The organism is Oliverpabstia intestinalis (assembly GCF_009696065.1).
GTDB classification, from domain to species: Bacteria; Bacillota; Clostridia; order Lachnospirales; family Lachnospiraceae; genus Oliverpabstia; species Oliverpabstia intestinalis.
Map to the genome: position 1 here is coordinate 1 of NZ_VUMS01000007.1, position 57,671 is coordinate 57,671.

At 44.9% G+C, this 57,671-nt stretch carries 58 protein-coding genes and 5 tRNA genes (1 of these 63 running past the window's edge); 52 read left to right on the forward strand and 11 right to left on the reverse strand.

Annotation, left to right across the window (positions count from 1 at the left end; genetic code table 11):
- Positions 1-223 precede the first annotated feature (223 nt).
- The 5 genes from FYJ57_RS04580 (at position 224) to FYJ57_RS04600 (ending at position 5,298) form a co-directional block, all read left to right on the forward strand.
- Positions 224-661 (forward strand): DUF4869 domain-containing protein, encoded by a 438-nt coding sequence (locus FYJ57_RS04580; protein WP_154431697.1) that lies wholly within the window; start codon positions 224-226, stop codon positions 659-661.
- Between the two features lie 15 nt (positions 662-676).
- Complete coding sequence (locus tag FYJ57_RS04585) at positions 677-1,705, forward strand: translation initiation factor 2 (RefSeq protein WP_154431698.1); 1,029 nt, start codon at positions 677-679, stop codon at positions 1,703-1,705.
- A gap of 66 nt (positions 1,706-1,771) precedes the next feature.
- Positions 1,772-3,058, forward strand: coding sequence for an MFS transporter (locus FYJ57_RS04590; RefSeq protein WP_154431699.1), 1,287 nt, complete (start codon positions 1,772-1,774; stop codon positions 3,056-3,058).
- A gap of 330 nt (positions 3,059-3,388) precedes the next feature.
- Positions 3,389-3,874 carry a sigma-70 family RNA polymerase sigma factor gene (locus FYJ57_RS04595; RefSeq protein WP_117524830.1) on the forward strand — a complete coding sequence of 162 codons (486 nt, stop codon included), beginning with the start codon at positions 3,389-3,391 and terminating at the stop codon, positions 3,872-3,874.
- The gene (locus tag FYJ57_RS04600) at positions 3,871-5,298 is read left to right on the forward strand and encodes a DUF4367 domain-containing protein (protein ID WP_154431700.1); all 1,428 of its coding nucleotides are present in this window, start codon (positions 3,871-3,873) and stop codon (positions 5,296-5,298) included. The genes FYJ57_RS04595 and FYJ57_RS04600 overlap by 4 nt, the downstream gene beginning before the upstream one ends.
- 57 nt (positions 5,299-5,355) lie before the next feature.
- On the opposite strand, the gene FYJ57_RS16510 is transcribed toward FYJ57_RS04600, so the two are convergent.
- A complete protein-coding gene (locus FYJ57_RS16510; RefSeq protein ID WP_408636459.1) occupies positions 5,356-5,448 on the reverse strand; it encodes a DUF6783 domain-containing protein in 93 nt (30 codons plus the stop codon).
- A 581-nt stretch (positions 5,449-6,029) separates the two neighbouring features.
- On the opposite strand from FYJ57_RS16510, the gene FYJ57_RS04605 reads away from it, so the two are divergent.
- The 3 genes from FYJ57_RS04605 to FYJ57_RS04615 all read left to right on the forward strand — a co-directional run bounded on the left by FYJ57_RS04605 (position 6,030) and on the right by FYJ57_RS04615 (position 8,005).
- Positions 6,030-6,647, forward strand: coding sequence for a stage II sporulation protein R (locus FYJ57_RS04605; RefSeq protein WP_154431701.1), 618 nt, complete (start codon positions 6,030-6,032; stop codon positions 6,645-6,647).
- Between the two features lie 76 nt (positions 6,648-6,723).
- Positions 6,724-7,542, forward strand: a complete 819-nt coding sequence (gene murI / locus FYJ57_RS04610; RefSeq protein ID WP_022171045.1) for a glutamate racemase — start codon at positions 6,724-6,726, stop codon at positions 7,540-7,542.
- A gap of 4 nt (positions 7,543-7,546) precedes the next feature.
- Entirely contained in the window at positions 7,547-8,005 is a 459-nt protein-coding gene (locus tag FYJ57_RS04615) for a YwiB family protein (protein WP_022171046.1), read from the forward strand.
- A 99-nt stretch (positions 8,006-8,104) separates the two neighbouring features.
- On the opposite strand, the gene FYJ57_RS04620 is transcribed toward FYJ57_RS04615, so the two are convergent.
- Positions 8,105-8,560 carry a hypothetical protein gene (locus tag FYJ57_RS04620; protein ID WP_022171047.1) on the reverse strand — a complete coding sequence of 152 codons (456 nt, stop codon included), beginning with the start codon at positions 8,558-8,560 and terminating at the stop codon, positions 8,105-8,107.
- Positions 8,561-8,841: 281 nt separating this feature from the next.
- Here FYJ57_RS04620 and FYJ57_RS04625 point away from each other — a divergent pair, with 281 nt between their 5' ends.
- The 7 genes from FYJ57_RS04625 to FYJ57_RS04655 all read left to right on the forward strand — a co-directional run bounded on the left by FYJ57_RS04625 (position 8,842) and on the right by FYJ57_RS04655 (position 15,952).
- On the forward strand, positions 8,842-10,317 hold the full coding sequence (locus FYJ57_RS04625) for a polysaccharide deacetylase (RefSeq protein ID WP_235904399.1): 1,476 nt from the start codon (positions 8,842-8,844) through the stop codon (positions 10,315-10,317).
- Positions 10,318-10,377: 60 nt separating this feature from the next.
- Positions 10,378-11,721, forward strand: coding sequence for a polysaccharide deacetylase family protein (locus FYJ57_RS04630; protein ID WP_154431702.1), 1,344 nt, complete (start codon positions 10,378-10,380; stop codon positions 11,719-11,721).
- 99 nt (positions 11,722-11,820) lie between these two features.
- The gene (gene tig / locus FYJ57_RS04635; protein ID WP_154431703.1) at positions 11,821-13,014 is read left to right on the forward strand and encodes a trigger factor; all 1,194 of its coding nucleotides are present in this window, start codon (positions 11,821-11,823) and stop codon (positions 13,012-13,014) included.
- Positions 13,015-13,207: 193 nt separating this feature from the next.
- A complete protein-coding gene (locus tag FYJ57_RS04640; RefSeq protein ID WP_022171051.1) occupies positions 13,208-13,645 on the forward strand; it encodes a GatB/YqeY domain-containing protein in 438 nt (145 codons plus the stop codon).
- 27 nt (positions 13,646-13,672) lie between these two features.
- Entirely contained in the window at positions 13,673-14,203 is a 531-nt protein-coding gene (locus FYJ57_RS04645) for an O-acetyl-ADP-ribose deacetylase (protein WP_118635334.1), read from the forward strand.
- 101 nt (positions 14,204-14,304) lie between these two features.
- Positions 14,305-15,693: an MATE family efflux transporter gene (locus FYJ57_RS04650; RefSeq protein WP_154431704.1), complete on the forward strand. Its 1,389-nt coding sequence runs from the start codon at positions 14,305-14,307 to the stop codon at positions 15,691-15,693.
- 1 nt (position 15,694) lies between these two features.
- Complete coding sequence (locus FYJ57_RS04655) at positions 15,695-15,952, forward strand: hypothetical protein (RefSeq protein WP_022171054.1); 258 nt, start codon at positions 15,695-15,697, stop codon at positions 15,950-15,952.
- Between the two features lie 413 nt (positions 15,953-16,365).
- Here the strand turns inward: FYJ57_RS04655 and FYJ57_RS04660 are convergent, their stop codons facing one another.
- Together FYJ57_RS04660 and FYJ57_RS04665 are read right to left on the reverse strand one after the other, a co-directional pair.
- The gene (locus FYJ57_RS04660) at positions 16,366-16,746 is read right to left on the reverse strand and encodes a 4Fe-4S binding protein (RefSeq protein ID WP_022171055.1); all 381 of its coding nucleotides are present in this window, start codon (positions 16,744-16,746) and stop codon (positions 16,366-16,368) included.
- 116 nt (positions 16,747-16,862) lie between these two features.
- Complete coding sequence (locus FYJ57_RS04665; RefSeq protein ID WP_205839910.1) at positions 16,863-17,414, reverse strand: GNAT family N-acetyltransferase; 552 nt, start codon at positions 17,412-17,414, stop codon at positions 16,863-16,865.
- Positions 17,415-17,629: 215 nt separating this feature from the next.
- Between FYJ57_RS04665 and spoIIID the strand changes: the two genes are divergently transcribed.
- From spoIIID to FYJ57_RS04745, 16 genes are all read left to right on the forward strand, one after another.
- The gene (gene spoIIID, locus FYJ57_RS04670) at positions 17,630-17,884 is read left to right on the forward strand and encodes a sporulation transcriptional regulator SpoIIID (RefSeq protein ID WP_215636701.1); all 255 of its coding nucleotides are present in this window, start codon (positions 17,630-17,632) and stop codon (positions 17,882-17,884) included.
- 141 nt (positions 17,885-18,025) lie between these two features.
- Complete coding sequence (locus FYJ57_RS04675; protein ID WP_154431707.1) at positions 18,026-18,991, forward strand: phosphotransferase; 966 nt, start codon at positions 18,026-18,028, stop codon at positions 18,989-18,991.
- A 166-nt stretch (positions 18,992-19,157) separates the two neighbouring features.
- Positions 19,158-19,433, forward strand: a complete 276-nt coding sequence (locus tag FYJ57_RS04680; protein ID WP_022171059.1) for a non-specific DNA-binding protein Hbs — start codon at positions 19,158-19,160, stop codon at positions 19,431-19,433.
- A gap of 7 nt (positions 19,434-19,440) precedes the next feature.
- The gene (locus FYJ57_RS04685) at positions 19,441-19,680 is read left to right on the forward strand and encodes an RNA-binding S4 domain-containing protein (protein ID WP_022171060.1); all 240 of its coding nucleotides are present in this window, start codon (positions 19,441-19,443) and stop codon (positions 19,678-19,680) included.
- A 122-nt stretch (positions 19,681-19,802) separates the two neighbouring features.
- Entirely contained in the window at positions 19,803-20,081 is a 279-nt protein-coding gene (gene yabP / locus FYJ57_RS04690; protein ID WP_106491738.1) for a sporulation protein YabP, read from the forward strand.
- 12 nt (positions 20,082-20,093) lie between these two features.
- Positions 20,094-20,567 (forward strand): spore cortex biosynthesis protein YabQ, encoded by a 474-nt coding sequence (yabQ, locus tag FYJ57_RS04695; RefSeq protein WP_328597433.1) that lies wholly within the window; start codon positions 20,094-20,096, stop codon positions 20,565-20,567.
- Between the two features lie 7 nt (positions 20,568-20,574).
- Positions 20,575-20,832, forward strand: coding sequence for an FtsB family cell division protein (locus FYJ57_RS04700; RefSeq protein WP_022171063.1), 258 nt, complete (start codon positions 20,575-20,577; stop codon positions 20,830-20,832).
- A 156-nt stretch (positions 20,833-20,988) separates the two neighbouring features.
- Positions 20,989-22,467 carry a SpoIIE family protein phosphatase gene (locus FYJ57_RS04705; RefSeq protein WP_154431710.1) on the forward strand — a complete coding sequence of 493 codons (1,479 nt, stop codon included), beginning with the start codon at positions 20,989-20,991 and terminating at the stop codon, positions 22,465-22,467.
- Positions 22,468-23,916 (forward strand): tRNA lysidine(34) synthetase TilS, encoded by a 1,449-nt coding sequence (gene tilS / locus FYJ57_RS04710; RefSeq protein WP_154431711.1) that lies wholly within the window; start codon positions 22,468-22,470, stop codon positions 23,914-23,916.
- Positions 23,909-24,445: a hypoxanthine phosphoribosyltransferase gene (hpt, locus tag FYJ57_RS04715; RefSeq protein WP_022171066.1), complete on the forward strand. Its 537-nt coding sequence runs from the start codon at positions 23,909-23,911 to the stop codon at positions 24,443-24,445. Before tilS ends, hpt begins: the two co-directional genes overlap by 8 nt.
- Positions 24,446-24,603: 158 nt before the next feature.
- Positions 24,604-26,472 carry an ATP-dependent zinc metalloprotease FtsH gene (gene ftsH, locus FYJ57_RS04720; protein ID WP_277663660.1) on the forward strand — a complete coding sequence of 623 codons (1,869 nt, stop codon included), beginning with the start codon at positions 24,604-24,606 and terminating at the stop codon, positions 26,470-26,472.
- A gap of 347 nt (positions 26,473-26,819) precedes the next feature.
- Positions 26,820-27,479, forward strand: a complete 660-nt coding sequence (locus tag FYJ57_RS04725) for a YczE/YyaS/YitT family protein (RefSeq protein WP_154431712.1) — start codon at positions 26,820-26,822, stop codon at positions 27,477-27,479.
- Between the two features lie 98 nt (positions 27,480-27,577).
- Complete coding sequence (locus FYJ57_RS04730) at positions 27,578-29,746, forward strand: glycoside hydrolase family 13 protein (protein WP_154431713.1); 2,169 nt, start codon at positions 27,578-27,580, stop codon at positions 29,744-29,746.
- A 105-nt stretch (positions 29,747-29,851) separates the two neighbouring features.
- Positions 29,852-29,933: transfer RNA gene (locus FYJ57_RS04735), tRNA-Tyr, on the forward strand.
- A gap of 432 nt (positions 29,934-30,365) precedes the next feature.
- Positions 30,366-30,451: transfer RNA gene (locus FYJ57_RS04740), tRNA-Leu, on the forward strand.
- Positions 30,452-30,633: 182 nt separating this feature from the next.
- The gene (locus tag FYJ57_RS04745) at positions 30,634-30,888 is read left to right on the forward strand and encodes a hypothetical protein (protein ID WP_154431714.1); all 255 of its coding nucleotides are present in this window, start codon (positions 30,634-30,636) and stop codon (positions 30,886-30,888) included.
- Between the two features lie 46 nt (positions 30,889-30,934).
- On the opposite strand, the gene FYJ57_RS04750 is transcribed toward FYJ57_RS04745, so the two are convergent.
- From FYJ57_RS04750 to FYJ57_RS04760, 3 genes are all read right to left on the reverse strand, one after another.
- Positions 30,935-31,006: transfer RNA gene (locus FYJ57_RS04750), tRNA-Gly, on the reverse strand.
- Positions 31,007-31,030: 24 nt separating this feature from the next.
- Positions 31,031-31,101, reverse strand: a tRNA-Gly gene (locus tag FYJ57_RS04755).
- A gap of 114 nt (positions 31,102-31,215) precedes the next feature.
- Positions 31,216-31,288 (reverse strand) — tRNA-Phe (locus tag FYJ57_RS04760).
- Between the two features lie 176 nt (positions 31,289-31,464).
- Here FYJ57_RS04760 and FYJ57_RS04765 point away from each other — a divergent pair.
- From FYJ57_RS04765 to trmL, 5 genes are all read left to right on the forward strand, one after another.
- Positions 31,465-33,216, forward strand: a complete 1,752-nt coding sequence (locus FYJ57_RS04765; RefSeq protein WP_154431715.1) for a B12-binding domain-containing radical SAM protein — start codon at positions 31,465-31,467, stop codon at positions 33,214-33,216.
- 117 nt (positions 33,217-33,333) lie between these two features.
- Positions 33,334-34,062 (forward strand): 3'-5' exonuclease, encoded by a 729-nt coding sequence (locus FYJ57_RS04770; protein ID WP_117524792.1) that lies wholly within the window; start codon positions 33,334-33,336, stop codon positions 34,060-34,062.
- A gap of 127 nt (positions 34,063-34,189) precedes the next feature.
- A complete protein-coding gene (locus tag FYJ57_RS04775) occupies positions 34,190-35,833 on the forward strand; it encodes a VanW family protein (protein ID WP_154431716.1) in 1,644 nt (547 codons plus the stop codon).
- Positions 35,834-35,853: 20 nt separating this feature from the next.
- Complete coding sequence (locus FYJ57_RS04780; protein WP_154431717.1) at positions 35,854-36,840, forward strand: AIR synthase family protein; 987 nt, start codon at positions 35,854-35,856, stop codon at positions 36,838-36,840.
- 6 nt (positions 36,841-36,846) lie between these two features.
- Positions 36,847-37,347 carry a tRNA (uridine(34)/cytosine(34)/5-carboxymethylaminomethyluridine(34)-2'-O)-methyltransferase TrmL gene (gene trmL / locus FYJ57_RS04785; protein WP_022171672.1) on the forward strand — a complete coding sequence of 167 codons (501 nt, stop codon included), beginning with the start codon at positions 36,847-36,849 and terminating at the stop codon, positions 37,345-37,347.
- Positions 37,348-37,376: 29 nt separating this feature from the next.
- On the opposite strand, the gene FYJ57_RS04790 is transcribed toward trmL, so the two are convergent.
- The 3 genes from FYJ57_RS04790 to FYJ57_RS04800 are packed head-to-tail and all read right to left on the reverse strand — an operon-like array spanning position 37,377 to position 41,920.
- Complete coding sequence (locus tag FYJ57_RS04790) at positions 37,377-38,795, reverse strand: HAMP domain-containing sensor histidine kinase (protein ID WP_154431718.1); 1,419 nt, start codon at positions 38,793-38,795, stop codon at positions 37,377-37,379.
- A complete protein-coding gene (locus FYJ57_RS04795; RefSeq protein ID WP_022171674.1) occupies positions 38,795-39,496 on the reverse strand; it encodes a response regulator in 702 nt (233 codons plus the stop codon). The genes FYJ57_RS04790 and FYJ57_RS04795 overlap by 1 nt, the downstream gene beginning before the upstream one ends.
- A 45-nt stretch (positions 39,497-39,541) precedes the next feature.
- On the reverse strand, positions 39,542-41,920 hold the full coding sequence (locus tag FYJ57_RS04800) for an endonuclease MutS2 (RefSeq protein WP_154431719.1): 2,379 nt from the start codon (positions 41,918-41,920) through the stop codon (positions 39,542-39,544).
- Between the two features lie 240 nt (positions 41,921-42,160).
- Between FYJ57_RS04800 and FYJ57_RS04805 the strand changes: the two genes are divergently transcribed.
- The 5 genes from FYJ57_RS04805 (at position 42,161) to FYJ57_RS04825 (ending at position 48,028) form a co-directional block, all read left to right on the forward strand.
- Positions 42,161-43,465: a S1C family serine protease gene (locus FYJ57_RS04805; protein ID WP_154431720.1), complete on the forward strand. Its 1,305-nt coding sequence runs from the start codon at positions 42,161-42,163 to the stop codon at positions 43,463-43,465.
- Between the two features lie 132 nt (positions 43,466-43,597).
- A complete protein-coding gene (locus tag FYJ57_RS04810) occupies positions 43,598-44,542 on the forward strand; it encodes a 3'-5' exoribonuclease YhaM family protein (protein ID WP_022171677.1) in 945 nt (314 codons plus the stop codon).
- A gap of 15 nt (positions 44,543-44,557) precedes the next feature.
- Positions 44,558-46,240 carry a 23S rRNA (uracil(1939)-C(5))-methyltransferase RlmD gene (gene rlmD / locus FYJ57_RS04815; RefSeq protein WP_154431721.1) on the forward strand — a complete coding sequence of 561 codons (1,683 nt, stop codon included), beginning with the start codon at positions 44,558-44,560 and terminating at the stop codon, positions 46,238-46,240.
- A gap of 238 nt (positions 46,241-46,478) precedes the next feature.
- Positions 46,479-47,087, forward strand: a complete 609-nt coding sequence (locus FYJ57_RS04820) for a type IV toxin-antitoxin system AbiEi family antitoxin domain-containing protein (protein ID WP_154431722.1) — start codon at positions 46,479-46,481, stop codon at positions 47,085-47,087.
- Positions 47,087-48,028: a nucleotidyl transferase AbiEii/AbiGii toxin family protein gene (locus FYJ57_RS04825; RefSeq protein WP_154431723.1), complete on the forward strand. Its 942-nt coding sequence runs from the start codon at positions 47,087-47,089 to the stop codon at positions 48,026-48,028. Before FYJ57_RS04820 ends, FYJ57_RS04825 begins: the two co-directional genes overlap by 1 nt.
- A gap of 129 nt (positions 48,029-48,157) precedes the next feature.
- Here the strand turns inward: FYJ57_RS04825 and FYJ57_RS04830 are convergent, their stop codons facing one another.
- Complete coding sequence (locus FYJ57_RS04830) at positions 48,158-48,478, reverse strand: hypothetical protein (protein WP_154431724.1); 321 nt, start codon at positions 48,476-48,478, stop codon at positions 48,158-48,160.
- Between the two features lie 182 nt (positions 48,479-48,660).
- On the opposite strand from FYJ57_RS04830, the gene FYJ57_RS04835 reads away from it, so the two are divergent.
- The 11 genes from FYJ57_RS04835 to FYJ57_RS04885 all read left to right on the forward strand — a co-directional run.
- Positions 48,661-49,044: an Hpt domain-containing protein gene (locus FYJ57_RS04835; protein WP_154431725.1), complete on the forward strand. Its 384-nt coding sequence runs from the start codon at positions 48,661-48,663 to the stop codon at positions 49,042-49,044.
- 50 nt (positions 49,045-49,094) lie between these two features.
- Entirely contained in the window at positions 49,095-49,754 is a 660-nt protein-coding gene (locus FYJ57_RS04840; RefSeq protein ID WP_154431726.1) for a PDC sensor domain-containing protein, read from the forward strand.
- A complete protein-coding gene (locus FYJ57_RS04845; RefSeq protein ID WP_154431727.1) occupies positions 49,744-50,733 on the forward strand; it encodes a sensor histidine kinase in 990 nt (329 codons plus the stop codon). The genes FYJ57_RS04840 and FYJ57_RS04845 overlap by 11 nt, the downstream gene beginning before the upstream one ends.
- The gene (locus FYJ57_RS04850; RefSeq protein WP_154431728.1) at positions 50,726-50,983 is read left to right on the forward strand and encodes a response regulator; all 258 of its coding nucleotides are present in this window, start codon (positions 50,726-50,728) and stop codon (positions 50,981-50,983) included. The genes FYJ57_RS04845 and FYJ57_RS04850 overlap by 8 nt, the downstream gene beginning before the upstream one ends.
- 240 nt (positions 50,984-51,223) lie before the next feature.
- Positions 51,224-51,409 (forward strand): hypothetical protein, encoded by a 186-nt coding sequence (locus FYJ57_RS04855; protein ID WP_154431729.1) that lies wholly within the window; start codon positions 51,224-51,226, stop codon positions 51,407-51,409.
- A gap of 63 nt (positions 51,410-51,472) precedes the next feature.
- Positions 51,473-52,627: an AfsR/SARP family transcriptional regulator gene (locus FYJ57_RS04860; protein ID WP_205839911.1), complete on the forward strand. Its 1,155-nt coding sequence runs from the start codon at positions 51,473-51,475 to the stop codon at positions 52,625-52,627.
- Entirely contained in the window at positions 52,614-53,093 is a 480-nt protein-coding gene (locus tag FYJ57_RS04865) for a hypothetical protein (RefSeq protein WP_154431731.1), read from the forward strand. Before FYJ57_RS04860 ends, FYJ57_RS04865 begins: the two co-directional genes overlap by 14 nt.
- 82 nt (positions 53,094-53,175) lie before the next feature.
- Complete coding sequence (locus FYJ57_RS04870; RefSeq protein WP_154431732.1) at positions 53,176-54,636, forward strand: isopeptide-forming domain-containing protein; 1,461 nt, start codon at positions 53,176-53,178, stop codon at positions 54,634-54,636.
- On the forward strand, positions 54,629-54,919 hold the full coding sequence (locus tag FYJ57_RS04875) for a DNA repair protein (protein ID WP_154431733.1): 291 nt from the start codon (positions 54,629-54,631) through the stop codon (positions 54,917-54,919). The genes FYJ57_RS04870 and FYJ57_RS04875 overlap by 8 nt, the downstream gene beginning before the upstream one ends.
- Positions 54,916-55,500: a signal peptidase I gene (gene lepB / locus FYJ57_RS04880; RefSeq protein WP_154431734.1), complete on the forward strand. Its 585-nt coding sequence runs from the start codon at positions 54,916-54,918 to the stop codon at positions 55,498-55,500. The genes FYJ57_RS04875 and lepB overlap by 4 nt, the downstream gene beginning before the upstream one ends.
- A 27-nt stretch (positions 55,501-55,527) precedes the next feature.
- Positions 55,528-57,671, forward strand: the 5' portion of a protein-coding gene (locus tag FYJ57_RS04885) for a SpaA isopeptide-forming pilin-related protein (RefSeq protein WP_154431735.1). Its footprint extends 1,798 nt past the window's final position; only the first 2,144 of its 3,942 coding nucleotides appear in the window; the start codon lies at positions 55,528-55,530; its stop codon lies off the right edge, out of view.

Below are 57,671 nucleotides of genomic sequence, written 5' to 3' on the forward strand. Positions count from 1 at the left end.
AAAATCCCGAGACATACAAGCCAAAATGCCATCACCGAAGGTGATTTACGCGAGCAACGAGTCAAAGTCCGTGCTTGCACGGAACCTTGAGGAGTGCCGCGATAACGATAAAAACTCGCAAAGCGTGTTTTTATCGTTTAAATGCATTTTGGCTCGTAACTGTGAAGGTACTGAACAGTTACGTTGCAGGAAAGGTTTACATGCAGAAAAAGGAGACAATCGTATGCTGAATATTTTTTATGGTGATATGAAAGAAGCTGTGTATAATACGGCAGCTTATTTTAAATATGATTACGAGGACAGTTGGATCATAGATCCGTTTGTAAAAGAAATGATTCAGGGTGTCGATCGGTCGACGGTCTTAGACAGTGGAGTCATCGACAGCCCGGTCCTTGGGAAGATACCACCAACAGGACTATCCGGTGGAGTGAAAACACTGATTCTTGTTAAATTTGAAAAAGATAAGATTTTTAATGCTTCGACATGCGGTGACAATTGCGCAAAATGGTTGTTGAAAATTGCTGCATCAGAGGATCGCACAATTAATCTGCATCATTTGATGGAATTTGGGGAAGAACCATTTCAGATCCGTATTCTGAATACGGATCAGGTGGTGTGTTCCATGAGAGAACTGATATCGATAGCCGGTGAATTTGTCTGACAGGAGATAGGGAGAATGAAGGGAAAACATAAAATTGTTGTTTCAACAAAACGCTTAAAATATGAGTTTGAACTGCACCGCAATCTGACTATCATTCGTGGAGACAGTGCAACCGGAAAAACCACGCTGGTAGATATGATCCGGGATCATATCAATAACCCGTCAGGCACACCGGTGGAGCTGGTTTGTGATAAAACATGCTATGTGCTGGAGGGAAACTTATGGAAAGCACAGTTATCGGAGATTTCAGATGGTATCGTATTCATAGATGAAGGAAATGAATTTATCAAAACAGAAGAGTTCGCGGGAACTATTCAGAAAACAGATAATTATTATGTAATTGTAACAAGGGAATCTTTACCTGCACTGCCATACAGTGCAGAGGAAATTTATGGTATCCGAACATCTGGAAAATATGGGACATTGAAACAGAGTTATCATGAGTTTTACAGAATATATGGAACAGATACCTGTACTAACCCGGTAAAACCGGAGATGGTTCTCACAGAGGACAGTAATTCGGGTTATCAGTTTTTTTCTCACATATGCCAGGCGAATGGGTTGAAATGCGAGTCTATGAATGGAAAATCGAATGTTTTCCACTATATCAATGAACATAAAGATCAGAAAATCCTTGTAATAGCAGACGGTGCGGCGTTCGGCTCGGAAATTGACAGAGTATTGAAACTGATCCGGGAAAATGAAACAGCAGCTCTGTATCTGCCGGAATCCTTTGAATGGCTGATTTTAAAGTCTGGGGTATTGAAAAATAATCAGATAGACCAGATATTGGATGAGCCGGCAGAATATATAGAAAGCAGGGAGTATTTTAGCTGGGAACGATTTTTCACATCTGTGTTAATTGAGAACACCAGGGATAGCTATCTGGCATATGCCAAAAAGAAGTTGAATGAGGCTTATCTTGGTGGAACGGTAGAGGATGCAATTCTTAGACAGATGGAGAAGATAGAACTGGGGTGGAAGAAAGAATTAACTGACATTTTACATGGCGAAGATTGTGAAATTAACCATTTTCATATATAATAAAATATATAATATGTCCGAAAAAGGGAATTTTCAGAAAATGTATATGGGGATGGAGGACGCTGTATGAAGAAGAGAAGAATATTCCGCAATCTGAACGACAAAGAGTTCGCCTGGGTGCTTTATGATGTGGGTAATTCGGCGTATACGATGCTGGCGTGTGCGCTGATACCTATCTGGTTTAAGGCGATGGCGATAGGGACAAAGCCGGGGCAGCTGACATCGGATCGGGCAACGGCTTATTACTCGATGGCGATTGCGGTGATCACGATCGTGGTTGCGTTGCTGGGTCCGGTGTGTGGAGCGATTTCTGATTATAAAGGCATGAAAAAGATCTTTTTTACCAGTACCGTTGCAGTGGGTGTCTGTGGGTGCATCCTGAATGGATTTGCCTGTCAGTGGATCGTATTTTTGCTCCTGTTTGCAGCAACCAAGATCTTTTACAATATGTCCCTGATGTTTTATGACTCGATGTTAAACGATATCACCACGGAAGAGCGGATGGACGAAGTTTCTTCTTATGGTTATGCATGGGGATATCTTGGATCGTGTATTCCGTTTTTGATCGCGCTGGTGGCTTATGTACTCGGACCGGATATGGCGGGTATTATTTCCGGTAAGTTATCCATGGCGATCGGGTTTGCGGTTACGGGGCTCTGGTGGCTTCTGGTGACGGTTCCGCTGATAAAGAATTATAAACAGATCAATTACGTGGAAAAGAAAGAACATGCAGTGAGAAGTGCGTTCCGCAGGATCTTTGAAACCATCAGGTTTATCGCAACAAAAGATAAAAAAGTATTTTTCTTTCTGATCGCATTCTTTCTCTACATCGATGGCGTGGGAACGATTATTGATAACTGTATCAATATCGGAACGGACCTGAACCTGAGCACTGTGGGCCAGGTGATCTGTCTGCTGGCGACACAGGTTGTTGCCTTTGGCGGTTCACTGGTATTTGCAAAATTGTCGAAGAAGTACGATACCGTACAGCTGATCCTGGTATGCATTGCAGGGTATTTTATCGTCTGCCTGTATGCGCTGACCTTAAAGAACCTGATAGGTTTCAGTTTTCTGGCATTCGGTGTGGGATGCTTCCAGGGATCCATCCAGTCCCTGTCGAGATCGTACTTTTCCAAGATCATTCCACCGGATAACTCGGGAGAATATTTTGGTCTGTATGATATTTTTTCAAAAGGAGCATCTTTCCTTGGATCGGCTGTGATCGCAGGAGTAAAACTGGCTGGAGGAACCATTAATATTGCAGTGGCATCACAGGCAATCTTTTTCTTCCTCGGATTCATCTTCCTGAAGATCGCAGATGGAAAAGAGCGGAGAATTATGGAAAGTAAATAAAGAGTATCAGAAGGAAATGCGGGAATAAAAAAGCTAATTACATATTGCAGATATAAACAGCAGGAGTCTAAGGATCAGTAGAAGGATTCTCAGGCTCCTGTTATTTGTGCAAGGTAAGTGCGGCTCTGTGCATAATAGAAAGATAATTTTCATACAGTCAGGGAAGAAATGTGATAAGATAAAAAGTAACTATTCAATAGATAACTGTGAGGGTACTGAACAGTTGCGATAAAAAAGAAATCAGAGAGGGATATTTTCCGGAGTTTTCCGTCTAATCTATGTAAACAAAAAAAGCCGGCCGGCAAACCAACCAGAAAAGGTGGTGCAAAAGTGACAAAAGAACAATTAGGAACCTTGATCCTGGATTCCGAGAGGCAGATGTATTCTACTGCAAAATCCATGTTATACAGCGATCAGGACTGTGCGGATGCCATACAGGAGACGATTGTAAAGGCATTTTCCGGAGTGCATACACTGCGAAATGACAAATATGCAAAAACATGGCTGATGCGGATCCTGATCAATGAGTGTTATACCATCCTGAGAAAGACAAGTAAGGTGATTTCTCTGGACGAGATGTGTGAGACGACGGAGCTTGCAGCGGATGAAAAGAGTGACTACAGCGATCTGTACAAAGCAGTAGGTTCTCTGAAAGAAGATCTGCGGATGCCGGTGATTCTGTATTATATTGAGAATTTTAACATCAGAGAGATTGCGCAGATTATGGATATCAGCGAAGGAGCCGTACAGAAGAGACTGGCCAGAGCAAGAGGAAAATTACGACAGGATCTGCAGGAAAGTGAGGCGTGGACATGAGATTAGAAGAGATGAAAAACAATATCCCGGAAACTCCCGATTTTATTCATAAGATGGTACAGGAAGAAGTCAGCAGACAGCTGCAGGACACCAAAGTGGTACCCATGAAGAAAAGAAAATGGAACAAAGTGCAGGCAGCCGCCGCTGCCGCCCTGTGTCTGCTTGCTACTTCCACTGTGGCGTATGCCGGCAACAGACTGTACCATATGTATGTGGAAAAACAGGGAAATTACCGTGTGGAGACTGGGATTCAGGCAGATGCCGGAACATCCGTGCAGCTCCCGGAACAGATTCATGATGTGGCAATCTCAACGAACTATATTCCGGATGGCATGACATGGACAGATGAAGATCATCTGCAATATACAGCACAAAACGGTGGCTTTACATTTAGTTCTGTACTGCTTGACAGTGATGATTTTGAGAAAGCAAAAGAAGATAAAAATATCGTAGAGAGTGAGGAACATACTTTTGGCAAGTACGAAGGTGTCTATCTGAGATATCATGAAGTGATACAGGACGGCTTCTTTAACCAGCGTATCTACCTGTTTTGTCCGGAAGAATACCGTGTGATCACCATCTATGTGGGCGATGATGTATCCAAAGAGGACGCCCTGAAGGTAGCAGATAATCTTCAGATCACAGAAAAAGATACCATGATAGAAACTGCCGGTATGTATACCTGGAGTGATATTGTCTCACCGGAAGAGGTACAGGGGGACGAAGCTGTAACCAGTATATCTGCTGACCGGCTTCCGGTTGCCGAAGTCGGAGAGAAAGTTGATCTGACAGCCAGCGGTGAAGATAAAGATGGAAATTACGCAGACAATATTCCGATACAGGCAACGGTAGATTCTGTTCAGATCACAGATGACCTTCAGCTTCTGAACGGCCAGATTCCGGAGGAATGGGAAGATGCTGTCGGAGAAGACGGAAAATTAAAAGAAAACACAATCTCCTACATCCGGGAAGGAGACGGAGTTAATACGCTGGATGAAGTCGTAAAAACAAAGACCGAACAGCAAAAACTGGTATATACTACCGTCACATACACTAATACATCAGACCAGGAAGCAGACCATATACTCTACCTTGGTTCCCTGATGATGTGCCACAACGATGGAAGTACATACAAAGTGTATACACCGGGCGAAGAAGCCGGAGACGGCTACGATCGCTGCACCTGGGACGGAGCAGCCCGAACCGGTGAAGTGAAATACTGCAGTGTAACCGAGAACTATGGTAATGGCGGAAACTATATCCCGTCCCTCAAACCGGGCGAAAGCATCCAGATATCCATGGCATGGATCGTCAACGAAAGCGACCTGAAAGAAATGTACCTGAACCTCAACGGCACAGGCGCCTCCTACCAGTTCGATGACGAAATCCTTGCAAACGGCATTATCGACATCCGTCAGAACTAGTACATCGTTTTCGAAATAACTGTATCATTCACTTGTCTACGAATCCGATTGCACAGTTTAAAAAGCCTCAGCGTAGCCCGCTACGCCGCCCTCATTCGGATAAAATCTCCCACAAACTGGGATTCGCAGACAAGTGTATAAGCGATACATAAAAAATCAGGAGAACAGGAGTTCATAACCCTCTGTCCTCCTGATTGTCTATGTGCCTGGTACCCCAGAAAAACACAATAATTGCCTGCAATATCCGAAACTCAACACTATCCACACTATACATACCTGCCGCTTTCTAATACCCAGAAACAATGCCCCTGCCCCGGAGCGTGAGACAGCCTTTTGCCGGCGCCTTTAGCAAATATGAGATCCAGCATTTACGCAGGCTTTCGCGAGGGTCCGCTGACCCTCGTGAACATAGCCGAAGTTAATGCTTAGCTCAGATTTGCGTTGCCGGCGGTTGTCTCACGCTCCGGGGCAGGGGCATTGTTTCGTCCGTGTCGGTTGGCAATAAGGCTGAGCAAGAGAAATATCTCACATTCCGGGGCAGGGGCATTGTTTCGTCCGCGTCGGTTGGCAATAAGGCTGAGCAAGAGAAATATCTCACATTCCGGGGCAGGGACATTGTTTTATCCGCATTTGACTATGATTTCACGCCACCAACAATATTCCACCCCAAGAATGAATAACATCCCCCACCCCCGTCAATCCTCTAAAAAAAACAAAAGGAGCCATAAAAAATGAAACACCAATCCCACGCAACCCTAACAGCCCTCCTGTTCCTCTCATTACTTCTCGTGACAGAATCCCCCCGCTATCTCCAAGACAAGTCCACTTCCACTCTTCAGCAACAAATCGCAACACAAGTACTGCGCTTTCACATAAGAGCCAACAGTGATACCGTTGCCGACCAGCAAAAAAAACTCCGGATAAAACAATCCCTCCTGGAATGGCTGATACCCATCCTCTCCGAAAACACCAGTAAATCAGAAACCATACAGTGCATCAGGAAAAATCTCCCGGACATCCGAAAAGAAGCCACCCGTATGGCCGCCCCGGAACCCGTCACCGTAACTCTTCAGAAAGAATGGTTCCCTGAAAAAACCTATGGAACCTGTACTTTCCCGGAAGGAATCTATGATGCCCTTCGCGTAGATATCGGACAGGCAAAAGGCCATAACTGGTGGTGCGTCCTCTACCCCTCCCTGTGTTTTGCGGATGCGCTGGAGCCTTCCATGACCGAAGAGGGCGAAGAAAAACTGCAACAGGTACTCGATGAAGATGCTTATGACCTCCTTCTGCATCCACAGAAGCTGAAAATCCGGTTTAGACTTGAATTCTTCTTACGAAACAGGTAGAATATGATAAGTATGTAAGCAGTGACAGAAGAAAAATGTAACTGTAAAAACAGGAAACCTGAATGGGAGAAGAGACATGAAAACAGATCGTAACGCACCGATAGGTGTATTTGATTCCGGTGTCGGCGGGCTCACGGTAGCCAGAGAAATCATGAGAAACCTGCCCATGGAAAAAATCGTATACTTCGGAGATACCGCCCGCGTTCCTTATGGAAGCAAATCCAAAGAAACCGTTATCCGGTACTCCAGACAGATCGTCCGATTCCTGCAAAAACAGGGCGTAAAAGCAATTGTGATCGCCTGCAATACAGCAAGTGCGCTGGCACTTGATACCCTTGAAAAAGAAATCGATATCCCGATCATCGGTGTGGTAAAACCGGGAGCCAGGGTAGCGGCAAGAGAGACTACAAAAAAAAGAGTTGGTGTTATCGCAACCGAAGCGACCATCAACAGCCACCTGTACAGAGAACTGATCCAGCAGATTGATCCTGAAATCACGGTAGTTGGAAAACCCTGCCCGTTATTCGTGCCACTGGTAGAAGAGGGCTGGCGAAAAGATCCGGTCACAGAGATCGTGGCCCGCAGATACCTGAAAGAGATGCAGGACGAAAAAGTAGACACCCTGATCCTTGGCTGTACCCATTATCCACTACTCCGCGGGGTGATCGGATCTATTATGGGTGATCAAGTACAGCTGGTAAACCCGGCGTACGAAACCTCACTGGCATTAAAACAATTACTGATCGAACAGGACCTGCTGAATCAGGGATCGGTAGAAGAAGAATTTCCATACCGTTTCTATGTAAGTGATGCGGCAGAAAAGTTCAAAAGCTTTGCCAACTCCATTCTCCCCTATGATGTGGAGATGACAAAACAGGTAAATCTGGAGGAATAAAAAGATGACAAAAGAAGTATTGATCCATCTGAAAGGTATGCAGACCACGGATGACCCCCATGGTTCTGATGAACCTCTGGAGCTGATCACTGTCGGAGAATATTATTACCGGAACAATACCCACTATCTGTTGTATGAGGAACAGATGGAAGGACTTGACGAACCGATACATAACCTGGTCAAGATCCGTCCCGGTCATATGGAAGTGCGAAAAAAAGGACCGGTACAGACCAATATGGTCTTTGAGACAGAAAAACAGAACATGGCCTGCTATCAGACACCATATGGTCCGATCCAGATGGATATCACAACGACCGGAGTAAATTTAGGGGAAGAAGAGGAACTTCTGGAGATAAAGACAGAATATGTTCTGGGGATGAATGGTCAGAAAGTAGCGGACTGTCAGATGCATATCCGTGTAACCCCGAAGGGCAGCAAAGAGACTACATTTTTCAGAGCATAATCAAAATTGGTCCACCGGACCAATTATTGATTGATATGCAATGCAACAAAAAACGGAGCTTATCATCCATCACTGGAAAATAAGCTCCGTTTTTGAATTTTATTTGTCTTTTTTTGCGATTTTGTTTTTCATTCTCCGGAAGAACTTTTCCTTCTGTTTTGGCTGTTCCAGAGGACCTCTGACACCGCGGACATCTGTGATATAGATACCACTGATTGTAGCTTTCACTTCTTTTTTCAATGGGATCAGATCGAAAATCTTCTCGTCAGCAACCATCGTCATAATTCTCGGACCGATCTTTGCTTTTACGATGGGAAGTTTTGTTCTGCGCATCAGCTTCGGCGTCTGATCGATTACCATCTGCGGGAGTCCGGATTCTTTGATCCGAAGTCTCTTCTTATCAATGATCAACATATTGACGGTCTGTTTTGCAGCCTCAATCTGTGCCTGATTTTCCTCCTGCTTTTTCTGTGCACGTTTGCCAAGAAAATAAAGGACAACCAGTACGGCAATCAAAATCACTAAAATAATTAATAATACCTGCCAGACTTTCATACTTTTCCTCCTGTCCTGTGATACAAGCACGAATCCATCATTCCATGCCTGTCTATTTTATCACTGATATGGGCAAAAGGCAATCAGAATCGGGGAAAATCTCAGGAAAATCCGATTTTGCTATGGCTTTCAAACGGATTCATGCTATAATATCTGGTAGGTATCAGCTTTTTTTTAAAGAGATAAGAACTGACCTGGATGGAGAAATAACCGGATGGAATCAGGAAACCACAGAGACCGCCGGAAGAACCATACAAAAGTCTAAATAAAGGAGTAAAAAAATGAGTCAGGAACAAAAGAAAAGACCACCCATGACGGAAGAAGAAAGACAGAGGCGAATCGAACGGCTTCGGAGAGAACGCAGAAGAAAAAGACGTCAGCAGGCGATGATCATGCGTGCCGCAGTTCTTGGTGTGCTGATCCTGATCCTGATCGGATCCATCGCACTGGTATCTGCTCAGGCGCGCCGTTCAAAAGCGAAAAAAGCGGAAGAAAAAGCGAAACAGGAGAAACTGATCCAGGAGGAAGAGGCAAAAAACAAACAGCGTAAGGAATCCATCGATCAGGCAGATGTTATGGCACAGGGATATGATTATGACGGTGCGATTGAACTGTTAAAATCTCTGGATAATTATGACAAAGATGCGGATATCGTGGCGAAGATCGCAGGCTATGAAGCGGACAAATCTACGCTGGTAGCGGTCAACATGAACGAGATCACTCATGTTTTCTATCATTCACTGGTTGTAGATCCGGAGCGGGGGTTTGCCGGCAATGACAGTGCAGCAGCCGGATTCAAGCAGTGGATGACAACGGTAGACGAATTTAACAAAATCACACAGGCGATGTATGACAATGGCTATGTGCTGATCGATCTTCATGATATGGTAACAGAGACGACAGATGAGAACGGAACGGTTCATTTTACCACGAATCAAATTATGCTTCCGGAAGGAAAAAAACCGTTTGTATTATCGCTGGATGACCTGTCTTACTATCACAGTTATGACGGTCGCGGTGTCGCTTCAAAAATAGTACTGGACGAGAACGGGAAACCGACCTGTGAGTATATCCAGGCTGACGGAACTACCGTAACCGGTGCATACGACTGTATTCCTCTGCTGGATCAGTTTCTGGAAGAACATCCGGACGGTGCATACCATGGAGCAAGGGGAACGATCGCACTGACAGGATACAATGGTATTCTGGGATATCGTACCGATATTGCTTATAAGACAAGAGAGAATCTGACAGCAGATCAGCAGGCATGGCTGGATGCCCATCCGGATTTTGATTATGACAAAGAATGTGAAGAAGCAAAAAAAGTAGCAGATGCTATCAAAGCAGACGGATGGAAGTTCGCCAGTCATACCTGGGGACATATCCGGATCGGTGATGCAAGTCTTGAGAGTATCCAGAAAGATACAGAGAAATGGCTCAGCTATGTAGCACCGTTAGTCGGCGGCACAGATACGATTATTTTTGCTCATGGACAGGATCTTGCAGACTGGCATGATTATTCCAGTGATAATGAAAAGTTCACATATCTGAAGAGCCAGGGATTTAATTTCTTCTGCAATGTGGATTCTTCACAGTATTTCTTACAGATCCGTGATAATTATGTGCGTCAGGGAAGACGAAACCTGGATGGTTACCGTCTGTGGAACGATGTCCACGGAGAGAAAAACCGAACCAGTGATCTGTTTGATGCGACACAGATTCTGGATCCGGCGCGTACGGATATGCCGTCATTATAAAAGGATACAAGGATAAGATGAACGGTGCGGGAATGAAACCGTTACATATAAGGAAAGAACATGAATGATACAACACGACAGAAAGTAAAAGAATCGCCTGAGGAGCGCAAACGCCGGATACGCAGACAGCGTATGATTCAGGAACGGCGCCGCAGACACCGGAGAAAAGCACTGATTCTGAGGGGAATCCTTGTGTTGATCTTTGTACTGATACTTGTGGGGATCGGCTCCGCCGTTTCCTGCGGAGTAAAAAAGTACAGGCAGTCAGCAGCCGGGAAAAAAGATTCAAAAAAACAGGAAACCCAGGTGACAGAAGAAACTGTGCAGATGGAAGCGGTGGATCTTAAGAAGGTTCTCCATCTGTCTTTCGAAAGTCTGATCGCGGATACCGATCAGGCTTTCGGACAGGAAGACAGCAGTGCCGCAACGACACTGGATCAGACCCGCGTGACGGTGGATGAGTTCAACGCCATGCTGGGGCAGTTGTATGAAGAAGGATATGTGCTGGTGCGGTTTTCTGATCTTGCAGCGGTCAATGAAGATGGGGCGATGGAGGCCAAAAAGCTGATGCTGCCATCCGGGAAAAAACCGTTGCTGTTATCAGAGACGAATGTGAATTATGATCTGGAACTGTCCGGACAGGGTCTGGCATCCAGGCTGGTACTGGATGGCAACGGAGCACTTACCTGTGAACGTCAGGCTTCAGATGGCAGTACTGTGACAGGAGCCTTTGATGTGGTTCCGTGTGTGGAGGCATTTATTCAGGAACACCCGGACTTTTCCAATAATGGAGCCAGAGGGATCCTGGGACTTACCGGATATAACGGAATTCTTGGTTATCGGACGGATGATGCTCTGGCAACATCAACGGATAACCGTTATGCGGCGAAATATGGAGTATTTGATACAGCAGCAGAAAAAGAGGCGGCAGCGCCTGTGATCGAAGCTCTGAAAAGTGCCGGATGGGAGTTTGCCTGTAATGGATATGATGGAACCAATTATGGCAGTGATGAAGAGGCCGTATCTGCGGATCTTACAAAATGGAACGAAAGTGTGGGAACACTTGTGGGAAACACCACGATTCTGTTGTTTCCGTCCGGTACAGACAGCCGTGGATGGAAAGCATATGATGAGTCGGATCCGGTATATCAGATACTGAAAAAACAGGGATTTCTGTATTATGGCAGCATGGATATCAGCGGAACAAAAACACAGTTGACGGAGCAGTATCTCCGATGCAGCTATATGAATGTGGATGGTTACCGGATGTATCAGGATCTGTATAAGGATGCCGGGCGTTTTACGGGGATTCTGGATTTTCAGGAAATCTATGACAGCAAACGACCGATGGCAGCGAATGAAACAGATACACAGGCTACAGGCGGAGAAGATGAAAAAGCCTGAAAAAAATGTGAAATCTGGCAGATATACTTTTCATTTAAAGAAAAATATGATATAAACAAAAGGTATTGTGCCTGTTAATGGGATGAAAATGGAGGATTTATGAAGAAAAGAGCGATAATGATCAGCATGCTTCTGGTAATGGCACTTTCCGTAACCGGATGCAGTCAGAAGACAGCTACAAAAGATAAGGATACAAAAACAGAAGAGACAGCCAAGACAGATGACGCGGAAGAGACAGAGTCCGACAACACGGAGGATACTTCCGAAGATACACCAACAACCGCAGAGCTGATGGCAGGTATCGATGTGGAAAAATGTGTGACACTCGGTGACTATAAAGGTGTGACCGTAGAAAAGACCATCCAGTCTGTAACGGACGAAGATGTACAGAATGAGATCGATAACGCGCTGGCAAACTATCCGGTGGAAGTAGACCAGGCTGCAAAAGAAGGTGACACAGTAAATATCGACTATGTAGGTAAGATCGACGGAGAAGAATTTGACGGAGGAAGTGATCAGGGAGCAGATCTGAAACTGGGTTCCGGAAAGTTCATCGATGGTTTTGAAGACGGATTGATCGGTGCAAGAAAAGGGGAGACCCGTACGCTGAATCTGACTTTCCCGGAAGATTATACACAGGATCTTGCCGGAAAGGCTGTAGAATTTACCGTTACAGTCAATGCGGTGAAAGAGCCGTTAAGCGAGCCTACGGATCAGTGGGTGGCAGACAATATCGAAGGATATGACAATCTAGCAGACTATAAAGCAGGTATCCGTTCAGAACAGGAAGAGAGCAATGAACAGACAGCAGAGAATCAGGTTCGTTATGCCGCATGGACACAGGTGATCGACAATTGTACCATCAATGAATATCCGGAGACACTGGTTGAAGTCGGAAAAAAACTGTATGAGCAGCAGGTGGAGACTTATGCAAAGTATGCAGGAATGGAACTGGATGCTTATATTGAGTCCTCCGGACTGACACAGGAAGAATATCAGTCCAATATGGAAGAGTACGGTAAGAACGTAGCAGCGCAGGCACTGGTATGCCAGGCAATCTGTGACAAAGAAGGATTTGCCATCGGTGATGACGATTATCAGAAAGCTCTGCAGGATATGCTGACAGAATATGGATGTACCGAAGACGAACTGATCCAGACTTATGGTCAGGATAATGTAGAACAGAGCATCATGCTGAACCGTGTCAGTAATCTGATCCTGGAAAATGCAAATGTGACAGAAGTACAGGCTGACAGCAGTGCGGACAGCTCCTCAGATGACAGTGGGAACTAATGTTTTGCATTAAGAATAAGCATAGATTACAGAAAAAGAGAGAAAGCCCGGTTGCTTTTTCTCTTTTTTTTGCATGTGCATATCAATAATCGGGCCGCTGAACTGATTTTGATGATATCCCGGGCTTGAAGTAAATGTCGATTCGAGGTAAAATAAGACACAGCGATAATTGTATATACAGGAGGAGAAGACAATGGAATTAGCAGTATTACAAAAAGACATGGTGACAGCTATGAAAGCGAAAGACAAAGTAAGAAAAGAGGCTATTTCTTCTTTGATTTCCGCAGTAAAAAAAGTAGCGATCGATGAAGGTCACAGAGATGATATAAAACCGGAACTGGTAGATCAGGTAATTTTAAAAGAACTGAAAACAGTAAAAGAACAGATCGACACCTGCCCTGCAGAACGTACCGATCTGATCGAAGAGTACCGGACTCGTTACAATATTATTAATGAATATGCTCCGCAGCTGATGTCTGCAGAAGAGGTGAAAATCTGTCTGCAGGAAAAATTTGCAGAGGTTCTGGCAACGAAAAATAAAGGACAGATCATGAAAGCTGTCATGGGAGAACTGAAAGGCAAAGCTGACGGTAAGGTTATTAACCAGGTAGTGGGGGAACTGTGTAAATAACCGAATAAGGCGGGAGGATTTGTTATTATGGGAAAATTTAAGATTGAAATGGGCGATATTACCACCTATGCGGTAGACGGAATTGTGAATGCTGCCAACACAACGCTTCTTGGAGGAGGCGGGGTAGACGGTGCGATTCACCGGGCAGCAGGACCGGAATTGCTGGAGGAATGCAAGACGTTAGGCGGATGTGATACCGGTAAGGCCAAGATTACCAAAGGGTACAATCTGCCGGCACATTATGTGCTTCATACGCCGGGACCTATCTGGCATGGTGGATATAATTATGAGGATGTGCTGCTGCAGGGGTGTTATGAGTACTGCCTGAAACTGGGAGAACAGTATGGTCTCAAGACAATTGCATTTCCATCGATCAGTACAGGGGTGTACGGCTATCCGGTGGAAGAGGCAGCGAAGATCGCGGTGCGGACAATCTGTGATTTTCTGAAATGGACACAGGTAGTGGAAGAAGTGACCATGGTGTGTCACGGTGAAGGTACCTGGAAGGTATATCAGGAAGCGTATCGGGAGTATCAGGCTGCTGAGAGCGGAAAGTAGAAAGAATGAAACGGGCAGAGAGGAGTATGTACAGCGGGGACTGTGCAGGACTTCATCTGTCCGCTTTTTACACAGCAAAACTATGGGAGGTTTTTGGGAAGATGAAAAAGTCATATGAGATGGACATGTGTACCGGTCCATTATTGAAGAAACTGCTGATCTTTGCGGTTCCTTTGATCTTGTCCGGGGTACTGCAGCTGTTGTTTAATGCTGCAGATATTGTAGTAGTGGGAAAATTTGCGGGAAGTCATGCACTTGCCGCAGTGGGATCTACAGGTGCGCTGATCAACCTGTTTACCAATGTGTTTATCGGTTTTTCCATTGGTACTAATGTACTGGTTGCCCAGTATTTTGGGGCAAAAGATGAACAGAACATCCAGGATACCGTACATACCTCGATGGCGATTGGCATCATCGGCGGAATTTTTCTGATTGTGGCAGGTATGATTTTTGCACCGATGATGCTGGAACTGATGGCAACACCGGAGGAAGTGCTGGGACAGGCTGCATTATATATCCGGATATATTTTATCGGTATGCCGGCGATGCTGATCTATAACTTTGGGGCGGCGGTGCTGCGTGCCATCGGAGACACCAGAAGACCGCTGTATTATCTGCTGGAGGCAGGTGTGGTCAATGTGATTCTGAATCTGATTTTCGTGATCGGATTTCAGATGGGAGTTGCAGGTGTCGCTATCGCGACCGTAGTTTCACAGTGTATATCAGCGGCACTTATCGTACGTTGTCTGATGAAAAGTGAGGGAATGTACCGGTTGTATCTGAAACGGATCCGGATTCACAAAGAGAAGATGATCCGTATTATCCAGATCGGACTTCCTGCCGGGTTGCAGGGAGCGATTTTTTCAATCTCTAACGTGTTGATCCAGTCATCCATCAACTCTTTCGGAGCGATTGCTATGGCGGGCAATACGGCAGCCGGTAACATAGAGGGATTTGTTTATGTTTCCATGAATGCTATTTACCAGACGGCACTGAGCTTTGTCAGTCAGAATGTGGGAGCCGGTCAGCAGAAGCGGATTCCCAAAATTTCCATATACTGTATGGCAATTGTATTTACTGTCGGACTTGCGCTTGGTACACTGGCATATCGTTGCGGAGGTACCTTGCTTGGCATCTATTCGTCCGATCCGGAAGTGATCGCATATGGTCTGGATCGTATGAAGGTTATCTGCCAGATTTATTTTCTCTGCGGAATGATGGACGTGGCGGTAGGTATTCTGCGAGGTATGGGATATTCCATCATGCCGATGCTGGTATCTCTTGCAGGCGCCTGTGGACTGCGAATCGTGTGGATCTTTACTGTCTTTGTATGGAAACATTCACTGTTTGTCCTGTACCTGTCGTATCCGATTACCTGGATCATCACATTGAGTGTTCATCTGATCTGCTTTGCAGTAGTATGGAAAAGAAAAAAAGGGATCTGGGCGACCGTAAAACCGCATCCGGATCTTGGAAAAACGGAGGAATAACATGCGTCTGAAAAAAATACAGGAAGCGCTGAAAACAAAGAATATTATATTTACCTATACAGAAGAGGACAATTGCGGAAGTCTTGATTTTCAGTTCCGTGGACTGCGGTATCATATCTGGGAATTTGTGGACGGTGACATCTGGGGCGTGGAGACAAATGTATATCACGCCGGAAAAAGTGAGGATATTACCGGAGATTACGAAAAAGAGATCAGCGAACTGATCTTAAGCTGGCCGGATATGGCGATTCCGGGATAAATCTAAAGCAGGTATTTTTGCAGCGGACAGAGGCTTTGGAGAAGTAAGAAGTGTATAGTTACAAAAAAACAGATTCGATTCAAAGTGGATATTTCTCAGAAAGTATCCGGTTTGAGTCGAATCTGTTTTTGATTGTAACTGTTCAGTACCTTCACAGTTACGAGCCAAAATGCATTTAAACGATAAAAACACGCTTTGCGAGTTTTTATCGTTATCGCGGCACTCCTCAAGGTTCCGTGCAAGCACGGACTTTGACTCGTTGCTCGCGTAAATCACCTTCGGTGATGGCATTTTGGCTTGTATGTCTCGGGATTTTGACATATTCATGTCAAAACACCTCGCGGGACAGTGTCTACTGAATAGTTACTTTTGATTTACATAAATAACGGACTAAAATCCGTGTTTACAGAAAATTACTCATCAACAACTTCCAGTACATCCATCGGACATGCTTTTGCACAGATGCCGCAGGCAATACATTTGGATGCCGGGTTGCCCTCTGTTTTTACAATCAGACCAAATGGACAGGCTTCTGCACATTTGCCACAGCCGGTACATTTTTTCTTGTTGATCATATAAACACCCTTTGGATTCTGTGTGATTGCACCTTCCGGACAGGCTTCCGCACATTTGCCGCACTGTGGGCAGGCCATTGGACGAACAGATTTTTTCTCTACGATCTGGATGCAGGATTTGTCCGGGTCGAATTCTTTATAGAAAGACTCGGAACAGGCTCTGACACATGCCAGACATGCCATACAGGTACTGCCTTTTTTTACTTTCAGTTTCTTCATAGTATCGTATCCTCCGCTTTATCAGTAATGTTACCGAGAAATATTCTCAATAATATTATTGTACAGCAAACGGTAAGAAAGTAAAGAGAAAGTTAGTGAAAATCGTTTAAAAATAGTCAGATTTTCTTACAGAAAATATACCGCGCAAGCCCACCGTATTTGAGGGCTTTTGTTACAAGTTTATACCCCAGCTGCTCAAAATTATGTACACTGTACACATTATCCGGATGTGCGGTTCCCATCAGCCAGCGAAAACCGGCAGAACGAAGCTGCTCTTCTGCGGCTTCCATTAGTTTCTTTTGCAATCCATTGCCACGATAGGAACTGCGCACCATGACAATCTCCATATGTGCCACCAGAGAAAGCTGTAAATCATCCGGTTCCAGATAACTTCCCAGGTTTTCATCACCGAGATCGGAAGTCCGTGCCACAAAAACTGCCGCCAGTTCCTTTCTGCCATCCGCAGCAACTGCCTCCGCTTTCAACCCAAACCCGGAGACTGTCATATAACGAATCAGATCTTCCCGTTCATCCATACTGAACCAGCTTTTTTCGGGGAGTTCACGGTAGATTTCGTTCATACAGTCAAGTACCGTGGGGAGATCCTCCGGGGATATCCGGGAGATGGAAAAGGAAGGAACGGAAGATAAATTGAATTGATCAGACATAGAAAACACTCCTTTGTGCTTGTAATTTAACTCTGACATCTTGAAATAAATATAACCAGTAATAAATATATCGGTAAAAAGATGTTTTGGCAAAGGAAATTTAAAAAAGAAAAAGCGGAGACTGTATTATATCTATTATATCGAGGTGTTCCGCAGACATACCACCCCAATCCCCCGCATACATTGTAAAAATAATGTACGCAGGGGATTTTATCGTGAAGGATTATATTGAGGAGCGTGCAGTAGAAATTGCGGGCTATATCATAGAAACAAAAGCTACGGTGCGGCAGACGGCGAAGCAATTCGGGATCAGTAAGTCTACGGTACATAAAGACTGTACCGATCGTCTTCAGCAGATCAACCCATCCCTGGCACGGGCGGTCCGGAATGTGCTGGATGTCAACAAGCAGGAACGCCATATCCGGGGAGGAATGGCGACCAGGGAGAAGTATCTGCATCTTGGAGAGTAAAGATACAAAACGAAAAAGAGAAAAACAAAACAGAAAACATCCGTCAGGAAAACCGGAGAGAAGGAAAAGCACAGATGGACATAATCCCTTCCGCCTTTACATAGAATAGACAGAACGGCGAGAAGTAAAGGGGGAACAAGATTGTACGATCGTGGTTTGGGGGTGTTGGAACAGTATGGTCTGACCGCGGAGACGGTATTGCGGGGCAGGGGAGCGCTGATCTGTCAGACGGAGAAAGGATGGAAAAGTATCCGCGAATATTGGGGCTCCCCCGGGAGGCTGGAGCAGCAGAGAAAAATACAGAAACGCTGCAAGGAGACCGGGTTCTTACTGGTGGATCAGGTGGAGGAAAATCTGGAAGGACAGGTGGTCACTACGGGAGAAGACGGGATTCCCTATGTAGTGAAAGAATGGTTTCAGGGAACGGAATGTAACCCCAGATCCGGGGAAGATATTTTAAGCAGTATGGAAGCGATGGCAAAACTACATACGGTAATGCAGGCAGAGCAGGACGAAGATATGCCCGGGGCAGATCTTCTGGAAGAGTGCCGCAGACACAACCGGGAACTTCGCAGAACCAGAAAATTTGTACAGAAAAAGAAGGCGAAAAACCCGTTTGAAGAGCGGCTGGCGCAGAGCATCACTGCTTTTCTGGAAGCAGGGGAGGGAATGGTAAAAGAACTGGAAGACTCCGATTATGAAAGATTCTGTAAAGAACACAGGCAGGAGGTATGTCACGGGGACTGTAACCAGCATAACATTATTTTTACGCGGGAAGGCATAGGTTTTATGAATTTTGATTACTGGCATTGTGGATCACAGACAGAAGATCTGTGTCTGTTTATGAGAAAAATCCTGGAAAAACATAACTGGGATCCTGAGCTTGGAAGAAGAATGGCAGAACAGTATAATCGAAAGCGATCGCTGTCTGTGGAAGAGTGGAAACATCTGAAACTGTGCCTTTCTTATCCGTGGAGGTATTGGAAACTGGTAAACTATTATGCATCCAGTCAGAAGGTATGGATATCCAGAAAAAACATTGAAAAAATAGAACAGGCAACAGCACTCTGGCAGCCGTGGCAACGTTTTTTACAGAGTTTCTGCTGAAAAATAGCTGTGAAAAAGGGCGAAAACACCTAAAAACCTTGACAAAACAAGAGAGGCAGTATATAAATAGGTGTAGCGTTGTAAACCATTCAGCAGGAAAAGCCTGGGAAGGTACGAAAAAGCTATAAGGTATGTAATTACTAATTTACGAAACAGGAGGAATATCATGAACAAAACAGAATTAGTTGCAGCTATGGCTGAACAGACACAGTTATCTAAAAAGGATGCAGAAGCTGCTTTAAAAGCTTTTATCGATGTAGTATCTGAAGAAATGAAAAAAGGAGAAAAAGTACAGCTGGTAGGTTTCGGTACTTTCGAAGTATCTGAAAGAGCAGCAAGAGAAGGAAGAAACCCGGCTACCGGTGAATCCATGGTGATCAAAGCTTCCAAAGCTCCAAAATTTAAAGCTGGAAAAGCTCTGAAAGATCTGGTAAACGAATAATTTACTTATGAGATTAGATAAATATTTGAAAGTTTCCCGCCTGATCAAACGAAGAACTGTGGCAAATGAGGCTTGTGATGCAGGAAGAGTCCTGATCAATGACCGCCCGGCGAAAGCGTCTGCACAGGTGAAGGAAGGAGATGTTCTGGAGATCCAGTTCGGCAGCAAAGCTGTCAGAGTGGAAGTGCTGAATGTACAGGAGACTGTGAAGAAAGAAGAGGCTCAGGAACTGTATCGTTATCTGTAGAGCAAAAAGGACAGTCCGGCATAAGCCTTTTGAGAGGGCACAGAGGAACAGCGAAGGAAATAACATGAGAAGTAGGATCCCTTCATATAATGTATCAGTACATTGTATGGAGGGATTTTTATATGGAAGAAAAGAAAGAAGTAACGCACAGCCTCCATCTGGAACAGAGAGGGCATGGATTGATCACCGGGGTCACTGAGATGAAATCATTTGATGAAGAAAACATTTTTATGGAAACGAGCCAGGGTACACTGGCGATCAGGGGAAGCAGCCTCCATGTATGCCGTCTGGAGCTTGAGAAGGGAGAGGCAGAGATTGAGGGAAAAGTAGACAGTCTGATCTATACACAGGGGAGAAAAGAAAAAAAGAAAGGAAGCCTGTTAAAAAGGCTGTTTCAGTAGATGAGCACCTATATGGGGAGAGAGCTGGAACTGCTGGTACAAAGTATGATCTGCGGTGCTCTTCTTGTTCTGGTTTATGATGGGATCCGAATCTTTCGGATAATAGGAAAACGGGTGAAAAGTCTGGATACTGCGGTGGATATTTTGTTTTGGAGCGCAGCCGGGCTTTTTTTATTTTTTATGTGTCTGAGAGAGAACGGGGGAAGCGTGCGGTGTTATCTGCTTTGCGGAATTTTGCTGGGAGCAGGTGTCTGGTATTGGGGAATCGGGCATTTTTATAGAGAATTTGCATTTATTTTGGCAAAAAGGTTGCATTTTTGTTTACAAAGAGTTACAATTTTTTTACTTGTAAAAATGCGTAAATTCTGTTTAAAAATACGTAAAGGCCCGGGGATAGATAAAAGTAAGGGAGTGTGGAATGAAAAAAAGGAAAAGTGCTTCGCGAGGAAAAAACGCAGGAGCACGACGGATAAAGGTTCAGAATAGAGTCGCGATGATTTCTATCAGTATGGTAGTCTGTATGCTGGTGGTATTGCTTGCTTTCAAAGAGCATTCGTTGCAGGTGAAATATCAGACAAATGAAAACAGAAAGGCTCAGCTTGAAGAAGAGATAACGACAGAAGAGGCCCGTACCAAAGATATTGAAGATATGCAGGAATATATGCAGAGCGACGAATATGCGGAAAAGATTGCAAAAGAGAAGATCGGTCTGGTAAAGGACAACGAGATTATCTTTAAAGAAAATAAATAAGCAAAAAATGGCTGTTCGTGTCAAAAATTTCTGACCGGACAGCCTGTCTGTTTGACAAGTTTTTTGCAGCATGTCATCTATAATAAGTTTTCAGGAGTAACTGTGAAAAGAGGAAGCAGTTATCAGCGTAAGATGCCGTAAGGGGGTTATGGATGCATGCAGATATGGATGGTTGCCATGCTCGCAGTCAGTGCAGTGCTGATACTACGGGACATGGCAAAACTTGTTTTCACGGGGAGAAAAAAGGGTCGTCCGGTATACGATGTTTATCCACAGAAAGAAAAAATTGACCGGTATGCACGGTCTTTACAGAAACTTGCTCATACGTTCTATGAGATGCCCAGCAGGCAGGAACAGCTGAGCCAGGCAGAAGTACAGGATATGTTTGTGCAGGTGCAACAGCGGGTGTGCATGGAGTGCTCCGGAAGAGAAAACTGCTGGTCAGATCTTGATCCGCGAACCAGCCAGCAGGTATTTGAACTGTTGCAGATCATAGAAGAGGGCAATCCCGACCGCTTTTTACGTGCACAGAGTGAATGGCTTGGGCAGTGCCACCAGGCTTTCAGGTTTACAGAGGAGCTGCAGCGCATCTTTTTTGAAACCAGAGAAGAATTGTTGTATCGCAATCGGCTGATTGAAAACAGGATTGCTGTGGCGGAACAGCTACAGGAGGTGGCGCGGACGATCCGGAAAATTTCGTCTGATGTCAGTGCGGTGTGTATCCTGCCGGATGAGGAAGAAGAGCGGATGCGAAAATATATGCATAAACAGAGAATCCTGGTAAAACAGATCTGGTTTCTTGATCGACAGGACGAAAAGAAACGGATTTCCCTCACGATGCGCACACGGGGAGGACAATGTCTGACCATGAAAGAAGTCGCGAAGCATCTTTCACATGTGTGTGGCTGTCGGATGGTTCCGTCACAGGACAGTAAGGCCGTACTGAACAGCGAGTGGCGTACGGTACTGTTCTGTGAGGATGTGAACTATAAAGTGCTTTACGGTGTGGCCAGAGTCACGAAAGAACGGGAGACGATTTCCGGGGATAATTATGCCTGTGCAGCCACAGATGAACAATTTACGATGTGTCTTTCGGATGGGATGGGGTCCGGTATGGAGGCGAGTAAGGAAAGTGAAACTGTGGTAGAATTACTGGAACAGTTCGTAACTTCGGGGTTCTCCAGAGAGACAGCGGTACGAATGGTGAATTCGGCATTGATCTTACAGCGAAAAGGTGGGATGTTTTCCAGCCTGGATGTGTGTTCGCTGGATCTGTATACGGGCATCTGCGAATTTTTAAAGGCAGGGGCTGCTACAACGTTTATACGGAGAGGCAACTGGGTGGAGACGATCACTTCTACCAGTATGGCAGCAGGACTGGTACAGAAACTGGAATTTGAAAAAACAACAAAAAAATTATATGACGGTGATTATCTGGTAATGGTCACGGATGGTGTACTGGATGCTTTTGGGGAAGAGCCCGGAGAAGAAATCTTAAAGGAGTGGATTCTGCAGGCACAGGAACAGATGCCAAAAGAACTGGGGAGGCATCTGTTGGAAAAAACATTACAGTATGCAGACTACCGGGCAAAAGATGACATGACAGTCCTGGTTGCGGGAATATGGAGAAAATAAATGACTACAAAAGGCAGAAGTGGACAAACTGATAAAACGATGTGGAAAACAGAACAGAAAGTGAAAACATATGTGGAAAAATTCCACATGATCGAACCGGGTGACACCATTGTACTGGGGATTTCCGGTGGGGCAGATTCGGTGTGCCTGCTGAAGCTCCTTTCAAAGTGGAAAGAATCATGGGGAATTTCGCTGAAGGCGGTTCATGTACATCATCAGCTGCGGGGGAAGGAGGCAGATGATGACGAGGCCTTTGTTCGACGACTCTGTGAAGGAGAAGGAATTGTCTGCCAGGTGTTTCATGAGGATGTACAGGGAATTGCCAACCGGGAAAAAACAGGTCTTGAGGAGGCGGGAAGGCTTGCAAGGTATCGGTGTTTTACAAAAGTCTGTGAAGAGGCCGGCGGAGGAAAGATTGCTCTTGCCCATCATCAGGATGATCTTGCGGAAACGATGCTTCATCACCTGGTGAGAGGAACAGGCATAGCGGGTCTTTGCAGCCTGAAACCGGTATCCGGCAATCGGATCCGGCCATTACTCTGTCTGGGAAAAGAGGAGATTCTGGCATATCTGGAAGAGGCAGGACAGTCCTGGAGAACAGACAGCAGTAATCTGGAAGATGATTATACCAGAAACCGGATCCGGCATCATGTGCTGGAAGAACTGAAAACAGAGGTTAATCCACAGGCAGTGAGGCATATGGCACAGCTGAGCGAAGAACTGGAAGAAGCCAGAGAAGTGCTTGCCCGGGTGGCAGAGAAAGAGAGAAAACAATATGTAAAAGAAGATGCAGATGGTGCTATACTTTTAGAAGCACTGAAAAAAGAACCGGATCTGATCAGCCGGCAGATCATACACACACTTTTAAAAGAGATTTCAGGGAAACAGAAGAATTTTACCAGAATCCATATAGAAGCGGTGCAGCAGTTATGGAAACAGAAGGTAGGGGCAAGAAGAGATCTTCCTTATGAGATGCAGGCAAGGCGAACCTATGATGGGATTCTGCTGGGACAGAAAAAAGAAAAAACCAGCAATACCGGAAAAAATGAAGCAATTCCGGTAACGGTACAGAGTTCGCAGTCAGAATCTTTTCAGGCAGGAGATCTGATTCTTACAGTAAGTCTGATTTCCCGTGATTTTGGGAAAATACAGGAAAAGAAGTATACGAAATGGTTTGATTATGATAGAATAGAACAGAAACTGGTGATCCGACACAGACAGCCGGGAGATCGGATCTGTCTTTTTGACGGAGGAGGCAGTAAGAAACTGAAAGATTACCTGATCGACCGAAAGATCCCGGTGGAAGAACGGGATCAGCTGTGGCTTCTGGCAGACGGTTCTGAGATCCTGTGGATCATAGGAGACAGAATCAGCGCAGCGTATAAAGTGAAGGAGCAAAGCAGTCGAATCTTACAGGCAGAGATTAAAGGAGGAAGTACTCATGAGTGATAAAATCAGTGTATTGATCAGCGAAGAGGATGTAGAAAAGAGGATTCAGGAGATAGGATCGGCAATCAGCAAAGAATACGAAGGAAAATGCGTACATCTGATCTGTGTATTAAAAGGTGGCGTATTTTTTGCATGCGAACTTGCAAAAAGAATCAGTGTACCGGTAACCATGGACTTTATGTCCGTATCCAGCTATGGAGATGACACGAAATCAAGCGGTGTTGTAAAAATTGTGAAAGATCTGGATCAGCCGCTGGAAGGAAGAGATGTTCTGATCGTGGAGGATATCATTGATTCCGGACGTACTTTAAGTTATCTGATCGAGATTCTGAAAAAGAGAAATCCGGCAAGCCTGAAACTGTGTACACTGCTGGACAAACCGGAACGTCGTGTGAAAGAAGTACATGTAGATTATACCTGTTTTAATATTCCGGATGAATTTGTTGTAGGTTATGGTCTGGATTACGCACAGCGTTACAGAAATCTGCCGTTTATCGGCGTGGTAGAACCGGGTGCAGGAGAAGAATAATAACCTGGGAAACCGTAACTGTGAAGGTACTGAACAGTTACTATAAATGAATAAAAACAGTCACAGACTGAAAAAAATATAGAGTGTACGCAGGGTATCTTCCGGAAAATATTTCGTAGAGATTTCCTGCGTACCTCAGACCCGAAAGGAGAAACAACGTGTCAAAACAACTGAAAGGGGTAGGAGTCTGGCTGATTGTAATGGTGCTGATGATTGTCGGATTGTCCTATCTTGGCGAGAAGCTGCAGACGCAGAATAACTATTCCTATAAAGAACTGGAAGAGGATCTGGAAAATCATCGGGTGGCAGAGGCAGTGATTCATCAGAACCAGCAGACGCCTACCGGCCAGCTGATTGCGGTTCTTATGAACGGAAGAAGTAAAGATATGTATATTGACGATGTCAAAGAAGTACGTCAGATGCTGGAAGATGCAAATGTATCTTATCAGATGACAGATGTACCGAAGGAAAGTAAACTGCTCAGCGTGGGTGTTCCGATCGCCTCTCTTGGTGTGATGGTGATCCTGCTGTTTATGCTGATGGGAAGAAACGCCGGAAGCGGTGGCGGCGGAAGCAAAATGATGAATTTTGGCAAAAGCCGTGCACAGCTGACGCAACCATCCGGCAAACGATTTACTTTCCGTGATGTTGCCGGTCTGCAGGAGGAAAAAGAAGATCTGAAAGAGATCGTTGATTTCCTGAAAAGCCCGGATAAATATAACAAAGTAGGTGCAAGAATCCCGAAAGGTGTACTTCTGGTAGGCCCTCCGGGTACCGGTAAGACACTGATGGCAAAAGCAGTTGCAGGGGAAGCGGGCGTTCCGTTCTTTTCTATCTCAGGATCTGATTTTGTGGAAATGTTTGTCGGTGTTGGTGCTTCCCGTGTCCGTGATCTTTTTGAGGAAGGAAAACGTCACAGCCCGTGTATTATCTTTATTGATGAGATCGATGCTGTGGCAAGACGAAGAGGAACCGGCATGGGCGGCGGTCATGACGAAAGAGAACAGACGCTGAACCAGTTACTGGTAGAGATGGATGGTTTCGGGGTTAATGAGGGAATCATCGTGATGGCAGCAACCAACCGTGTGGATATCCTGGATCCGGCCATTCTTCGTCCGGGACGATTTGACCGTACCATCGCGGTAGGTGCACCGGATGTCCGCGGAAGAGAGGAGATCCTGAAGGTTCATGCAAAGGGCAAACCCCTGGGAGATGATGTGGATCTGGCACAGATCGCACAGACCACCGCAGGATTTACAGGAGCGGAACTGGAGAATCTGCTGAATGAAGCGGCCATCCTGGCAGCAAAAGAGGATCGTCAGTTCCTTTGCCAGAAAGATATCCAGAAAGCATTTATCAAAGTCGGTATCGGAACGGAAAAACACAGCCGCGTGATCTCGGAAAAAGAGAAAAAGATCACAGCGTACCATGAAGCAGGTCACGCAATCCTGTTCCATGTGCTCGAAAAGATGGATCCGGTGTATACAATCTCCATTATTCCGACGGGAGCCGGTGCAGCGGGTTATACGATGCCGCTTCCGAACCGGGATGAGATGTTTAATACCAGAGGAAAGATGCTGGAAAATATTGAAGTATGCCTTGGTGGAAGAATCGCAGAGGAACTGATCTTTGACGATATCACCACCGGTGCATCCGAAGATATCCGCCGTGCCACAGGCATCGCCAAAGCAATGGTGACAAAATACGGTATGTCTGCCAATATGGGTATGGTGACCTACGGTGATGAGCAGGACGAAGTCTTTATCGGCAGAGATTTGGCGCACAGCCGTGGATTCAGCGAGACGACAGCGGCAGCGATTGATCGGGAAGTAAAAGAAATTATCGATGAGTGTTATGTAAAAGCGAAAGCAAGTATCCAGGCACACAGATATGTTCTGGAACACTGTGCACAGCTTCTTCTGGAAAAAGAGAAGATTGGAAGAACAGAATTCGAAAAATTATTCGAAGAGGAAAAAAATGCGGCAGCTTCCGGGGAAATTGTACAAAATTCCGAAGAGAAAAAATAAGAGATTTTTTATCTGTAAAAAAATGAATAAAAAACTGTACAAAAAAAATCCATGTTTGTGCACACTTTTCCCTGGCTACATGCTATTATAATAACTGTAAAAACCCCCCAATACATTATATAGTTTTTGCTACACCCCATAAGAGAAATACCTTCTCCAAAAAAGACAGCTTTGGCTGTCTTTTTTTCTTTCTTGCATATCAATAACCGGTTCGCCGGCTCAAGTCCGGTGCCCTGCTATCAATAACGGAAAAATCGTGGCTTATACGGGAAAATAATATTTGCAATTCACAGGAAGCTATGATAAAATGGAAAAGTATTAGCAGAAAATAAAGGAGTTTGCGATATATGAAAGCGATTTTGCAGGGATTTTATCAGAAAGAACATTTCTGGCGGAGACTTGGCGTGGTACTGCTGGCAGTATTCGGAATGGGATTTGCATTGTCGTTGTTACTGCTGGTGGATATGGGAACAGATCCGTGCAGTATGATGAACAAAGCGATTTCCGCAAAGATCGGTATGAGTTTTGGAAACTGGCAGGCACTGATGAACACGGTGCTTCTGGTACTGGTTGTAATCTTCGGAGGAAGAAATCTTGGCTTTGGAACACTGGCGAATATGTTTCTCATCGGATACTTTGTAGACTTCTTCACATGGATCTGGAACCGGGTACTGCCGGCAGATTTTTTTACCACGTTGCCGGTTCGGATCGCAGTACTGATTCCATCGGTGATACTGTTCATTCTGACAGTTGCTTTATATGTGGATGTGGATATGGGAACAGCTCCGTATGATGCCATTCCAATTATTATTTCCGGACATTTGCCAAAAGTACCGTTTAAGGTGATACGGATCGCCTTTGATTTTTCGGTAACTATGATCGGGTTTTCCTTTGGCGGAAAGATTGGAGCGATGACTGTCATTATGATCCTGGCTCTGGGGCCTGTGATCCAGTGGCTTGGTGATATCATGAAAAAGCATTTTCCTGCACTGACAGGAGAAGGATGAGAATAAAATAGAATATAAGTGTAACTATTTAGCAGGCGGTATCCTGCGCGGGTACTGAACGGTTACATATAAGCGACTGCGAGAAGGGAAGGGAAAACATGGAAGATTTGAATAATGTACTCCGTGCACAGGAATATATCAATAAAATGCGACCGGTATTTAATAAACGGGCCTTATACAGCGATGAGACAGCACAGTACAGAACACCGATGGAACCGGAACCGGGAGATATCGTCACGGTTCGATTCCGGACACTGAAAAACAATGTAGATGCTGTTTATTTTATCAGCGGTACGATCCGCAAAGAGATGAAAGTGGAGAAGAGCCGGGAAGGATTTGATTATTATGCGATTCAGATTCCGGTGGGAAGTGAACCGATCCATTATTATTTTGAGATCCGGGCAGGAAAAATTGTCTGTTATTACAATGAACTTGGTGTGACCCGTCAGCTGCAGGAACAGTATTCTTTTGGTATTATCCCGGGATTCCATACACCGGACTGGGCAAAAGGTGCGGTAATGTACCAGATTTTTGTGGATCGTTTTTATAACGGGGATAGCTCCAACGATGTGCTGACCAATGAATATTTTTATATTTCCGGTCACAGCAGACGGATCGAAGACTGGAGCAAGATCCCGGACAATATGGACGTGAACAATTTCTACGGTGGCGATCTGCAGGGTGTTATGGATAAACTGGACTATCTGCAGGATCTCGGTGTGGAAGTCATCTATCTGAATCCGATCTTTGTATCACCGTCGAACCACAAGTATGACATTCAGGATTATGACTATGTGGATCCGCATTTTGGAAAGATCGTTCACGACGAGGGTAATCTGCTGGCAGACTGGGACAAAGACAATACCCATGCCAAACGATATATTGACCGTGTGACCAACAAAGAAAATCTGGAAGCCAGCAATCAGCTGTTCATCGAGCTGGTGGAAGAGATCCACAAAAGAGGCATGAAAGTGATCCTGGACGGTGTATTTAACCATTGTGGATCCTTTAACAAATGGCTGGACCGGGAACGGATCTATGAAAATCAGTCGGGCTACGAAAAAGGCGCATTTATCAGTGGAGACAGCCCGTATCACAGCTTTTTTAAGTTCCATAATGAACACTGCTGGCCTTACAATGAATTCTATGACGGCTGGTGGGGACATAATACACTTCCAAAGCTGAATTATGAAGATTCTGAAAAACTATACGAGGATATCCTGCGCATCGCGAAAAAATGGGTTTCTGCACCGTTTTACGTGGATGGCTGGCGTCTGGATGTGGCAGCGGATCTGGGGCACAGTGCAGAGTACAATCATAAGTTCTGGAGGCAGTTCCGAAAGGTGGTAAAAGAGGCCAATCCGGAGGCGATCATTATCGCAGAACACTACGGAGATGCCAGTCCGTGGCTGCAGGGAGATCAGTGGGATACCGTTATGAACTATGATGCGTTTATGGAGCCGATTTCCTGGTTTTTGACCGGACTTGAAAAGCACAGTGATCAGTACCGGCAGGATCTGAAAGGGAATGCAGAGTGTTTCCGTGATTCCATGCGCTATAACGGTTCACGATTCTATGCACCGTCTCTTCTGACTGCGATGAACGAGCTGGATAATCACGATCATTCCAGATTTCTTACGAGAACCAACAGCCGTGTAGGACGTATCAATACAGTTGGCGCGAGAGCAGCCGAGGAAGGAATCAACAAGGCTATTTTAAGAGAAGCAGTTGCCATTCAGATGACCTGGCCGGGTGCTCCTACTGTTTATTATGGAGATGAAGCCGGTGTCTGTGGTTTCACCGATCCGGATAACCGGAGAACGTATCCGTGGGGACATGAGGATCAGTATCTGGTACAGTTCTACCGGGATGCGATCCGGATGCACAGAGAACTGCCGGTATTAAAATACGGATCTGTAAAGATGCTGAAAGAAGACTATAATCTGATTTCCTTTGGGCGTTTCAATGAAAACGAGCAGGTTGTCGTTGTCATCAATAACAACAACGAAAACAAGAAAGTAGAGATTCCGGTATGGGAGACCGGTATCAGCAGAAGTGTCGATACTACCATGACCAGAATTCTTGACAGCAACGCCATCGCCTACGATATGGAACAGAAAGAATACCCGGTAGTGGCAGGCTACCTGGAACTGGAGATGTCCCCGCTGGAAGCAATTGTCCTGTGCAGGGGATGTGAACTTCCACAGAAGAAGGACGAAGAAGCTGCTGAGAAAGAGGGAGATGCATCCACAGTTCTCAATAATTAAAAAACTAAAAATATCTTGCAAATCAGTTAGAAAAGACTTGCAATTTAAAAAAGATTGCGTTATAATTCTATCTTGTCAGAGCGTGTGAATGCTTTGACAAGATATGGATGGATTCCCGAGTGGCCAAAGGGGACAGACTGTAAATCTGCTGCAAATTGCTTCGGTGGTTCGAATCCACCTCCATCCATTAGGATAAAGGTAGTTCAGAGTTGAAATTGCTGAAATGATAGCAAAAAGGTTCGAATCCACCTCCATCCATTAGGATAAAGGTAGTTCAGAGTTGAAATTGCTGAAATGATAGCAAAAAGGTTCGAATCCACCTCCATCCATTAGGATAAAGGTAGTTCAGAGTTGAAATTGCTGAAATGATAGCAAAAAGGCTCGAATCCACCTCCATCCATTAGGATAAAGGTAGTTCAGAGTTGAAATTGCTGAAATGATAGCAAAAAGGCTCGAATCCACCTCCATCCATCGGATAAAGGTAGTTCAGAGTTAAGATTGCTGAAATGATAGCAAAAAGGCTCAAATCCACCTCCATCCATTAGTGCGTATGAAAGTTAGCTAGCTGGGACAGTGCTTGCACGTATGCCCACGATTGAAGCCGTATTCATATGTATATGCCGCAGTGGCGGAACTGGCAGACGCCCGGGACTTAAAATCCCGTGGGTAGTGATACCCGTACCGGTTCGATTCCGGTCTGCGGCAGTAGTTGAAGATAAGAGAAACGTTGAAGATACAGCGTTTCTCTTTTTTAATTTACAGGAAATTGCTTTTCTGCAAATTAAAAATACTCTGCCAAAAGCTTGAAAAGGAAATGACAAAGTGCTATTGTCGATATTGAGGCAGGGATCAGATGGGTATGCAGCAAATGGTTGATGGGAGCATATATGGGAAGTTTAAGTGTAATACCTTTCATAGGAATTTTGGGAATACTGTTTATAGTGTTTAATATATTTCTTTTTGTGCTGGTAGTACTGACGATTATATTTGGTGTTATAAGATTTAAGAAGAAAAAGTTTAAAAAGATATTTCTTGTATTATTAGCGATAACTGTTTTAGCAGGAATAAAGGATTATCAAATAGTAAATGAATTTGTGAATTATAATGAGATAGTGGAGATTATTGACAGACTTGAAATCTAAAATCGGGAGCAACGAATTTGTTGCTCCCGATTTTAGATAGCAAAAAAGCACGAGACGGGATTCGAACCCGCGACCCTCGCCTTGGCAAGGCGATACTCCACCACTGAGCCACTCGTGCATAAATAACTGATATTCAGTTAAAAGCGGGTGATGGGAATCGAACCCACGTATCCAGCTTGGAAGGCTGGTGTTCTACCATTGAACTACACCCGCAAGTGTTTGTCGCTGACAACATAATGTAGTATATATTATCCAGTCGAGATTGTCAAGAACTTTTTTAACTTTTTTTGAAAAGTTTTTTGTTCCTGGCATCGGATGAACCGATAATGCCCAGAACCGGAATCGAACCAGTGACACGAGGATTTTCAGTCCTCTGCTCTACCAACTGAGCTATCTGGGCAAGCTCGAGATATATATTAGCATACTTTTTTTGAAAGTGCAAGATATAAAATCCAAATTTTGTAAAAAAATACAAGAACAGAAAATTCATATATTTGTAAACAGGGAACGGCGAGTGACTATTGAGATAACCGGAAAGATACAGTATAATAAGAGCCATTCGGAGGTTATAATGCAATGGCAGAAAGAAAACATATATTGCTGGCAGCAATCAATGCAAAATATATCCATTCCAATCTGGCGGTATACAGCTTAAAGGCGTATGCGAAAAAATATCAGAACCAGATTGGCCTGGCGGAGTATACGATCAATCAGAACCCGGATGATATTTTAAAGGGGATTTATCGCGATCATCCGGAGGTCCTGTGCATTTCCTGCTATATCTGGAATATTTCCTATGTGAGGAATCTGATCCGGGAAGTGCATAAGGTGCTTCCTGACACAGCCATCTGGCTGGGAGGACCGGAAGTGTCCTATGATGCGCGGAAGGTGCTGGAGGAGCATCCGGAAGTGACAGGTGTGATGAAAGGGGAAGGGGAAGTGACTTTCCTGGAGCTGGCGGGCTTTTATCTGGAAGGCATCTCAGAACTGGCGAAGATTGAGGGAATTACCTACAGGGACGGGGATCAGATCCAGGAGAATCCCTGGAGAGGAATCACGGATCTGAGTACGATTCCGTTTGTCTACAAAGATCTGAAAAAATTCGAAAACCGTATCATTTATTACGAGTCGAGCAGGGGCTGTCCGTTCTCCTGCAGCTACTGTCTCTCCTCGATCGACAAGAAACTGCGGTTCCGGGATCTTGAACTGGTCAAAGAGGAATTACAGTTTTTCCTGGATCATAACGTGCCACAGGTAAAATTCGTGGATCGGACTTTTAACTGTAAACACGATCATGCGATGGCGATCTGGAAGTACCTGATCGCTCACGACAACGGGATCACGAATTTTCATTTTGAGGTGGCAGCGGATCTGTTAAATGAGGAAGAGATCGCACTGATTCGCACGATGCGTCCGGGAATGATCCAGCTGGAGATCGGTGTGCAGTCGACGAATCCGGATACGATCCGGGAGATCCACCGGAAAATGGATTTTTCTCAGGTATCCGAGGTGGTGACACGGGTGCAGGAAGGACATAACGTACATCAGCACCTGGATCTGATCGCGGGTCTTCCATATGAAGACTATGATTCGTTTGGAAAATCATTCTGTGATGTCTATCAGCTGCGGCCGCAGCAGCTGCAGCTGGGATTTCTGAAAGTGTTAAAGGGATCCTTTATGTATCAGGCGGCGCCGGAGTACGGTTGTGTATGTCAGAGCCGGGAGCCTTACGAGGTGCTGTATACTAGGTGGCTGCCATATGATGACGTTCTGCGACTGAAACTGGTGGAAGAGATGGTGGAAGTCTATTATAATAGTAATCAGTTCGGAAAAACCCTGCGTGCGATAGAAAAATTATTTGACAATCCATTTGCACTGTATGAGGCTCTGGGAGCATTTTATGATAAGAAGGGGTATATGGATATTCCGCATACCAGGATCCGCCGATACGAGATTTTACAGGAATTCCTGCAGGAATATGTAGATGAGGAGCAGATGGAATATTACCGGCAGCTGATGATCTGTGATCTGTATGCGAGAGAAAATATGAAAACCAGACCGGCATGGGCAAAGGATCTGAAAGCGTATAAGAGAGACATCCGGGAGTTTTATCTGAAGGAAGAAGAGACACATGAGTATCTGCCGGAGTATGAAGGATATGATGAGAAACAGCTGGCGCGTATGACCCATCTGGAGCGGATGGACTACGATCCGGATACCGGAGTGAGCGAGCCGTGCTGGATCCTGTTTGATTACCGGAGCAGGGATGTACTGACGTACGATGCGAAAATGGTAAAATTATCATTGGTTGACATAATGCAAAAATAATTACCTGTTGACTGGCAGGGAAAAACGGATGACAGATGAGCAGAAGTATGTTTTCCGGTACAGGGAGCAGTTAGTAGGAGAAGACGAAGGGTAAGAGAGAAAGGAAAAGAAAATACGATGGAAAAAACAGCATGTCCGTCCAGCTATGTGGTTGTGGATCTGGAGACCACTGGGTTGTATCCGTCTCAGGACCGGATCCTGGAGATCGGAGCGGTCAAGGTTCTGGACGGAGAGGTGGCAGATACCTTTTGTATGTTTGCAGATCCGCAGATGAAGATTCCGGAGAAGATCCGGGAATTAACGGGAATTACACAGGAGATGGTAGCAGGACAGCCGACACCGGCAGAAGCAGTGCGTGCCTTTCTGGATTTCTGCGGGGAACTGGATCTGATGGGACACAACCTGATCTTTGATTACAGCTTTCTGAAGCATCAGGCGGCGGATCAGAAGATTCCTTTTGAAAAAAATGGAATTGATACTCTGAAGATCGCAAGAACGCTGCTTCCGGATCTGGAGAGCAGGAGCCTGACGAATCTGTGCGGGTATTTTCAGATCGACCGGGCACATGCACACCGGGCGTATCACGACGCACTGGCAACCCATGAACTGTATCAACATCTGATACGGATCGCAGGAGAAGGGCAGGAGCGGATCTTTCAGCCGAAACAGTTACAGTATAAGGTAAAACGACGCGGTCCGATCACACCGGCACAAAAAGCATACTTGAATGATCTGGTGAAATATCATAAAATAGAACTGGATGTGTCTGTTGACAGCTTAACGAAAAATGAGGCATCCAGGAAAATCGATACGATTATTGCCCGGTACGGGCGCATGAAGAGGTGAATGAAAAATGAATATGTGGAAGAAAAACAGAAGGCAGATTGTAGCGGGAATTATCGCAGTTATACTGGTACTTGCGATGGTGGTTCCGATGGTTTTGGAAGTAATGTTATAAGGGATTGACATACAGATGAAGAAGAAAATAATGGCGGCCCTGCTGGCGGGAGTCATGCTGTTACAGCAGCCTGTCAGCGGATGGTGCGCACAGAATACAGAGCTCACACAGAAGTCAGAGGCGAGGCAGGAGAGTGAAAGCAGTGAAGATACGGCTGACGGAAGTGAGGATGACAAAGAGGCTACCGGAACAGCTGCTGCAGATGACGGAGAAAACAGTCAGGAAGAAGACAGCGAAGATGTGCCGACACTGCAGGCAGAGACGGATGAAGTCACACTCGATACCGGTACCTCGGACAATGCGCCCGAGGGACAGCGGAAGATTCTGGATCATATTTACGCGGAAAGTGTGGATCTGTCCGGTATGACGCAAGAAGAGGCACAGGAAGCGCTGCAGACCCGAGTGGATGAGATTACAGGTTATCAGATCGTTCTTCATATGGATGATATGTCCACCGGTGTGACAGCAAAAGAACTGGGTGTTACCGGGGATAATGACGGCACGATCCGGCAGGCGATGGATGTGGGACAGGTCGGCAATGTCATCAAACGATATAAGGTGAAAAAAGCACTGGAACAGGAAAATCTGCAGCTGGATCTTTCTTATCAGGTAGATGAGGAGAGTGTGAGGAAGGCACTGGAGACCTATTGTGTAGCGTTGAACCGTGAAGTGGTGAATTATGAGCTGACCAGAGAAAATGGTGAGTTCAAGATCACCAACGGTGCGCGTGGAGTTACCTTGAATGAGGATGGTTCTGTGGATAAAGTGATGGATTATCTGGAGCATGTGTGGAAAGATGGTCCGGGAAGTGTGGATCTGGATGTGGAGATCACAGAGCCGAAAGGATCCCAGGAAGAACTGGCGAAAGTAAAGGATGTACTGGGACAGGGAGTCACCGATTATTCCGCCAGCAGCGCAGCCAGAGCGACGAATGTAAAAAACGGTACTTCCAAACTGAACGGGAAAGTTCTCTATCCTGGAGAGGAGATTTCCGTCTGTGACAATATGGTACCGTTTACTGAAGAAAATGGATATGAACCGGCCGCATCATATGCGAATGGTACGGTAGTGGAATCTTTTGGAGGAGGTATCTGCCAGGTATCTACAACCTTATATCAGGCAGTATTACAGGCAGAACTGGAAGTGACAGAGCGACATAATCATTCCATGATCGTAAAATATGTAGAACCGTCCATGGATGCGGCAATTGCAGAAGGTGCAAAGGATTTCCGGTTTGTGAATAATACGGAAGCACCGATTTATATTGAAGGATATACCTACGGAGGAAAGATTTATTTTACTCTGTATGGAGAGGAATATCGTCCTGCAGACCGAAAAGTGACCTATGAAAGTGAAACGCTGGAGACTATTGATCCGACGACCGAACTGACTGCAGATCCGGAGAAAGCCTTTGGAAGTATGGAACAGATCCAGAGTGCCCATACCGGATACAAGGCAAAACTGTGGAAAATTGTCACGGAGAATGGGGAACAGGTCAGCAAAGAAGAAGTAAATAACAGTTATTATCAGATGACGCCAAATAAATACAAAGTCGGTGTAAAAACCAGCAATGCGGAAGCGTCCAGCGCCATGTATACAGCAATTGCAAACAACGATCTGAATCAGGTCTATGTGGTACTGAACCAGTATGGCGGCTGACAGATGCGGAGGAGAAAATCATGAAGATAGGAAAACTGCCGGAACCGGTATTGATCCGTTCGGTATTAAAACAGGTAAAACACAGAAGAGAGGAAGTACTGGTCGGTCCGGCGGTAGGGCAGGACTGCGCCGCTCTTGAGGTAGGTGAAGATGAAGTTCTGGTGATGTCCACGGATCCGATTACGGGAACCGCAAAGGATCTGGGACATCACAGCATCCATATCACGGCAAATGATCTTGCGGCAGCCGGTGCAGATCCGGTGGGAGTGATGCTGACTGTAATGCTCCCGGATACCGTTGAAGAGCCAGAGATCCGGAAAATGATGCAGGATGCGGAAGAAACCTGTGAAAAACTGCATATGGAGATCCTGGGCGGGCATACGGAGATCACCAACGTGGTAGAGCAGCCGTTGATCTCCGTAACCGGTGTTGGCAAGATGAAAAAAAAGAATCTGCGCACGGTATCCCAGATCCGTCCGGATCAGGATATCATCGTGACCAAATGGATCGGTCTGGAAGCAACGACGATTCTCGCAAAAGAAAAAGAAGATGAACTCAAAAAAAGATTTCCGGCTGTTCTGATTGATACAGCAAAAGATTTTGACCAGTATCTGTCCGTGGTACCGGAGTCACGGATCGCCGTGGAACATGGTGTATCCTCTATGCATGATATCACCGAGGGCGGGGTCTTCGGTGCGTTCTGGGAGATGGCGAACGGAGCCGGTGTCGGTCTGGAAGTGGATCTGAAGAAGATCCCGATCCGCCAGGAGACCGTGGAGATCTGTAACTATTTTGGGGTCAACCCCTACCAGATCATGTCCAGCGGTTCCATGATGATCGCGGCAGATGATGGTCACGAACTGGTGAGAAAACTGGAACAGGCAGGCATCCATGCCGTTGTGGTAGGTCGTACCAACAACGGGAACGACCGAATCCTTCGAAATGGTGAGGATGTCCGATATCTGGACAAACCGCAGCCGGATGAGTTATACAAAGTAATGGGGTAAGAGAATATGGCAAAGTTAAATATTGTTCTTTATGAGCCGGAGATCCCGTCCAATACAGGAAATATCGGACGTACCTGTGTGGCGACAGGTACGAGGCTGCATCTGATCGAGCCGCTGGGCTTCCGGTTAAATGAAAAATCAATCAAACGTGCAGGGATGGATTACTGGGATGACCTGGATGTCACCCGGTATATCGATTATCAGGATTTTCTGGAGAAAAATCCCGGTGCCAAGATCTATATGGCATCGACAAAAGCACCGCAGACCTATACAGAAGTGCAGTATGAGGAAGATGCCTACATTATGTTTGGAAAAGAAAGCGGCGGGATTCCGGAGGAGATTTTACTGGAAAACCAGGAGACTGCGATCCGTATCCCGATGATGAACGATATCCGTTCGCTGAATCTGAGTAATTCCGTAGCGATCGTACTCTACGAGGCGCTGAGACAGCACAATTTTGATCATATGCAGCTGGGTGGTCATCTGACCAGATATGAGTGGAAATAAAGAAAGACAGGATAAAAAAGGCAGGGGAATCAGCTCGTTCCCCTGCTTTTTTCTAATGTAAAGATGAATTCGGTACCGACCCCTTCAGTACTGATAACATTGATATTCTGATTGTGTGCGGCAACGATCTCGCGGACAATAGATAGTCCGAGCCCGGTACCTTTGCGGTCTTTGCCACGGGAAGAATCAATCTTATAAAAACGATCCCAGATTTTATTTTGTTTTTCTCTGGGTATACCCACACCGGAGTCTTTTATGGATACGAAAACTGTACCATGACGTTCGGAAGTTTCTGCCTTGATGATGGAGCTGTCTGAACTGAATTTGATGGCGTTATCGATCAGATTGTACAGTACCTGCTGGATCTGTTCCATATCGGCGTGTACCATCAGAGTTTCTGATTCCAGATGCAGTTCAATGGTAATCATCTTTTTACGGCAGATCCCCTCAAAAGTGGCTACTGTATTTTTGATCGTACGGTTGATATCAAAGTCGTTCATATGCAAAGGACGCCCTTTGGAGTCCAGTTTATCCAGGGTCAGAAGACTCTGGGTCAGCTTTTCCAGACGCTCGGTCTCATCAACCACGATTTTCAGATAACGATCTTGCATCTCAGGTGGAATCGTTCCGTCCATGATCGCTTCCACAAAACCCTTGATTGAAGTAAGGGGGGAGCGAAAATCATGGGAGACATTGGCTACGAATTTGTGCTGATATTCTCGCGATTTGCTCAGTTCTCCGGACATATAGTTCAGGGTATCGGCCAGGTAGCCCATTTCATCATTGGTTGTGACAGGAATGTTATAATCCAGATTTCCTGCTGCATATTCGTTGGCTCCTGCGGTGATTTTCTTCAGCGACCGGTATACGGAATGAGAAAACAGACCAAGAATCATGAGAGAACAAAGTAGCAGGATCGCAAACACGATATGGACCGGACCGAGAACGGATTCTTTCTGATCAATGATCACGGTCATCGGAAGATGAATCGATACATACCCTTTGGTGGTCAGGTTTTTCGTGATAGGAACCAGTGTGCTGACCATATTTTCCTTAAAATATCCATGAAAAGTACCTGTAATATAATTGTCTGATCCCATGATCGCAGGATCAAAGTCTTTAAGCGAGCTTTGTGCCATTGCAGTGTATGGTTTGCCGGTATCAATCAATGGCTGTCCGGACGGGTTCAGAATCAGGATCCGGGAATCCTGAAAAGCAGAGAGGGTCTTTAGCTGATTATAGGCAGCTTCCACATCTGCATTGTCTGAATAATCCGTATTTGCCTGATAGGAGGCGAGAGAAATCGCTTCTTTGTACAGGGCGGCTCCGGTGTCTTCCAGAATATGTTTCTGGATCAGGGAAGATCCAAGCGTAGAGATTAACACCGTTCCGAGAATACCGAGAAAAATATAGGCTGTGATAAATTTGGAATACAGTGTTTGTTTCATCAGGATTTAACCTCAAATTTGTAACCGATGCCCCATACAGTACTGATCGACCAGGACGGATGATCTTTGATCTTTTCACGCAGTCTCTTGATATGTACGTCTACGGTACGGGTATCGCCGATGTATTCATATCCCCAGATATGATCCAGAAGCTGTTCTCTGGTAAATACCTGATTAGGTGAGGAAGCGAGAAAATACAGAAGTTCCAGTTCCTTTGGCGGCATGTCGATGGTCATCCCCTGATAGATAACGGAATAGTTGGTCAGATTGATGATCAGATCCGGATATTCCACGTATTTTCCGGCAGGTGCCGACGGAGCGGAAGGGGCAGGCTGGAAACGGCGGAGAACCGCTTTGACCCTGGCTACCAGTTCTTTGGAATCGAAAGGTTTGATCATATAATCGTCAGCACCCAGTTCCAGGCCGAGCACCTTATCAAAAACTTCTCCTTTTGCAGAGAGCATGATGATCGGTACATTGGATTTGTGGCGAATCTCTCTGCAGACCTGATAGCCGTCCATACCGGGAAGCATCAGATCCAGGAGGATCAGGTTCGGCTGAAAGGAAGGAAATGCACTCAAAGCTTCCTCCCCGTCGTTGACAATCTTACACTCAAAACATTCTTTGGTAAGATAAAGAGATATCAGTTCGGCGATGTTGTTGTCATCGTCTACAATCATTATTTTCTGTTTGGATACCATAAAAACTCCTTGTTGTAGCGGGATATTACCTACTGAATAGTTATTTTATTTCTTGAAATTTACAATCGTAACACCGGCATCTCCCTCGCCAAATTCTGCAAGATGGAAGGAAGAGACATATTTTACCCGGCGCAGATAGTTATGGATGCCCTTCCGCAGGGCTCCGGTACCTTTTCCGTGAACGACACGGACACTTGGAATATGTGCCAGATATGCATCATCCAGATACTTATCCAGTTCCGCGATGGCTTCGTCGACGGTGCGGCCAAGCAGGTTGATCTCGATGCCGACGGATGAAGATTTTGACATCTTGATCTTCCCGGCGCTGGTGCGCTGCATATTCGGTGCGGAGATCACGGTTTCTTCCTGTAACAGTACCAGATCGGAGATATGGATCTTGGATCGCATGATACCCATCTGTACCAGAAGATAACCTTTGGCATCCGGGAGGGTGCTTACCGTTCCTTTGAGATTCAGACTCAGTACTTTCACACCATCGCCCAGATGCAGATCGGAAGGCTTCAGATTACCTGTGACCTTCTTTTCTTTCCTGGACATATTGCTTTCGACTTTGTTCATCTTCTTACGGAGATTCTGTCGTTTATTTTCCATTTCTTTGATGGAAATATTGGCTTTTCCGAATTTGTTAAAGTCTTTGATCGTCTGATCCGCATATTCTTTTGCATCACGGAGGATTGTATGTGCCTGCTCGTTGGCTTCCCGGAGGATCCGGTCACGCTGCTGATTCAGTTTTTCCTGCTTGGTCTCCAGCTGTTTTTTCAGATCTTCGACTTCGATCTTGTAGCGGGCAATCTCCATGCGTTCTTTTTCGATGGTGATACGGTTTTCTTCCAGGGTGGAGATCACATCCTCGAAGGACTCGTCTTCCTGGCTGATCTGTTTTTTTGCATCATCGATAATATACGATGGCAGTCCCAGCTTACTGGAAATGGCAAAGGCATTACTCTTTCCGGGAACACCGATCAGTAAGCGGTAGGTAGGACGAAGCGTTTCCACATCAAATTCACAGGAAGCATTTTCCACACCCGGTGTGGAGAGTGCGTACACTTTCAACTCACTGTAATGCGTGGTTGCCATAGCACGGATGCCCTGTTTTTGCAGATAGTTCAGAATCGAGATTGCCAGTGCGGCACCTTCCGTCGGGTCGGTACCGGCACCCAATTCATCGAAGAGAACGAGGGACTTCGGATCGGCCTTTTCGATAAAGGAAACCACATTGGTCATATGGGAGGAGAAGGTACTGAGTGACTGTTCGATACTCTGTTCATCTCCGATATCCGCATATACCTCCTCAAAAACAGATAATTCAGAACGATCCAGTGCAGGAATATGAAGACCTGCCTGACCCATCAGAGTCAGAAGCCCGACGGTTTTTAAGGAAACAGTTTTTCCACCGGTATTCGGACCGGTAACGATGAGCAGATGAAATTCTTTTCCAAGATGGATATCGATCGGAACAACCTTTTTCTTGTCGATCAGTGGGTGACGGCCTTTGCGGATGTTGATATAGCCTTTGGTATTAAAGATCGGTCGTGTGGCATTCATATCCATGGCAAGGGCAGCGCGGGCAAAGATAAAGTCCAGTTCTACCAGATTTTCCAGGTTATAGCGGAGATTTTCACGTTCTTGGGCAGCCATGTTACTTAAAGAAGCCAGGATGACTTCAATCTCTGCCGCTTCTTTCATCTCCAGATCACGGATCTCATTGTTCAGTTTTACGATCGCCATCGGTTCGATAAAGAGGGTGGAACCGGTGGAAGACTGATCATGGATCATACCAGGTACCTGGCTTTTGTATTCGGCTTTGACCGGGATACAGTAGCGGCCGTTTCGCATGGTGATCACAGCGTCCTGCAGATATGTTCTTGCGGAGCCGTTGACCATACCGGCAAGCTGTGTATGAATGCGTTCTCCGGTCACTTTCATCGAACGGCGGATCTGTTTTAAGGTTGCGCTTGCATCATCGGCGATCTCGTCTTCGGAGAGGATGCATCGACGAATCTCTGTATTTAACAGCGGCAGAGGTTCCAGGGCATCGAAAAGATCATCCAGAGAGTCCCTCTGTTCATTTTCTTTTTCACGGCGGCCGTAAGATTTTACCCGGGAGGTATTATCCAGAAGGGCACAGATCTGCAACAGTTCTGTGATCCCCAGGGTACTTCCGATCTCAAGGCGTTTCAGGGAACCGCGGATATCTTTGGCACTGCCGAAGTTAATGTTTCCTTTCTGAAACAGACGGGACAGGGCATCCTGAGTCTGTTCCTGCTTATATTCAATCTCTCCTGGTGAACAGGAAGGAAGAAGATCCTCGCAGCGGATCTTTCCGAGAGGGGAAGAAGCATGGGCTGCAAGCATCTCGATGATTTTGGTATATTCCAGTGTTTTTAAAGCTTTGTTATTCATAATGTTATATCCTTTCTATACGCCTTATTCTACTCTATCTGAGAAGGAAAAGAAAGGCAAAAAGCCGGGCAGCAAAAAGTTTTTTCGGTATGTCATAAAATGTTCATATATATTTGATAAAATATTAAGGAAATTCTCAGGCAGCAGCCGTTTTTCCATTGTGTTACGGAAAAGCAGAGTTCAAAACACAGGGAAAAACGGTGCAGTTACAGTTGGAGTCAGAGACAGGAGACTAAGTGTATGGATAAAAAGAATGATCACAAGCAGGACGAATACGATTTTTACCGGGAAGTGATGAAAAAGAAGCCTCTGGATAAACGAAAAATCGCGGTGAGTGCGGCAGGAGTGGCAGCAGGAGCGGTATTGTTCGGTGTGATTGCGGCATTTGTATTTGTAAAGTCGGTGCCTTATTTCCGACCGGAGGAAGAACAGCCGAGAGTGAATATCGTGGAGGGAGCATCGACGGACGGGGGCGAAGAAAATACTCCTCAGCAGGAGATACCGGAAGAAGAAAGCGGAGATGCGCCGACCGATGAAAATGATACAACAGACACGGAGACACAAAAAGAGCCGCTGACTCTGCAGGAATATTCGGATCTGTATCAGCAGATTTCAGAGGCAGCCAGTGAGCCGAAAAGTTCTGTAGTTGTGGTACAGGGATTTACCAACGATGTGGACTGGATGAATAATTCCTTTGAAAACGAAAAGCAGGCCTCCGGCTTTCTGGTGGCAGATACGGGAAAAGAATACTACGTGCTGACAGAATACCGGGTGGTGGATACGGTGGACCGGATTCTTGTGACCTTCTGTGATGGCAATACGGTAGACGGGCATTTTCTCAAACAGGATGAGGCTACCGGACTTGCAGTGATCAAGATTTCCAGAAATGATCTCAGCAAAGAGACAAGAGATGTGATTGCAGTGGGTGAACTGGGAAGCGCATCTTCGGTGAATCAGGGAGATCTGGTACTGGCACTGGGAAGTCCGTCCGGTTATCCGGATTCAGTAGTCTGCGGCCGGGTGACTTCCACAACAAATGTGAAAAGTACGGTGGACAGTGAATATCATCTGTTTACGACGGATATTATGGGAAACAGCGAGGGAAGCGGGGTTCTGGTCAATCTGGACGGAAAGATCGTGGGTGTGATCGCGCAGTCTTTTTCCGGGGAGGCGGATACCGGGGTGGTGACGGCATTACCAATCTCGGATCTCCGGAAACTGATTGAGCAACTGTCAAATAATGAAGATCTGATATACCTCGGTGTCCGGGGACAGGATATCAGCAGCAGTCTCTCACAGAAAACCGGAATTCCTACAGGTATTTATGTAAACTCCGTGGAGGAAGATTCTCCGGCGATGAACGCTGGGATCCAGAACGGAGATGTGATCGTGAAAGTGGGAAATGAAAGTGTCGAGACGCTGTCGAGACTGCGAACACGCCTGGATCAGTCGAAAAAGGATCAGAAGATCAAAGTGACGGCGATGCGAAAAGGTGCGGAAGGATATGTGGAAATAGTGTTTGACGTAACGCTGGATGCGTTATAAACTATAAAAGAATCTGTAAAAAAGAATAGTGAGATAAAACATGTGGTATAGGGGCGATGGCTTTCTATACCACAAAACTTCTGCGGAGTTTTCACTGACAGAAAATCAGGCAGAAAGACGGAAGGAGATTATATGAAATTTATTCAGGAATTTTTTGAGGGATGCCGGGTGTCCGGAATTTACCTTTGCAAACATAAACAGGCAGCAGTGACAAAAAACGGAAAACCATATGAAAATGTGATTCTGCAGGACAAGACCGGGACAATCGATGCCAAGATCTGGGATCCGAATTCGCTGGGGATTGATGATTTTGAAACACTGGATTATATTGAAATCATGGGAGATGTCACCAATTTTGCAGGTGCACTGCAGCTGAACATCAAGCGTGCAAGAAAAGCCCGTGAGGGAGAGTACGATCCCACAGATTATCTTCCGGTGAGCAAATGTGATATCGACGAAATGTACGGAGAACTGATGGCGATTATCAAAACCATCCAAAATCCATACCTGTCCCGTCTGTTAGAACTGTTTTTTGTGGAGGATGAAGCATTCATCAAACGCTTCCGCTTCAATTCCGCAGCCAAGACAGTACACCACGGTTTTGTGGGCGGACTGCTGGAGCATACGTTAAATGTGACCAAACTCTGCGATTTTTATACGAAAGCCTACCCTGCACTGAACCGCGACCTGCTTCTGACCGCAGCAATCTTTCATGATATCGGAAAGACGAAAGAAATTTCTGCATTTCCGATGAATGATTATACCGATGACGGACAGTTGCTGGGCCATATTATGATTGGAGCGGAGATGCTCCACGATGCGATCCGTGAGATCCCGGATTTCCCGGCAAAAGTGGAGAGTGAGTTAAAGCACTGCATCCTGGCGCACCATGGAGAACTGGAATACGGTTCCCCGAAGAAACCGGCACTGATGGAGGCGGCAGCGCTGAATATGGCAGACAACACGGATGCCAAGATGGAAACATTTACCGAGCTTTTCGACAATGCGAAAGATCCGAACGAATGGCTTGGCTACAACCGGCTGTTTGAATCAAATATCCGTAAAACCAGTATGTAAAGAAAGGGCAGATCCATGGAATACAAAAAGAATGATCTTCTGACTGTAACCATCGAGGATATGGGACATGACGGGGAAGGAATCGGAAAAGTGGACGGTTATACCGTATTTGTAAAAGACACAGTGATCGGCGATAAAGTACAGGCAAAGATCATGAAGGCGAAAAAAAATTACGGTTATGCCAGACTGGTGGAGATCATGGAGCCGTCGAAAGACCGGGTCGAGCCACGCTGTGCGTACGCCCGTCAGTGCGGCGGCTGCCAGATCCAGGCACTTTCTTATGAAAAACAGCTGGCATACAAACAGCAGAAGATTGAAAATAATCTGATCCGGATCGGCGGTTTTCAGAAAGAAGAGATTCCGATGCAGCCTATCATCGGCATGGAAGATCCGTACCATTACAGAAACAAAGCGCAGTTTCCGGTGGGATGCGACAAAGAAGGGCATCTGATCGCCGGATTCTATGCCGGAAGAACTCACTCGATCATCAGCAACAGGAAGTGCTATCTAGGCGTGGAGGTCAACGAACAGATTCTGAATCTGGTACTGGCGCATATGGAAGCGTATGATATTCCGGCCTATGATGAGATGACCGGGAAGGGTCTGGTGCGTCACGTACTGATCCGTTATGGATTCCAGTCGAAAGAGATTATGGTCTGCCTTGTTGTCAACGGCGGCTACATCCCGGAGGCGGAAGAACTGATCGCGAGGCTTTGCAAGATTCCGGGGATGACCAGTATTTCTCTGAATATCAACAGGGAAAAGACGAACATGATTCTGGGGAGAAAAGGGAAACTTTTATGGGGCAAGGAATATATCACCGATACCATCGGACCGATCGCCTATCAGATTTCTCCGCAGTCTTTTTATCAGGTCAACCCGGTGCAGACACAGAAACTTTACGAAAAAGCACTGGAATACGCAGGTCTGGAAGGAAATGAGACGGTCTGGGATCTCTACTGCGGAATCGGAACCATCTCCCTCTTCCTAGCCCAGAAAGCCAAACAGGTCTACGGCGTGGAGATTGTCCCGGCTGCCATCGAGGATGCAAAACGAAATGCAACGCTGAATCATATCACGAATGCAGAATTCTTTGTAGGAAAAGCGGAAGAAGTGTTGCCGGAAAAATACGAAAAAGAAGGCATCTATGCGGATGTGATCGTGGTGGATCCGCCACGGAAAGGATGCGAAGAGAGCGTACTGGCTACGATGGTAAAGATGCAGCCGAAACGGATCGTGTACGTAAGTTGTGACTCTGCGACTCTGGCCCGGGATCTGAAATATCTGCGGGGGGAAGGATATGAAGTCAAGAAGGTGCAGGGGGTTGATCAGTTTCCTCATACGGTGCATGTGGAGACGGTTGTACTGCTTTCCCACAAAAAGTCAGACGGACATATCAACGTAAAAGGTGAGTTTGGCGAAGGTGAGGGAAAAGTTCCGCTTGATAATATCGCTAAAAGAGCCGAAGAGTACAAGCCCAAAGAGCGAGTGACCTACAAAATGATAAAGGAGTACATAGAAGCTAAATACGGCTTCAAAGTACATACCGCATACATCGCAGAGGTAAAGAGAGATTTAGGCTTGCCAATGTACGATGCTCCTAATGCAGTAGAAGAATTGAAACAGCCGAGGAAGCATCCGACAGCGGAGAAAGTGGAAGCGATAAAGGATGCGTTGAAGCATTTTGAGGTAATTTAATAATGATGAGCGTATCATAAAAACAGTGGTACGCTTATTTTTTTACATATTTGTCTTTTCGCTGACCAATATTTTATCTGGTTAAAAAGCGGAGGGCAGATTTTATACTAAACTGCCTGATTGATATAATTAAAAGCGTTCACTTTGCTATTGTTGACTTAAAGAGAAAAATCGAATATGATATAGTAAAGTGCCCAATCGTTGGTCTAATTAAGGGCGATTAAATAGAGGTGAAGATATGCTTCAGAATAAAGATATTGAGACACTGAGAATGTTGTTTAGCAGTCATAATTATGTTATGACTACTGCTGAACTTACAGCTTCAAAGTTATACTATGCAGATATAAAACAACTTTTAGACGAAGGATTGATTGAAAGAGTCAGGCGAGGTTACTATCACTGGACTCAAGATTATGGCGAAAGCGAAGTTGTCATTATCAATCGATTGTTTCCCGATGCAGTGCTCTGTATGGAGACTGCCCTATTCTATTATAGATACAGTGACAGAAATCCTGCTGAATGGAACTTTGCAATAGATAAAAATGTCTCTAAGCGGCGAACAAAAATCGATTATCCGTTTATAAAGGCATATCGTGTAGAGTCAGAGTTGGTTACGCTGGGCGAAACCGAAGGTGAAATTGATTTCCACAAAGTCCGCATTTATGACCGTGACCGTACTATTTGCGATGTGCTGCGAAATATGAACAAGATGGATAAGGAGGTTTTTAATAAAGCAGTACAGGGCTATGTTAAAGACTCGAAAAAGAATATACCGAATCTTATAGAATATGCGAAAGTTTTGCGTGTTCAAACGCGTGTAAAAGAATTGATTGGAGTGTGGTTGTAATGGCAGATGTTGCAGCTTCCGTTCTGGCAAAGCTGAGAAATAAAGCAAAAGCTTCTGGTATCAGCTACCAGCAATGCTTGCAGCTTTTTGTGCAGGAAGAATTTTTGAGAAAGCTATCAAAATCTGGGTGTGAGGATACGCTAATACTCAAAGGTGGATTGTTCATTTATACTTTAACTAATTTTGAAAGTAGAGCAACAATTGATGTCGATTTCTTGCTCCGTGGATACTCTAATACAATAGATGATGTAAAAGAGTTGATTTGTAAAATCATCGACACGCCGACTGGTAACGATTATATAGAAATGCGAGCAAAAGGCTTTGAAGAGATTTCTCCGCAAAGAAAATATCACGGTATCAGTACACAGATTATTGCTCAAATAAAAAATGTGCGTGTGCCGTTCAATGTTGATATAGGTGTGGGTGATATTATAGTCCCCTGTGCCGAAGAACGCACAATCAACACTCAGCTTCCAGACTTTGAAGCCCCTGTAATCAAAACTTATTCCCTTGAAAGCACCATTGCCGAAAAGTTTGATGCCATACTGCAACGCTTCGAGCTGACAGGCAGAATGAAAGATTTTTATGACATTTATTATCTTTCAAATACATTCGATTTTGAGGGTGCAAAATTGCAGGCAGCTATATTTGAAACCTTACAGCGGCGTGGTACTCCCTATGACAGAGATAGTTTTAAGCGTGTTGTTGCACTTGCCAATGATGAAGATATGCAGAAGCGTTGGAAGTTCTTTTTGAAAACCATAAAAGATAACACACTTGAGTTTCCATTCGTCATTGAAGAAATCCAGATTTTTCTTGAGCCTGTGTTTGATGCGATAGTGAATGAGAAAGAGTGGCAAAACATATGGAAAAGCAATGCGAAAAAATGGTCAAATCTGAAGGGATGTATTGCAATGCCATTAACTCCACTCGATCAATAAGTGTCCCGGTGTTTCTGTGTTCTTAACTATCTGCATGATTTTTCGCATTACATATCTGCGTCCGTTTTCCCCAAAATAAAAGCAGTCTCCTTTTTCTGTATCGAGACCAGTACCTGAATCGGATGTTTGCTATGGCTTTGAAGGAACTGTTTCCATCCCTTGGAAAAGTTGATCCGTGATATCGGGATCTTTCGTAAGCCATAGGTCCAATCGTTCTGCCAGTATTTCTGCCGGCATATTTGGACTGATGGAGCTCTGTCCCAACATCTCTGACAGAGCGTTGCGTTGATAATCTGCTGAGCATTTCTTTGCAAAAAATGATGCCATATTTTTAATATGGTCCCGATTTTGTGGCTGTTTTCTTTTGCCTGTACGTAAAAGGCTGATCAGTGACGGGTCCACAGAGATGTTTTTTGCAAGTTCCTTATTTGAAGCCTGAGATATATTCATAAGAAAAACCAGTTTATCGTTAAATTACATTTTCCTGTCACCTTTCATGATATTATTATATCAAGTGTCATTTGAAATATATGTCATTTTTTGTGACAAATCAAGGGATTATGTTGAAACAGCTGGCATAGATATAGTATATTTTGATTGGAAAAAGTAAATTATTAGGGGAGAGAGGTTCTATGTTATTAAAGGAATGTTATGATTCATTTGGAGGAAGCTATGAAACAATAATGCAGCGTCTTCCACGGGAAGAAACGGTAAAAAAATTTGCATTAAAATTTCTTTCAGATCCAAGTTTTGGGGATTTACACAAGGCTTTGGAGTGCGGAGATTATGAGAGGGCATTTCTTGCAGCACATTCATTGAAAGGTGTCAGTTCGAATCTAGCCTTTGCACGGCTGAGTATCTCTTCAGGTGAACTGACAGAGCTCTTAAGAGACAGAGAAAGCCGGATACCTGATGAAGAGAGCTGCAGAGAGTTGTTTGAGCGTGTAACGACAGATTACGAGGCGGTTACCAAAGCTCTTATGGAATTGGAACAGAATTCAGAGGCTGATGTGTAAATGAAAATGACGAAAAATTCTATCCGGTATGTGATAAGCGTTTTTTACTGATGCTTTTTATCATGCTGACGATTCTGTATGCACATTATCGTAATGGAATAAGAAATTTTGATCAGATCGATAAATATATAGACGGGCTATCAGATAATGCTTCGAGCCATGTGGCGGATGTACTTGCTGACAAATGCTCCTCCATTGAATCTGTTGCATATCTGTATGGAAAATCAATTAAAAACACAGATGTAGATCTTGACCTTCTTGCCGGACTTGAAGAAAAATCCCGCTTTAATATAATCCGGTTTATTTCTCTGGATGGTACAGACTATGCAAGTGATGGCAAAGTCACGAATGTTAAGGATCGAGATTACTTTAAGCGTGGAATGAATGGGCAATCCGGTATCTGTGAGGTGCTAAAGTCAAGGATCACCGGAGAAAAGCTGATCGGTTTCTATGCTCCTGTGTATTTTGAGAATAAAATCTGCGGAATTACGATCGGATTTCTGACAGAAAGTACGGTTTCGGATATTATTGTGCGGTCTGCGAACAGGGACAGCAGAAGGACTTTTTGGATTATTACAGTCATATTTGTGGTATTTCTTATTTACTTGATTATTACATACAGGAAAGATGCAAAGGTAAGATCCGAAGAACTTGCATATAATAAAGTAAATCTGCTCATGCGCAGTGTTTCAGGGAGTGATGGACAGTGATTTCAGTGAATATACGAACTGCGCTGCAGAATACTCCAAAGCTTATGTCGCTGAATATGACCGTGAGCGTTTTCTCAATGCCACAAGGCTTTCCGTGCTTCGAGAGGTTCTTGGCCGGCAGACGGATTATTATATTGAGTATGATGCGGTTGTAGAAGGTGAGATCTATAAGCTTCAGAATAAGTATACAATTTCTGATAATAAGCAGTTTGAGAATCATATGCTGATTTCTGTTCGTGATGTTACTGAGAGTACAAGGGAAAGAAATGCAAAGGAAAAAGAACTTTCCGAAGCCTGGGTCATGGCAGAAGCTGCCAATAGAGCGAAGACAACCTTCCTACTTAATATGTCCCACGATATTCGGACTCCTATTAATGCGATTACCGGCTATACGCATCTGCTCGAGATGAATATGGACAATAAGGAGAAAATGCGGAATTATATAGAGAAGATCAGATATTCAAGTGATTTCCTTCTTTCTCTTATAAATAATGTGCTGGAGATGTCCCGTATTGAGAGCGGGAAGATGGAGCTTGACGAAACGCTCTGGAGTGTGGATCAGCTCAACAATACGATCAGCTCGGTGTTTGATGAACAGATCAGACAGAAAAAGCTGAAGTTTATAAGTAAAAAAAATGTTACGCATCCGGATATAATCTGTGATGAGCTCAAGCTTAAACAGGTATACCTTAATATAATAAGTAATGCGATCAAATACACGCCGGAAGGCGGCAGCGTCACAATGGAGCTGGGCGAGCTTCCATGCGACAGGCAAGAGTTCGGGCTCTACCGCTGTGTTGTATCGGATACGGGTATCGGAATGTCAGAAGAGTATCTGTCGCATATATTTGAAGCATTCACCCGTGAAAACAGTTCAACCGAAAGTAGAACCGTCGGTTCTGGTCTCGGAATGGCGATCGTTAAAAATCTGGTTGATTTCATGGGCGGAAGATGGTGTCATCTGTGTCCATATGGTTAATGAGGCTGATGCAGATTATTATGATATGATTCTGATGGATATCCAGATGCCCAATATGAATGGATATGATGCAACTAGAAAGATCCGTGAGCTTGGCGGGGAAAAAGCGGAAATTCCTATCGTGGCGATGACAGCCAACGCCTTTGAGGCAGACAGGAAAAATGCTTATGCAGCCGGTATGAACGGGCATATTGCGAAGCCAATCGAGATACCTGAGCTTATGGAGGCACTGACTAGATTTTTAGGATAGGGGCAGATGATGTTCCTGTCCTTTTCCCTTTTATATAGAAGAAACTATTCCCTAATAGATGTAATTGTCCCGGAGAGGTAACCGGGATTATAGAAAAAAACTATATCTGGTATAGAAGTAATTTTTTATGAAAAAAAGTTGGAAAAGTTTTCTAAAAATGACCACCATGTGACAACTGGTATGTATAATAAAGAAAAGTTAGTTAAATATAGCGACCTGACGTATGGGGATGAGTACAAGATGAAGAAAAAACAAACATTTATTATTGAAGTTGTTGATACGCAGGACAGTACCTGGCAGGGCAGGGTGAGCTGGGTCAACGGTCAGAAGCAGCAGACTTTCAGAAGTGTGATGGAGCTGCTCCGCCTGGTAGATTCTGTGGTAGGTGAAAATGAAAAAGGTTTTATCGAAAGAAAGACCTTCTAAATATTTTATACAGGGATTGGGAATATGAAAAAAATAAAGCTACAATTGTTTGGAAACTTTTGTTTGCAGTCAGACAAAGGGACGTTGAGCGAAGATATGATTTCTTCCAATCAGCTGATCAGACTGCTGGCATATATGTTGATTTACCGTGATAAGGTTCAGACACATCAGAAACTGATTGAGATCTTCTGGGACAATGATTCCAGAAATCCTAAAGGGTCACTGAAAAATCTGGTCTATCGACTGAGGAATACACTGAAGGTACTAGGGGATGATGAATACATCTGTACACATGCTGAAGCATATCAGTGGAATCCGGAAATCGAAGTGGAGACAGATTATGAGCAGTGGGAAAAGAAGTTGTCAGAGTTGAGGGGTTTAAAAGATGAGATTCAAAAAGAAAAGCTCTGTACACAGATCGTTTCCACATATAATGGAAATGTTTCCAATCGTATCGCGAATGAGTCGTGGATCCTGTCAAGAGTTATGGGATATCAGTCACAGTACCTTGACACTGTAAAAGTCTTATGTGCCCTGCTGGAACAGCAGAAGCGCTGGGCTGAGATCGAGACTTACAGCAGTCAGGCCATGAAAGTAGATTCACTCGATGAGGATATACAGATCATGTTCCTTCGAAGCCTATACGGACAGAACAAATACGATCTGGCTATGCTGCACTATGAAAAAGTCAACAAAATGTTCTATGAGAGCATGGGAAATTATTATCCGGAAAAGCTACGGGCCGAATTCCAGAAGCTTCTCACTGAGAACGGTGACAGTATAACAGACGCTGAAGAACTGCAAAAAGATTTATCGACACTGGAAGAGACAAAAGGTGCATTCTTCACTGACTATCAGGTATTCCGTCAGATCTACAGGATGGAATCAAGAAGGTTAAAGAGGTTTGGGATGGCAGAATATGTTATGTTCCTGACCTTAAGAAGAAAAAATAAGATCTTCGAAGGAACGGCAGTTGATCCGGTCCTGGAAAAGGGAATGTCTTTACTGGAAAAGCAGCTACGCAGTTCACTCCGCATCGGAGATGTGGTGACCCGGTATAGCGTTACACAGTTTATCGTATTGCTTCCGGCGTGCTCTTATGAATCAGGAATCAAGGTTGGGGAGCGCATAGAGAGGCAATTTCGGGACACATTAAATAAAATGAGGCTGGAACTCAAGGTAGAGCTGCAGGAGCTTTCGGCCTATGAATGTGAGTGACAACAGAATGACAGAAGAAAAAAGAAAAAGCAGATTTTATCCGCTGAACGGTATCCGGGTCTGTATCGATCGGGAGGGCGAGACGCTGGCAGGCAGGATGTACAGCAAAATGACAGACGACGTTATGGAGTTTGAAAGTACAAGCAAGATGCTTCTCGAAGCGGACATGCTCTTCGATGAAAAAGGATATCCACAGCGATTTATGGAGGCGAGAAGCTTTCGGGAAAAGGAAACTACAAGCGCAAGTTACCGACTTCCTGAAGAAATCGTTCCTGACCATGTGATATGGGAACAGCAGGGAAAATGTTGTACGATAGACATTATCGTCGAGTCCAGAAGAAAGGCAGGATGGCAGGGAACGGTATGTATGCCGGACAGAAGCCATGTCCGGGAGTTTAAAAGCGAGCTGGAGATGCTGAAGATCATGGAAGTGATGATTGAAATGCAACAGAAGTCAGCAAGCTGACAAAGTATTTTTTAAACAGAAATAAATGGAATTGTTCAACATAACATATAAAAGAAAATGAGAAAGGAAGGATGAAGGGTCAATGAAAAAGATAAAACATTTACGAACAATCTTTTGGGCTTTTCTGATGATTATGGCTCTGGGACTTCCACTGACACTGCAAAAGGATGTTCTTGCAGCAGAAGAGGGAAGCATCACAGTTAAGCTGAATAATCTGGACACTCCAAAGAATGATGTTGGATTTATCGCATACCGCGTAGGTAACTGGAGCGGATCAGAAGGAAAATGGGCACTGGATGACAGTCTTAAGGATACAGGAGTGGAGCTTGATAAACTGGAATATGCAACCGATTGGGACAGCGCAGCACTGAAGCTTGCTTCCGCAAAAGGACTTGAAAAAATCGATTCCGTATCCGGAAAGACAGATGAATCCGGCACAATGAAATTATCAGAACTTCCATGGGGCATGTACCTGCTGGTACAGAACAGCGGTGAGAGCGAGTACGGAACGGTTTCCCCATTCCTGGCAGCTATTCCTTATGTAACAGATGGCGGCCGCAAGAGTGATCTCACGGTAGAGCCAAAAGCCCAGGCTCCTGTAAAAGAAGCGGATGGAAGAATTGAGGTTACAAAGAAAACCGGATATATGGATCCTGAAGCACTCGAGGTGGTTGATCTGATTCCGGCAGATGCAGTTTATTACGTGGGAATCTTCCAGGATAAGGCAGGAAAGGTTCCATACGGAACGGATTACATCAAAGAGATCCACATGAAGGGTGTCGGCACAGGTACAGCAGTGTTTGAGAATCTTCAGGAAGGAACTTATTACATCTTTGAGACAGACAGCAATGGCAATGCATATATTGTAGATGAAGTTCAGGCAGATGCACCATACACATGGGTATGCCAGCTTGAGAATGGAAGCAGTCAGGAAGTTACATTGGATGGTAAGGCAGAGACACCGGCAGGATCTGTTGCATTTTACAATCTGTATTACGACCTTCCAAGCGGATTCTTCTATCAGGGTTCCATCAATATTGAAAAGAAAGTTATCGTTGATGGAAAACAGAAAACTGTTTCAGATACATTCTATGCCGGAGTCTTCCGAGACAAAGAAGGAACAGATCTGTATCAGAATATAGAGCTGGTTCAGAATGGTACAGTAACAGTAAATGTTCCTCTCGGCGGAGAATCAGGTGATGAAACAATTACCTATTATGTATATGAGACGGACAAAGATGGCAATCTCATCGACAAAGACAGTTTTGGCTATGTTGTTAGCGGCGAGGGAAAAGCCAAAGTTGAACAGGGTAAGATGAACACTGATATTTCAATTACAAATACGAAGAAATCAAGATCCGGCGGATCCGGTGATTCCGGAGATAAGAAAGATTCCGATGGATCTGATAAGAAGTCCAACGGGGTTAAAACAGGAGATAACACACCGATCGTGTTCTATATAGGAATCCTTGCAGCAGCACTTGCAGTGATTCTCGTTCTTGTCGGTAATCGTTACCTGAAGGGAAGAAAAAGACATGAGTAATAGAGAAGAAAAGGATCTGTTGAAAAAGCTGAGCCGGCAGGATCTTCTGGAGATGCTGATCGAATCGGAAAAGCATGTCGAACAGCTGGAAAAAGAGCTGGAAGAAGCAAAAGAGAAGCTTAGTGATCGCAGGATCATGATCGAGAATTCCGGTTCCATTGCAGAGGCGGCACTGAAGCTCAGTGGTATCTTCGAAGCAGCACAGGCTGCGGCGGATCAGTATCTTGAAAACATTGGGGTACCGGCCGGAGGAAGACCGGCATCCGGAAGGGAAGAAGAATGAAAAACAGACAGACACCGCCGATACCTCCACTTGAAGATCTGGAAGAGGAGCTTAAGCGGATAAAATATCAGAAGAGATACGGGCGAATGCTTCGCAGCACAGTGTACACACTGGTGATCGTGGCGGCGATTGCAGTACTGATCGCGGTTCTGGTGTTCCCGGTACTACGTATCCATGGTTCTTCCATGACGCCGAATCTTACAGATGGAAATATCGTAATATCTCTTAAGAATTCCGGCTATGAAGTAGGAGACTGTATCGCATTCTATTATAACAATAAGATCCTGGTAAAAAGGGTTATCGCCCGCTCGGGAGAATGGGTGGACATCGACGAAGACGGTTACGTATATGTCGACGGAGAGAAGCTTGATGAACCTTATGTAGATGATCATGCACTTGGTGAATGTGACATCACACTTCCCTATCAGGTTCCGGAAGGAAGGGTGTTTGTCATGGGAGATCATAGAAGCGTTTCTGTAGACAGCCGTAGTACCAGCATAGGGTGCGTTTCGGATGAACAGATCGTAGGAAAATTGTTGTTAAGAGTCTGGCCGTTAAATGAGTTTGGCCCGGTTCATTAGTAAATTCAGGAAAAGGAGGGAATCCAAATGGGAAAAGCGTTTCTTAAGAATACTGCCGATCTTCTGCAGAAAAAACATAAGCGGAAACAGTGGCAGAAGATTATGATTTCCTTATCTCTGGTGGTAGCACTGCTTACCAGTTGCCTGCTGATTCATCCGGCAATCACAATGTCGCGTCAAGCAACCTGCGGCCAGGAGGAACATACACATACAGAGAAATGCTACGAGAAAAAGCTGATCTGTAACAAAGAGGAGCAGAGTATATCGGAGAGCTCTGAAACTGAAGGTGAGGAATCAGTTGAGGCGCACACTCATTCAGATGCATGCTATGAAAATGTTCTGATCTGTGGTAAGCAGGAGCATACTCATTCAGAAGCATGTTATCCAAAAGAGGAAGATAAGAAAGAAGAAGTTGCAGCCAATACCGAAGAAGAGAAATCCGAAGATAAGGATGTAAAATCCGAGGATCAAGAAGATAAAGCTGAAGAAAAGACAGAAGACACAGAAAAAGCAGAGGCACGTACACTGAAAGTCGATCAGGCAGACTACACTGTAGAGGTTGACTGTCCTGCAGAAGCTAACATCCCGAAGGATGCAAAGCTTAAGGTACGTGAGATCAAAACTGGAACTGCTGAATATAACGGCTACTATGAGAAAGCTCAGAAAGCTGTAGCGAGCGGTGATGAAACAGATATCTCCTTCGCAAGATTCTTTGATATCTCCTTCGAGGTAGATGGAAAAGAGATCGAGCCGGAAGCTAAGGTTGAAGTAAAGATTACTTATGATGACAAGGTAGAAGTACCTGAAAAAGGAAAAGTTAAATCTGTCCATTTCGGCAATAAGACAGAAGTTCTGGATGTCAAGACAAATGAAAAAAACGGAAAAATGGATGAAGTAAAATTTGATGCTGACAGCTTTTCCGTGTATGCGATTGTGGGGACGGAGACCCTGACCGGTGACGTGCTTACAGCAGATGGAAAAACATATACTGTAACTGTTACATACGGAGCAGATGCGAAGATACCGGAAGGAGCTTCCCTTAAAATCACAGAGTTTGACGAAAGTTCGCAGGAATATGCAGAGGCAAAGGCTCTGGTAACAGAGAAGAAAAAAGCAGAAAACAAGTTCTTCGATGTTTCATCGATGGGACTGGATGCTTTAGACATTTCGATTGTGGATAAAGACGGAAAAGAAATGGAACCGGCAGCACCGGTTGGTGTGAAGATTGAAAGAAAGAGCCTGCCGGAAAATGTGGATGAGCAGGACTTACAAAACACGATGGAAGTGGAGCATATCGATGAAAGCTCCGGAAAAGCCGTTGCATATAAGGTCGCAGATACTAATGATCAGACCTCCGGTACCGTTTCCATTGACAAATCCGGCGCGGTGGCTGAATTTCAGGTTGGCTCTTTTTCCAAGTTTACAATTACATGGGAAAATAATAAAAACAGTGCAACAGTATTCTTTGTAGACCAGGCTGGAAAAGAAATAACGACAAATGCTACCTTAAATACGGTTGCGGCATCCGAAGAGAGTGTAACAGAGCTTGACTTAAGTAAATATGCAGTCAATGGTTATACATTTCAGAATGTACAGCTTGTCCATAAAGATATTGTGTATCCAAAGGGAGAAACGATTGGGAATAAGCTGAAACCTGTTGCCGATGCAGATGGCAATGTGAAATGGCAGTATACCTATACTACGATGCCGGTAGGAGAAACGAAAGAGACAACGCATACCGCTGAAATCGAGGATGAGGATAAGATTTATGCCATCTACAGTAAAGGAAACAGCCTGACGACCGTAAGTACCGTCGATAACAAGGCTCTTGGATTCCATCTTTATATGACAGATTATTCGAAGGCCGGAAACGATATCAATATTGGCGGAAGCTATGGAGACGGCTCAACGAAGCAGGGCTTGTACGCATCCACGATAGAAGGAGATATCCTGAAAACTGTCGGCGGAACCTCTCTTGAATCCCTGTTTTCAAAGTCCAATGAAGTTTCGCACCTGTTCTTAAAATCGGTATACGACGAGACGGGATACTTCTATTATAACAGTGCAGATAACTTTGCATCCTTAAGTGGAAGCAACTTTACGGTGTATAACCAGCTGGGAACACCGAGTGGTGACAATAAATTCTACTATAAACGAGGCAATTTCATGCC

Excerpts from the sequence above, each read along its gene's own strand:
- FYJ57_RS04580 (WP_154431697.1), top strand. The coding sequence starts at position 224 with ATGCTGAATATTTTTTATGGTGATATGAAAGAAGCTGTGTATAATACG.
- FYJ57_RS04585 (WP_154431698.1), top strand. The coding sequence starts at position 677 with ATGAAGGGAAAACATAAAATTGTTGTTTCAACAAAACGCTTAAAATAT.
- FYJ57_RS04590 (WP_154431699.1), top strand. The coding sequence starts at position 1,772 with ATGAAGAAGAGAAGAATATTCCGCAATCTGAACGACAAAGAGTTCGCC.
- FYJ57_RS04600 (WP_154431700.1), top strand. The coding sequence starts at position 3,871 with ATGAGATTAGAAGAGATGAAAAACAATATCCCGGAAACTCCCGATTTT.
- FYJ57_RS16510 (WP_408636459.1), bottom strand. The coding sequence starts at position 5,448 with ATGTATCGCTTATACACTTGTCTGCGAATCCCAGTTTGTGGGAGATTT.
- FYJ57_RS04605 (WP_154431701.1), top strand. The coding sequence starts at position 6,030 with ATGAAACACCAATCCCACGCAACCCTAACAGCCCTCCTGTTCCTCTCA.
- murI (WP_022171045.1), top strand. The coding sequence starts at position 6,724 with ATGAAAACAGATCGTAACGCACCGATAGGTGTATTTGATTCCGGTGTC.
- FYJ57_RS04615 (WP_022171046.1), top strand. The coding sequence starts at position 7,547 with ATGACAAAAGAAGTATTGATCCATCTGAAAGGTATGCAGACCACGGAT.
- FYJ57_RS04620 (WP_022171047.1), bottom strand. The coding sequence starts at position 8,560 with ATGAAAGTCTGGCAGGTATTATTAATTATTTTAGTGATTTTGATTGCC.
- FYJ57_RS04625 (WP_235904399.1), top strand. The coding sequence starts at position 8,842 with ATGAGTCAGGAACAAAAGAAAAGACCACCCATGACGGAAGAAGAAAGA.
- FYJ57_RS04630 (WP_154431702.1), top strand. The coding sequence starts at position 10,378 with ATGAATGATACAACACGACAGAAAGTAAAAGAATCGCCTGAGGAGCGC.
- tig (WP_154431703.1), top strand. The coding sequence starts at position 11,821 with ATGAAGAAAAGAGCGATAATGATCAGCATGCTTCTGGTAATGGCACTT.
- FYJ57_RS04640 (WP_022171051.1), top strand. The coding sequence starts at position 13,208 with ATGGAATTAGCAGTATTACAAAAAGACATGGTGACAGCTATGAAAGCG.
- FYJ57_RS04645 (WP_118635334.1), top strand. The coding sequence starts at position 13,673 with ATGGGAAAATTTAAGATTGAAATGGGCGATATTACCACCTATGCGGTA.
- FYJ57_RS04650 (WP_154431704.1), top strand. The coding sequence starts at position 14,305 with ATGAAAAAGTCATATGAGATGGACATGTGTACCGGTCCATTATTGAAG.
- FYJ57_RS04655 (WP_022171054.1), top strand. The coding sequence starts at position 15,695 with ATGCGTCTGAAAAAAATACAGGAAGCGCTGAAAACAAAGAATATTATA.
- FYJ57_RS04660 (WP_022171055.1), bottom strand. The coding sequence starts at position 16,746 with ATGAAGAAACTGAAAGTAAAAAAAGGCAGTACCTGTATGGCATGTCTG.
- FYJ57_RS04665 (WP_205839910.1), bottom strand. The coding sequence starts at position 17,414 with ATGTCTGATCAATTCAATTTATCTTCCGTTCCTTCCTTTTCCATCTCC.
- FYJ57_RS04680 (WP_022171059.1), top strand. The coding sequence starts at position 19,158 with ATGAACAAAACAGAATTAGTTGCAGCTATGGCTGAACAGACACAGTTA.
- FYJ57_RS04685 (WP_022171060.1), top strand. The coding sequence starts at position 19,441 with ATGAGATTAGATAAATATTTGAAAGTTTCCCGCCTGATCAAACGAAGA.
- yabP (WP_106491738.1), top strand. The coding sequence starts at position 19,803 with ATGGAAGAAAAGAAAGAAGTAACGCACAGCCTCCATCTGGAACAGAGA.
- yabQ (WP_328597433.1), top strand. The coding sequence starts at position 20,094 with ATGGGGAGAGAGCTGGAACTGCTGGTACAAAGTATGATCTGCGGTGCT.
- FYJ57_RS04700 (WP_022171063.1), top strand. The coding sequence starts at position 20,575 with ATGATTTCTATCAGTATGGTAGTCTGTATGCTGGTGGTATTGCTTGCT.
- FYJ57_RS04705 (WP_154431710.1), top strand. The coding sequence starts at position 20,989 with ATGCAGATATGGATGGTTGCCATGCTCGCAGTCAGTGCAGTGCTGATA.
- tilS (WP_154431711.1), top strand. The coding sequence starts at position 22,468 with ATGACTACAAAAGGCAGAAGTGGACAAACTGATAAAACGATGTGGAAA.
- hpt (WP_022171066.1), top strand. The coding sequence starts at position 23,909 with ATGAGTGATAAAATCAGTGTATTGATCAGCGAAGAGGATGTAGAAAAG.
- FYJ57_RS04725 (WP_154431712.1), top strand. The coding sequence starts at position 26,820 with ATGAAAGCGATTTTGCAGGGATTTTATCAGAAAGAACATTTCTGGCGG.
- FYJ57_RS04730 (WP_154431713.1), top strand. The coding sequence starts at position 27,578 with ATGGAAGATTTGAATAATGTACTCCGTGCACAGGAATATATCAATAAA.
- FYJ57_RS04745 (WP_154431714.1), top strand. The coding sequence starts at position 30,634 with ATGGGAAGTTTAAGTGTAATACCTTTCATAGGAATTTTGGGAATACTG.
- FYJ57_RS04765 (WP_154431715.1), top strand. The coding sequence starts at position 31,465 with ATGGCAGAAAGAAAACATATATTGCTGGCAGCAATCAATGCAAAATAT.
- FYJ57_RS04770 (WP_117524792.1), top strand. The coding sequence starts at position 33,334 with ATGGAAAAAACAGCATGTCCGTCCAGCTATGTGGTTGTGGATCTGGAG.
- FYJ57_RS04775 (WP_154431716.1), top strand. The coding sequence starts at position 34,190 with ATGAAGAAGAAAATAATGGCGGCCCTGCTGGCGGGAGTCATGCTGTTA.
- FYJ57_RS04780 (WP_154431717.1), top strand. The coding sequence starts at position 35,854 with ATGAAGATAGGAAAACTGCCGGAACCGGTATTGATCCGTTCGGTATTA.
- trmL (WP_022171672.1), top strand. The coding sequence starts at position 36,847 with ATGGCAAAGTTAAATATTGTTCTTTATGAGCCGGAGATCCCGTCCAAT.
- FYJ57_RS04790 (WP_154431718.1), bottom strand. The coding sequence starts at position 38,795 with ATGAAACAAACACTGTATTCCAAATTTATCACAGCCTATATTTTTCTC.
- FYJ57_RS04795 (WP_022171674.1), bottom strand. The coding sequence starts at position 39,496 with ATGGTATCCAAACAGAAAATAATGATTGTAGACGATGACAACAACATC.
- FYJ57_RS04800 (WP_154431719.1), bottom strand. The coding sequence starts at position 41,920 with ATGAATAACAAAGCTTTAAAAACACTGGAATATACCAAAATCATCGAG.
- FYJ57_RS04805 (WP_154431720.1), top strand. The coding sequence starts at position 42,161 with ATGGATAAAAAGAATGATCACAAGCAGGACGAATACGATTTTTACCGG.
- FYJ57_RS04810 (WP_022171677.1), top strand. The coding sequence starts at position 43,598 with ATGAAATTTATTCAGGAATTTTTTGAGGGATGCCGGGTGTCCGGAATT.
- rlmD (WP_154431721.1), top strand. The coding sequence starts at position 44,558 with ATGGAATACAAAAAGAATGATCTTCTGACTGTAACCATCGAGGATATG.
- FYJ57_RS04820 (WP_154431722.1), top strand. The coding sequence starts at position 46,479 with ATGCTTCAGAATAAAGATATTGAGACACTGAGAATGTTGTTTAGCAGT.
- FYJ57_RS04825 (WP_154431723.1), top strand. The coding sequence starts at position 47,087 with ATGGCAGATGTTGCAGCTTCCGTTCTGGCAAAGCTGAGAAATAAAGCA.
- FYJ57_RS04830 (WP_154431724.1), bottom strand. The coding sequence starts at position 48,478 with ATGAATATATCTCAGGCTTCAAATAAGGAACTTGCAAAAAACATCTCT.
- FYJ57_RS04835 (WP_154431725.1), top strand. The coding sequence starts at position 48,661 with ATGTTATTAAAGGAATGTTATGATTCATTTGGAGGAAGCTATGAAACA.
- FYJ57_RS04840 (WP_154431726.1), top strand. The coding sequence starts at position 49,095 with ATGCTTTTTATCATGCTGACGATTCTGTATGCACATTATCGTAATGGA.
- FYJ57_RS04845 (WP_154431727.1), top strand. The coding sequence starts at position 49,744 with ATGGACAGTGATTTCAGTGAATATACGAACTGCGCTGCAGAATACTCC.
- FYJ57_RS04850 (WP_154431728.1), top strand. The coding sequence starts at position 50,726 with ATGGTTAATGAGGCTGATGCAGATTATTATGATATGATTCTGATGGAT.
- FYJ57_RS04855 (WP_154431729.1), top strand. The coding sequence starts at position 51,224 with ATGAAGAAAAAACAAACATTTATTATTGAAGTTGTTGATACGCAGGAC.
- FYJ57_RS04865 (WP_154431731.1), top strand. The coding sequence starts at position 52,614 with ATGAATGTGAGTGACAACAGAATGACAGAAGAAAAAAGAAAAAGCAGA.
- FYJ57_RS04870 (WP_154431732.1), top strand. The coding sequence starts at position 53,176 with ATGAAAAAGATAAAACATTTACGAACAATCTTTTGGGCTTTTCTGATG.
- FYJ57_RS04875 (WP_154431733.1), top strand. The coding sequence starts at position 54,629 with ATGAGTAATAGAGAAGAAAAGGATCTGTTGAAAAAGCTGAGCCGGCAG.
- lepB (WP_154431734.1), top strand. The coding sequence starts at position 54,916 with ATGAAAAACAGACAGACACCGCCGATACCTCCACTTGAAGATCTGGAA.